The 57,671-nt window shown below is 73.4% G+C and carries 47 protein-coding genes and 1 pseudogene (1 of these 48 running past the window's edge); 28 read left to right on the plus strand and 20 right to left on the minus strand.

Translation table 11 applies throughout. The features are described from left to right. On the plus strand, window positions 1–498 hold a 498-nt coding region (locus tag ACFY15_RS28925), incomplete at its 5' end, for an adenosylhomocysteinase (RefSeq protein ID WP_390826340.1). A gap of 14 nt (window positions 499–512) precedes the next feature. Further along, a complete protein-coding gene (locus tag ACFY15_RS28930; protein WP_390691418.1) occupies window positions 513–1,208 on the plus strand; it encodes a maleylpyruvate isomerase family mycothiol-dependent enzyme in 696 nt (231 codons plus the stop codon). Between the two features lie 43 nt (window positions 1,209–1,251). Here ACFY15_RS28930 and ACFY15_RS28935 read toward each other — a convergent pair whose 3' ends face one another. Further along, on the minus strand, window positions 1,252–1,998 hold the full coding sequence (locus tag ACFY15_RS28935; protein WP_390691419.1) for a PIG-L deacetylase family protein: 747 nt from the start codon (window positions 1,996–1,998) through the stop codon (window positions 1,252–1,254). Window positions 1,999–2,142: 144 nt separating this feature from the next. Here ACFY15_RS28935 and ACFY15_RS28940 point away from each other — a divergent pair, with 144 nt between their 5' ends. The 3 genes from ACFY15_RS28940 to mshA all read left to right on the plus strand — a co-directional run bounded on the left by ACFY15_RS28940 (window position 2,143) and on the right by mshA (window position 7,308). Continuing rightward, entirely contained in the window at window positions 2,143–3,954 is a 1,812-nt protein-coding gene (locus ACFY15_RS28940) for an asparagine synthetase B family protein (RefSeq protein ID WP_390691420.1), read from the plus strand. A gap of 243 nt (window positions 3,955–4,197) precedes the next feature. Next, window positions 4,198–5,772 (plus strand): class I tRNA ligase family protein, encoded by a 1,575-nt coding sequence (locus ACFY15_RS28945; RefSeq protein ID WP_390691421.1) that lies wholly within the window; start codon window positions 4,198–4,200, stop codon window positions 5,770–5,772. 195 nt (window positions 5,773–5,967) lie between these two features. Beyond that, a complete protein-coding gene (gene mshA, locus ACFY15_RS28950; RefSeq protein ID WP_390691422.1) occupies window positions 5,968–7,308 on the plus strand; it encodes a D-inositol-3-phosphate glycosyltransferase in 1,341 nt (446 codons plus the stop codon). A gap of 344 nt (window positions 7,309–7,652) precedes the next feature. On the opposite strand, the gene ACFY15_RS28955 is transcribed toward mshA, so the two are convergent. The 9 genes from ACFY15_RS28955 to ACFY15_RS28995 form a co-directional block, all read right to left on the minus strand. Beyond that, window positions 7,653–8,705 carry a LuxR C-terminal-related transcriptional regulator gene (locus ACFY15_RS28955; RefSeq protein ID WP_390691423.1) on the minus strand — a complete coding sequence of 351 codons (1,053 nt, stop codon included), beginning with the start codon at window positions 8,703–8,705 and terminating at the stop codon, window positions 7,653–7,655. Between the two features lie 202 nt (window positions 8,706–8,907). Next, complete coding sequence (locus tag ACFY15_RS28960) at window positions 8,908–9,348, minus strand: Fur family transcriptional regulator (RefSeq protein ID WP_390826341.1); 441 nt, start codon at window positions 9,346–9,348, stop codon at window positions 8,908–8,910. Between the two features lie 100 nt (window positions 9,349–9,448). Further along, the gene (locus tag ACFY15_RS28965; RefSeq protein ID WP_390691425.1) at window positions 9,449–10,354 is read right to left on the minus strand and encodes a methyltransferase domain-containing protein; all 906 of its coding nucleotides are present in this window, start codon (window positions 10,352–10,354) and stop codon (window positions 9,449–9,451) included. Window positions 10,355–10,543: 189 nt separating this feature from the next. Then, a complete protein-coding gene (locus tag ACFY15_RS28970; RefSeq protein WP_390826342.1) occupies window positions 10,544–11,023 on the minus strand; it encodes a GNAT family N-acetyltransferase in 480 nt (159 codons plus the stop codon). Window positions 11,024–11,153: 130 nt separating this feature from the next. Further along, window positions 11,154–12,062, minus strand: a complete 909-nt coding sequence (locus ACFY15_RS28975; protein WP_390826343.1) for a M56 family metallopeptidase — start codon at window positions 12,060–12,062, stop codon at window positions 11,154–11,156. After that, a complete protein-coding gene (locus ACFY15_RS28980) occupies window positions 12,059–12,454 on the minus strand; it encodes a BlaI/MecI/CopY family transcriptional regulator (RefSeq protein ID WP_390826344.1) in 396 nt (131 codons plus the stop codon). The genes ACFY15_RS28975 and ACFY15_RS28980 overlap by 4 nt, the downstream gene beginning before the upstream one ends. A gap of 165 nt (window positions 12,455–12,619) precedes the next feature. After that, window positions 12,620–12,901, minus strand: a complete 282-nt coding sequence (locus tag ACFY15_RS28985; RefSeq protein ID WP_390691429.1) for a metal-sensitive transcriptional regulator — start codon at window positions 12,899–12,901, stop codon at window positions 12,620–12,622. Window positions 12,902–12,910: 9 nt separating this feature from the next. Beyond that, complete coding sequence (locus tag ACFY15_RS28990; protein ID WP_390691430.1) at window positions 12,911–15,178, minus strand: heavy metal translocating P-type ATPase; 2,268 nt, start codon at window positions 15,176–15,178, stop codon at window positions 12,911–12,913. Window positions 15,179–15,274: 96 nt separating this feature from the next. Then, the gene (locus ACFY15_RS28995) at window positions 15,275–15,562 is read right to left on the minus strand and encodes a cation transporter (RefSeq protein ID WP_390691431.1); all 288 of its coding nucleotides are present in this window, start codon (window positions 15,560–15,562) and stop codon (window positions 15,275–15,277) included. A 177-nt stretch (window positions 15,563–15,739) separates the two neighbouring features. Here ACFY15_RS28995 and ACFY15_RS29000 point away from each other — a divergent pair, with 177 nt between their 5' ends. Together ACFY15_RS29000 and ACFY15_RS29005 are read left to right on the plus strand one after the other, a co-directional pair. Then, a complete protein-coding gene (locus ACFY15_RS29000) occupies window positions 15,740–16,708 on the plus strand; it encodes a hypothetical protein (protein ID WP_390691432.1) in 969 nt (322 codons plus the stop codon). Window positions 16,709–16,793: 85 nt separating this feature from the next. Further along, complete coding sequence (locus tag ACFY15_RS29005; RefSeq protein WP_042816407.1) at window positions 16,794–17,075, plus strand: metal-sensitive transcriptional regulator; 282 nt, start codon at window positions 16,794–16,796, stop codon at window positions 17,073–17,075. Between the two features lie 117 nt (window positions 17,076–17,192). On the opposite strand, the gene katG is transcribed toward ACFY15_RS29005, so the two are convergent. Further along, window positions 17,193–19,391, minus strand: coding sequence for a catalase/peroxidase HPI (gene katG / locus ACFY15_RS29010; protein ID WP_390691433.1), 2,199 nt, complete (start codon window positions 19,389–19,391; stop codon window positions 17,193–17,195). 152 nt (window positions 19,392–19,543) lie between these two features. Between katG and ACFY15_RS29015 the strand changes: the two genes are divergently transcribed. Further along, window positions 19,544–19,954 carry a Fur family transcriptional regulator gene (locus ACFY15_RS29015; RefSeq protein ID WP_390691434.1) on the plus strand — a complete coding sequence of 137 codons (411 nt, stop codon included), beginning with the start codon at window positions 19,544–19,546 and terminating at the stop codon, window positions 19,952–19,954. A 215-nt stretch (window positions 19,955–20,169) separates the two neighbouring features. Then, entirely contained in the window at window positions 20,170–22,218 is a 2,049-nt protein-coding gene (gene recQ / locus ACFY15_RS29020; RefSeq protein WP_390691435.1) for a DNA helicase RecQ, read from the plus strand. 45 nt (window positions 22,219–22,263) lie between these two features. Here recQ and ACFY15_RS29025 read toward each other — a convergent pair whose 3' ends face one another. After that, window positions 22,264–24,651, minus strand: a complete 2,388-nt coding sequence (locus ACFY15_RS29025) for an ATP-binding cassette domain-containing protein (protein ID WP_390691436.1) — start codon at window positions 24,649–24,651, stop codon at window positions 22,264–22,266. 284 nt (window positions 24,652–24,935) lie between these two features. On the opposite strand from ACFY15_RS29025, the gene ACFY15_RS29030 reads away from it, so the two are divergent. Next, window positions 24,936–25,877, plus strand: a complete 942-nt coding sequence (locus tag ACFY15_RS29030; protein WP_390691437.1) for an NAD-dependent epimerase/dehydratase family protein — start codon at window positions 24,936–24,938, stop codon at window positions 25,875–25,877. A 17-nt stretch (window positions 25,878–25,894) separates the two neighbouring features. Then, complete coding sequence (locus ACFY15_RS29035; protein ID WP_390826345.1) at window positions 25,895–29,248, plus strand: aminotransferase class I/II-fold pyridoxal phosphate-dependent enzyme; 3,354 nt, start codon at window positions 25,895–25,897, stop codon at window positions 29,246–29,248. Between the two features lie 10 nt (window positions 29,249–29,258). Here the strand turns inward: ACFY15_RS29035 and ACFY15_RS29040 are convergent, their stop codons facing one another. The 5 genes from ACFY15_RS29040 to ACFY15_RS29060 form a co-directional block, all read right to left on the minus strand. Next, on the minus strand, window positions 29,259–29,837 hold the full coding sequence (locus ACFY15_RS29040; protein ID WP_390691439.1) for a toxin: 579 nt from the start codon (window positions 29,835–29,837) through the stop codon (window positions 29,259–29,261). Then, window positions 29,834–30,283, minus strand: a complete 450-nt coding sequence (locus ACFY15_RS29045; RefSeq protein WP_390826346.1) for an XRE family transcriptional regulator — start codon at window positions 30,281–30,283, stop codon at window positions 29,834–29,836. Before ACFY15_RS29045 ends, ACFY15_RS29040 begins: the two co-directional genes overlap by 4 nt. Window positions 30,284–30,585: 302 nt before the next feature. Beyond that, on the minus strand, window positions 30,586–31,746 hold the full coding sequence (locus ACFY15_RS29050; protein WP_390826347.1) for an MAB_1171c family putative transporter: 1,161 nt from the start codon (window positions 31,744–31,746) through the stop codon (window positions 30,586–30,588). Between the two features lie 42 nt (window positions 31,747–31,788). Continuing rightward, the gene (locus ACFY15_RS29055; protein WP_390826348.1) at window positions 31,789–32,505 is read right to left on the minus strand and encodes a TetR/AcrR family transcriptional regulator; all 717 of its coding nucleotides are present in this window, start codon (window positions 32,503–32,505) and stop codon (window positions 31,789–31,791) included. Window positions 32,506–32,638: 133 nt separating this feature from the next. Next, the gene (locus ACFY15_RS29060) at window positions 32,639–33,142 is read right to left on the minus strand and encodes a GNAT family N-acetyltransferase (protein ID WP_390691443.1); all 504 of its coding nucleotides are present in this window, start codon (window positions 33,140–33,142) and stop codon (window positions 32,639–32,641) included. A 137-nt stretch (window positions 33,143–33,279) separates the two neighbouring features. Between ACFY15_RS29060 and ACFY15_RS29065 the strand changes: the two genes are divergently transcribed. Together ACFY15_RS29065 and ACFY15_RS29070 are read left to right on the plus strand one after the other, a co-directional pair. Continuing rightward, a complete protein-coding gene (locus tag ACFY15_RS29065) occupies window positions 33,280–33,849 on the plus strand; it encodes a PadR family transcriptional regulator (protein ID WP_390826349.1) in 570 nt (189 codons plus the stop codon). A 37-nt stretch (window positions 33,850–33,886) separates the two neighbouring features. Continuing rightward, on the plus strand, window positions 33,887–35,605 hold the full coding sequence (locus ACFY15_RS29070; RefSeq protein WP_390691445.1) for an acyl-CoA dehydrogenase family protein: 1,719 nt from the start codon (window positions 33,887–33,889) through the stop codon (window positions 35,603–35,605). A 74-nt stretch (window positions 35,606–35,679) separates the two neighbouring features. Here the strand turns inward: ACFY15_RS29070 and ACFY15_RS29075 are convergent, their stop codons facing one another. Both ACFY15_RS29075 and ACFY15_RS29080 read right to left on the minus strand, forming a co-directional pair. Further along, entirely contained in the window at window positions 35,680–36,852 is a 1,173-nt protein-coding gene (locus ACFY15_RS29075) for an agmatine deiminase family protein (protein WP_390826350.1), read from the minus strand. A gap of 223 nt (window positions 36,853–37,075) precedes the next feature. After that, window positions 37,076–37,657, minus strand: coding sequence for a TetR/AcrR family transcriptional regulator (locus tag ACFY15_RS29080; RefSeq protein ID WP_390826351.1), 582 nt, complete (start codon window positions 37,655–37,657; stop codon window positions 37,076–37,078). A gap of 238 nt (window positions 37,658–37,895) precedes the next feature. Here ACFY15_RS29080 and ACFY15_RS29085 point away from each other — a divergent pair. From ACFY15_RS29085 to ACFY15_RS29135, 11 genes and pseudogenes are all read left to right on the plus strand, one after another. Further along, window positions 37,896–38,537, plus strand: a pseudogene (locus ACFY15_RS29085) (serine/threonine-protein kinase); the annotation flags it as partial. Between the two features lie 124 nt (window positions 38,538–38,661). Continuing rightward, window positions 38,662–39,132, plus strand: coding sequence for an agmatine deiminase family protein (locus ACFY15_RS29090; RefSeq protein ID WP_390826380.1), 471 nt, complete (start codon window positions 38,662–38,664; stop codon window positions 39,130–39,132). An 83-nt stretch (window positions 39,133–39,215) separates the two neighbouring features. Beyond that, the gene (locus tag ACFY15_RS29095) at window positions 39,216–39,797 is read left to right on the plus strand and encodes a TetR/AcrR family transcriptional regulator (RefSeq protein ID WP_042810795.1); all 582 of its coding nucleotides are present in this window, start codon (window positions 39,216–39,218) and stop codon (window positions 39,795–39,797) included. 229 nt (window positions 39,798–40,026) lie between these two features. Continuing rightward, window positions 40,027–40,731: an urease subunit gamma gene (gene ureA, locus ACFY15_RS29100; RefSeq protein WP_390826352.1), complete on the plus strand. Its 705-nt coding sequence runs from the start codon at window positions 40,027–40,029 to the stop codon at window positions 40,729–40,731. After that, window positions 40,728–42,476, plus strand: coding sequence for an urease subunit alpha (locus tag ACFY15_RS29105; protein WP_390826353.1), 1,749 nt, complete (start codon window positions 40,728–40,730; stop codon window positions 42,474–42,476). Before ureA ends, ACFY15_RS29105 begins: the two co-directional genes overlap by 4 nt. 105 nt (window positions 42,477–42,581) lie before the next feature. Then, on the plus strand, window positions 42,582–43,595 hold the full coding sequence (locus ACFY15_RS29110) for an agmatine/peptidylarginine deiminase (RefSeq protein WP_390826354.1): 1,014 nt from the start codon (window positions 42,582–42,584) through the stop codon (window positions 43,593–43,595). 91 nt (window positions 43,596–43,686) lie between these two features. Further along, window positions 43,687–45,342 (plus strand): ABC transporter substrate-binding protein, encoded by a 1,656-nt coding sequence (locus ACFY15_RS29115; RefSeq protein ID WP_390826355.1) that lies wholly within the window; start codon window positions 43,687–43,689, stop codon window positions 45,340–45,342. Then, window positions 45,339–46,301, plus strand: a complete 963-nt coding sequence (locus ACFY15_RS29120; RefSeq protein ID WP_390826356.1) for an ABC transporter permease — start codon at window positions 45,339–45,341, stop codon at window positions 46,299–46,301. The genes ACFY15_RS29115 and ACFY15_RS29120 overlap by 4 nt, the downstream gene beginning before the upstream one ends. Further along, window positions 46,298–47,152, plus strand: a complete 855-nt coding sequence (locus ACFY15_RS29125; RefSeq protein WP_390826357.1) for an ABC transporter permease — start codon at window positions 46,298–46,300, stop codon at window positions 47,150–47,152. Before ACFY15_RS29120 ends, ACFY15_RS29125 begins: the two co-directional genes overlap by 4 nt. Then, entirely contained in the window at window positions 47,149–48,171 is a 1,023-nt protein-coding gene (locus ACFY15_RS29130) for an ABC transporter ATP-binding protein (protein ID WP_390826358.1), read from the plus strand. Before ACFY15_RS29125 ends, ACFY15_RS29130 begins: the two co-directional genes overlap by 4 nt. Beyond that, window positions 48,161–48,982: an ABC transporter ATP-binding protein gene (locus ACFY15_RS29135; protein WP_390826359.1), complete on the plus strand. Its 822-nt coding sequence runs from the start codon at window positions 48,161–48,163 to the stop codon at window positions 48,980–48,982. Before ACFY15_RS29130 ends, ACFY15_RS29135 begins: the two co-directional genes overlap by 11 nt. A gap of 18 nt (window positions 48,983–49,000) precedes the next feature. Here the strand turns inward: ACFY15_RS29135 and ACFY15_RS29140 are convergent, their stop codons facing one another. Beyond that, a complete protein-coding gene (locus ACFY15_RS29140; RefSeq protein WP_390826360.1) occupies window positions 49,001–49,654 on the minus strand; it encodes a TetR/AcrR family transcriptional regulator in 654 nt (217 codons plus the stop codon). A 687-nt stretch (window positions 49,655–50,341) separates the two neighbouring features. Between ACFY15_RS29140 and ACFY15_RS29145 the strand changes: the two genes are divergently transcribed. The 4 genes from ACFY15_RS29145 to xdhB form a co-directional block, all read left to right on the plus strand. Beyond that, entirely contained in the window at window positions 50,342–51,883 is a 1,542-nt protein-coding gene (locus ACFY15_RS29145) for an alpha/beta fold hydrolase (RefSeq protein ID WP_390826361.1), read from the plus strand. A 12-nt stretch (window positions 51,884–51,895) separates the two neighbouring features. After that, on the plus strand, window positions 51,896–53,518 hold the full coding sequence (locus tag ACFY15_RS29150; protein ID WP_390826362.1) for an alpha/beta fold hydrolase: 1,623 nt from the start codon (window positions 51,896–51,898) through the stop codon (window positions 53,516–53,518). A 379-nt stretch (window positions 53,519–53,897) separates the two neighbouring features. Continuing rightward, window positions 53,898–55,388, plus strand: coding sequence for a xanthine dehydrogenase small subunit (locus ACFY15_RS29155; RefSeq protein ID WP_390826363.1), 1,491 nt, complete (start codon window positions 53,898–53,900; stop codon window positions 55,386–55,388). After that, window positions 55,385–57,671, plus strand: partial view of a xanthine dehydrogenase molybdopterin binding subunit gene (gene xdhB / locus ACFY15_RS29160; RefSeq protein ID WP_390826364.1) — the 5' portion only. Its footprint extends 80 nt past the window's final position; 2,287 of the gene's 2,367 nt are visible here — the first part of the coding sequence; the start codon lies at window positions 55,385–55,387; its stop codon lies beyond the right edge, outside the window. Before ACFY15_RS29155 ends, xdhB begins: the two co-directional genes overlap by 4 nt.

Below are 57,671 nucleotides of genomic sequence, written 5' to 3' on the forward strand. Positions count from 1 at the left end.
GCCGACATCTTCATCACGACCACGGGCAACAAGGACATCATCATGGCCGGTGACATGGCCCGGATGAAGCACCAGGCGATCGTGGGCAACATCGGTCACTTCGACAACGAGATCGACATGGCGGGTCTGGCCAGGGTCGAGGGCATCGTCAAGGACGAGGTCAAGCCGCAGGTCCACACCTGGACGTTCCCCGACGGCAAGGTCCTGATCGTGCTGTCCGAGGGCCGCCTGCTGAACCTGGGCAACGCGACCGGTCACCCGTCGTTCGTGATGTCGAACTCCTTCGCGGACCAGACCCTGGCGCAGATCGAGCTGTTCACCAAGCCCGAGGAGTACCCGACCGACGTCTACGTGCTGCCCAAGCACCTCGACGAGAAGGTGGCCCGTCTCCACCTCGACGCGCTCGGCGTCAAGCTCACCACGCTGCGCCCGGAGCAGGCCGAGTACATCGGCGTCAAGGTCGAGGGCCCGTACAAGCCCGACCACTACCGCTACTGACCGACGGGAACACCGTGGACACCATCGTGGAGACCGCTCCGGACACCGCCGCCGGCCCCGGCGTGCGGGACCCGTGGCTCCCGGACCTGCTGCTGCGTACCGAACGGGACGCGCTGGTCCCGCTGTTGCGGCGTACGCCGGAGGCCTCGTACGGGCTGCGCACCGCCTGCCCGGGCTGGACCGTGCGGGAGGTCCTCGCCCACTGCGCGGCCGCCCTCGTGCGGATCGTCGAGGACCGGCTGGAGGAGGGCGTCTTCCTCCCCGCCGCCAACGCGGCCGACGTCGCCGAGCGCGAACACTGGCCGGTGGGCCGGATCGTCGACGAACTGGAGCGCGGGTTCAGCGAGGCGGGCCCGGTCATCGCCGCCGGCGACGGCCGGCTGGACACGGTGGCCCTGGGGGAGTGGATCCACGCCGGTGACGTCCGCGAGGCGCTGGGGGAGCCCGGCGCGTACGCCGGGGACAGCCAAGCGCTCGCCCTGCCCCTGCTGCGCACCGCCAGCCGCACACGCGAGACGCCCCGGCTGATCGCCGAACTCGGCGGTCGCACCGGAGCGCTGGAACTGGGCAACGAGGTGGACGGCCGGCCCCCGGCCCGGTTCAGGGGCGACGGGGCGACGCTGATCCGGATCTACTCGGGCCGCCCCCTGGTCGCCACCCGCTACGAACTGGTGGGCGCGACCGAAGCGGAACTGCTCATCTACCGGTGAGCCCGAGGGGCGCGCCCGGACCGGGTCCCGGCCCGGGCGGCCCTCATCCCTCGATCCGCACGACCTGGAAGGCCTCCGCCATCCGCCCCGCGGGCAGCCCCGCCGCCCGCGCGTGCTCGCCGAGCCACTCCCGCAGCAGCCCCGCCAGATCGTCGAAGTGGGCGGTCTGCGAGGTGTGGATGCGCAGGGCCTCCACCTTCCGGTCGAAGACCGGGGTGACGTCCACGTACTGGTTCGGGGTCGGGCCCGTCATCAGCCACAGCTCGGGCACGATCCACGGCTCCAGCCCCTCCTCCTTGAGCAGGGACGGGTGGGCGAAGGGGTTGCGGGCCTCGGGGTAGATCGCCCGGAGCGCGGCGTCGCCCACCGCGCGGTGGTCGGGGTGCAGGTCGGCTATGCGGGACCAGTTGATCTCCGGGCTCGGGATGACGGCCCGCTGCGGGCGGACCTCCCGGATCACCCGGCACAGGTCGCGGCGCAGCTCCACGCTCGGTTCGACGTAACTGTCGGGATAGCCGAGGAAGCGGACGTCGTCGACGCCGCTGCGCTTGGCCGAATGGACCTGTTCGGCCCGGCGGAGGTCGCCCATGGCCTGGCGGGGGAGCCGGTCGTCGTAGCCGCCGGCGCCGCCGTCCGTGACGATGCAGTACGTCACGCGCTGTGTGCCCTGAGCGATCCACCGCATGACCGTCCCGCTGACGCAGAACTCGATGTCGTCCGGGTGCGCGGCCACGACCAGCAGGGATTCCGGTGCGCTGCGGTCAATGTGATGGGTCGCGAAGTGTTCCATGAGGTCAGCCTGTTGGGCGTGACCGTGGGCCGCAAGGCGGCCCCTTTGGCGTACTCGCGACATGTCGTCCGTACGCCACCCGAGGACTTCACCGCACCACATCGCTCAGGAACCACGCGCGCGTGGGAAGCGGAGGCGCCCGTCATGTGCAGGATCTTCGGCTCCTTCTCGGCCGCGCCGGCCGACCCCGACCCGGCCGAACTCGCCGCCGTATCCGCCCGGCAGCGGCACGGCGGGCCCGACGAACACCGGGTGCTGCGCGGGCCCGGCTGGTCGCTCGGCTGTGACCGGCTCGCCGTGACCGACCCGCGCGGCGGGAGCCAGCCGTACCGGCTCGCGCACCTGCCGGGGATCACGGCCGTCCTCAACGGCCAGATCTACAACCACGCGGCGCTGCGCGGCGAACTCGCCGCCCGCGGCCACCGGTTTCCCGACCGCTGCGACGGCACCCTGCTGCCCGCGCTGTACGCCGAGTACGGTCCGGACTTCGCGCGACGGCTCGACGGGATGTTCGCCGTCGCCGTCCTCGACCTGCGCGCCGCCCCCCGGCTGGTCCTCGCCGTCGACCCGCTCGGGACGAAGCCCCTCCACTACCACCAGGGCTCGGACGGCACGTTCCGCTTCGCCTCGGAGATCCCGGCGCTGCTGGCCTTCGACGGGGTGCGGGCCGCACCGCGCGAGGACAGCCTCGACACCGTCCTGTGCCTGCGCACCCCGGTCTCCGCCCGTACCGCCCTGGAAGGCATCGGGCTCCTGCAACCCGGCGCGACCGCCGTCGTACGCCCCGGCCGGGCACCCGTCGTACGGCGCAGACCTCCTGGGCCGCCGCTCCCCCCGCAGGTCCCCGAGGGGGCGGGCGAGGACGCCGGCGACCTGCTGCGCCGGGAGGTCCGCAGCCTGGCGCGGGCCGACGTGCCGGTGTGCGTCCTCACCAGCGGCGGCCTCGCGTCCGGCCTGGTCACGGCCCTGGCCGCCGAGTACGCGCGAGAGACCGGGGCGCCCGCTCCGCAGACCTTCCACCTCGCCCTGCGCGGCCGGTGGCCCGGCGCCGAGCACCGCCGGGCCCGGCAGACCGCCCGGCACGCCCGCACCCTCCACCAGGAGGTCGCCCTGGACCCGGCCGAACTGCCCTCGCTGCTCACCCGGACCACCCGCCACCTGGGGCAGCCGGACGCGGACCCCGCCGCCCCCGCCGCGTACGCCCTCTTCCGGGCGGTCCGGCAGGCCGGGTACACGGTCGCGCTCACCGGGGACGGCGCCGACGAGCTGTTCGGCGGGCCGGAACGGCTGCACGCCGCCTCCTGCGCGCCCTCCGGACCGGACTGGGCCGCCTCCTATGCCGACGCGCTGGGCGCCGCGCCCCGGATGCTGCGCGAGTGGCTGTACACACCGGCCTACCGCGCCTTCCTCGCCGACGAGGGCTCGGCAGCCGACCGCGTCGAGCGGGAACTGCGCTCCTGCGCGGACGGCGACCGGCAGGCCGCCGTGACCGCCTTCGAGGCCCGCTGGCGGCTGCCCGCCGGGCCCCTGCGCCGGGCCGACCACATGGGCATGGCCTGGGCGGTCGAGGCCAGGATGCCCTTCTGCCGCCCCGCCGTCGCCGCGTACGCCCGCGCCCTCGCGCCCGCCGCGCAGGGCCGGCGGCCCCTGCTCGCGGCCGGGCGCGAGCTGCTGCCCAAGGCCGTGGCGCAGTGCGCCCGGCCGTCGGCCGCCCTGCCCGTGGCCGCCCTGATCGCCCCCGGCGGCCCGCTCCTGGACCCCGTACGCGAACTGCTCTCCGGCGAGCGGCTGGCGCGGGCCGGACAGGTCCGGCCGGAACGGGTCCGGGCGCTGCTCGCGCGCCAGTTGGAACGCCCGTCGGAGCGCGACGCGCTCGCTCTGTGGGCGCTGGCCGCGCACGAGCTGTGGACCGAGGTGGTCCGGGGCATGCGCATCCCGCTGGACTGCGCCGCCTGAACGGCCGTACGGCCTGTGGGAACGAGGCCCGAGAGGCCGGGGACGACCTGGCCGACCGGCCGGTACCTCCTGGCGTGTCCACGCAACGGCGTGAACGCGCACCCGCATATCAGACCGTACGGTTCGTTTCTCTGTCACCCTGGTACGGCACCCCGGGCTTCCCGGCGGCCGGGCAGCGGCCTGTCCGCGCATCCCGTTGCAAGCCCCGCTGCGTACTGCGCACCACAACGTCAAGGAGGTCCCATGAGCACCCCCGTATGGATCACCGCGACCCCGCCGGCCACCCACGGCGAACTCCACGTCGGCCACCTCGCAGGTCCCTACGTCGCGGCGGACGTCCTGTCGCGCTTCCTGAGGGCCGAGGGCGAGCCCGTCCTGTTCACCACGGGCACCGCCGACCACAACAGCTCCGTACACGCCCGGGCCCTGCGCGCGGGCCGCAAACCGGAGGAGGTCGCGGAGGGGTACCGGGCCGCGATCACCTCGGACTGGCTGCGCTCGGGCGTGGAGTTCGACCACGTCGTGCGCCCCCGCCAGGACAAGGGCTACGGACGCTGGCTCGCGGACCTCTTCCGGCGCCTGCACGACGAGGGCGTCATCGCCGCCCGCACCCGCCTCACCCCGTACTGCGAGTCCTGCGAACGCTGGCTCCACGGCGCCCACGTCACCGGCACCTGCCCGCACTGCGCGGCCTCCAGCGACGGCGGCATGTGCCACGAGTGCGCCCGCCCCAACGACGGCGGCGACCTCCTGGAGGCCCGCTGCGCCCAGTGCGGCTCCCCGGCCGCGCCCCGGCGCTGCCGCCGCCTCTACGTCCCGCTGGAACCGCACCGCGAGGCCCTCGCCGAGTACTGGGCCACCGCCGGTCTGCCGCCGCGCCTGGCCGCGCTCTGCGAGTCCCTCGTCGAGGACGGCCTGCCCGACATCGCGGTGGCCCACCCGGCGGAGTGGGGGCTGCCCGTCCCGGTCGACGGCTTTCCCGAGCACCGGATCGACGGCTGCTTCGAGGCCGCCGCCATGCACCTGTTCGGCTACGGGGACCAGGCCCTGCCCGAACGGGCCATCCACTTCTGCGGTTTCGGGCACGCCTTCTGCCACGCCGTGCTGCTGCCGGTCCTGCTCTTCGCCCAGGGCGTCAAGCTGCCGCAGCACTTCTGCGTCAACGAGGCGTACGTGGTCGAGGACGAGGCCCTCGTCTGGGGCTCCGGCCAGAAGGCCTGGGCCCTGGACCTGATCACCGAGTACGGATCGGACACGCTGCGCCGGCACGTCCTCCAGGCCCGTCCGCTGGGCCGCCGCACGGAGTTCCACCCCGAGCGGCTCGCCGCCGCCCGCCGTGAGCTCGACGAGAGCTGGAACAGCTGGCTGTCGAGGCTGTTCGCGGCCGTCCGGGAGGAGTGCGCGGGGCTGGCCCCGGCCGCCCTGCCGGGCGGCGCCGGCTGGGAGGTGCTGGAACGCCGGCTGCTGCGCGGAGTGGAGGACCTGCGCGACGCGTACGCACCGGAGTCCTTCGACCCCCGCAGGGCGGTCGCCCTGCTCGACGAGACGGTGCGCTCGGCGGCCGACTTCGGCCACGTCAACGCGCACGAGGCGCACCGCCCCACCGCCGACAGCCGCCACCTGCCGGCCCTGGCGGCGCAGCTGGCCGTGGCCCGGGCGCTCGCCGCCTGGGCGCGGCCGGTGATGCCGGAGGGCGCGGACCGGCTGGCTTCGGCCCTCAAGTCGCAGCCGGGCGGACCGGTTTCGGCCGCGGTCCTCGTGCCGCCCGCCCCGGGCACCCGGCTGGCCCCGCCCTCGGGCCCGGTCTTCGGCTTCTGACCCGACCTGAGCCGAGCCGACCCGACCCCGGTTCCGCCCGGCCCGTGCCGCCGCCCCCCACACGGCGGCACGCCGGGAGCGCCCCCCCGCACCGCCCGCACCACAGCGAGTCGACCACCCTCCTTCGCCGCGTGACCGCGCGCCGGTCACCCGGCGGTGCGGGGCGCGCGCGGCCCCTCCCCGTAGGAGCTCCACGTGTCCCTGCGCGTCGCCATGCTCAGCGTCCACACCTCACCGCTGCACCAGCCCGGCACCGGGGACGCGGGCGGCATGAACGTCTACATGGTCCAGCTCTCCCGCGCCCTCGCCGAACAGGGCGTCGAGGTGGACCTGTTCACCCGCTGCCGTGGCGAGGAGCACCCGGACCCGGCCGGCCTCGGCCCCGGAGTCCGGGTGCGCCACCTGGAGGCCGGACCGCGCGCGCCCCTGCCCAAGGAGGACATGCCCGCCCTGGTGGTGCCGTTCTCGCTGGCGCTGCTCAAGGAGGAGCGGCGCTACGACCTGGTCCACTCGCACTACTGGCTCTCCGGCCAGGCGGGCCGCATCGCGGCCGCCGGCTGGCGGATCCCGTTCGTGCACACCGCCCACACCCTGGCCCGGGTCAAGAACGCCGCCCTCGCCGAGGGGGACACCCCCGAGCCGGAGCTGCGCGTGCGCGGCGAACACCAGGTCGTCGGCTCCGCCGACCGCCTGATCGCCAACACGGCCGACGAGGCGAGGGCGCTGGGCGAGCTGTACGGGGCCGACGCGCGCCGGACCCGGATCGTCCGGCCGGGCGTGGACCTGACCACCTTCGGCCCCGGCCGTGGGAAGGAGCGGGCGCGGGCCCGGCTGGGCCTGCCCGCCGACGCGTTCGTCCCCCTGTACGCGGGGCGCATCCAGCCCCTCAAGGGACCCGACGTGATGGTGCGCGCGGTCGCCGCACTGCTGGAGCGGGCCCCGCACCTGCGCCGGCGCACACTCGTCCCCGTGGTGGGCGGAAACTCGGGCGCCGGACCGCGCGGCGAGGCCTGGGAACTGGCCCGCGAGCTCGGGGTCTCGGACGTCCTGCGCCACCATCCGCCGGTGCCGCAGGAGGAGTTGGCGCTGTGGTACCGGGCGGCGGACGTGCTGATGGTGCCCTCGCGGAGCGAGTCCTTCGGGCTGGTCGCCCTGGAGGCGCAGGCGTGCGGGACCCCGGTGCTGGCCTCGGCCGTCGGCGGGCTGCCGACCGCAGTACGGGACGGGGTGACGGGCGTGCTCGTCCACGGCAACGACCCGGCGGAGTACGCCCGCAGGCTGCTGTGGTTCGCCGAACATCCAGCGGAGGCGGCGGCGATGGGCCGGGCGGCGGTGGCCCACGCCCGGAGCATGAGCTGGGGGAGCGCGGCGGCCCGGACCCTGGAGGTCTACCGGGACGTCCTGCGGGAGGAAGGGGCGCGACCGGCCCCGGACGGGAACGGGGCAGGAGCGGCGGCACGCTCCTGCCCCGCCGGCTCCTCTCTCCTGGAGGGCCGAGAAGGCCGGAATTCCAGCCTAGCAGCACTTTTGGGCTGACCAAAGATGCGTAAGCGCAACGTCTGTATGAACTCCTTCAGATCCGCCTCAGGTGCGCTATAGGGAAGTGGTCCGCCTTCGGAATCCGTACGACAATAGAGAGGTCTTCGAAGGAATGCCGGCGGCACGGATCCGCGGAGACGGAAAAGACCTTTCGCAATTCCTGGAGGAATCATGTCCGCTGCGCACACCGCCCCCGCCCGCCCGCTCTGTACGGTCCGCACCAACGGCAACGGCTGGGACTGAACAACCGGTCACGTCGGCGGACACGACCCCGCGATCGCCCCTCCGGGAGGTCGCGGGGTCTTTTCGTCGCCATTCCCGGCGGATGAACGGCCCGTAAATCAGTCGAGCCAGCCGAGGCGCTGCGCGCGTACTCCCGCCTCGAACCGGCTGGACGCCCCCATTTCCTGCATGAGCTCGGACAGCATGCGGCTCACCGTGCGCAGGGAAACTCCCAGGGTCCGGGCGACCTTTTCGTCCTTCATTCCCGAGGCCAGCATTTTCAGGGCCGCCCGCTGCTGCTCGGACAGTCCGTCGCCGCCGAGTTCCGGCGCGACGTCGTCGCCGTAGGGGGTGGCGGCGTGCCAGCAGTGCTCGTACAGCGCGAGGTAGGAGCGCACCAGGGCGGGGCCGCGGGCGAGGATCGCGCCGGCCGACCGGTCGTCGGGGTGCACGGGCAGGACGGCGAACTGCTGGTCCGCGATGATCATGTTCATCGGGACGGCGGGGGAGAGGCGGATCTCCACGCCCGCCTCGACCCGGCGCCGGAGCATCTCCACGGCCTCCGGGGAGGTGGTGATCCGCTGGTGGTAGATGGCGCGGATGCGCACCCCGTTGTCGATCTGCCGGCGGTCCCGGCTCAGCACCCGGTCGGCCACCTCCCGTACCAGGGCGGTGACGTGCATGGACGTCAGGTCGTGCCGGATGACGTCGGTGATGTCCTCCAGGACCTGCTGGATCCGCCCGTAGTCGTCGAGGATCTCCACCTCGACCTCGGAACCGCTCAGCGCGCCGGGCCGCAGGAACCTTCCGACCAGCGTCTCCAGCGCGCTGTACGTACGATCCGACTCGTCCAGATGCTCGCGCAGCCGCTCCCGTTCGCGCTGGAGCATCCGCAGCAGGGCGATCTCGGGATCGACGGCCGCGACCGCGTCCGGACCCGGCCGCCACTCGCCGGACTGGAGGTCGGCGCGGGTGGCGTGGGTGGTGCCGGTGGGCACGATGAGGCCGAGCGAGATCAGCTCCGCACGCCACTTCTCGCGCTCCTCGGCCGACAGGTCGAGCTCGTCGAAGGCGTCGCCCAGACTGGACACCCCGCGCAGGCGCAGCTCCTGATAGAGGGCCAGCACCTTGTCGGCCGACTGGATGCCGTCCCTGCCATCGCCCGTTGCCATCGCGAAGCGACCCCCTCGTCCTACGAATCGACAGTCACACTTTGGCACATGCCAATGGGGGAGCCACCGTCCCCCTGTTTCGGATGTGACGGGGGTCACGCAACACCTCTGAGGTGCGGGCCTTGTCCGCCGGCCGCCCGGAACGACCGCCGCGCCCGACTCCCCCGCGGTTGCGGGGGAACGGGCGCGGAGGGGGCGGGGCTCAGTCGCGGGATGCGGCGAGGCAGTCGGGGCACAGTCCCTTGAAGACGACCTCGGCGCCGTCCGTCCGCCAGGCGGTGAGCGCGTCGCCGGCCGGCTCCGGCACCGGGGCCTCCACGTTCTCCACCCGCCCGCAACGCAGACACAGCGCGTGCTGGTGCGGCGGACCGGAGACCTCGAAGACGGCGGGCAGGCCCGGGCGGTCGAACTTCGCGGCCAGGCCGGTCTCCAGGAAGTGCCGCAGCATCTCGTAGACGGCCTGGCTGGTCAGGGTCCCGAGCCGCTCGCGGGCGGCGGCCGTGATGGACTCGACGTCCATGTGGCCTCCGGCGGACAGGACCTGGAGCACTTCGAGGCGCGGCCCCGTCACCCGCAGGCCCACGTCGCGGAGGCGCTGGATCACTGCCTCGCGGCCGGTCGACTCCTCCACGACAGCCCTCACTGCGCCACCATCCGCCATCTGGTCCACTCAAACCTTTGGGGGCATCGTACCTCTTGCGAGTCCTCCTCGAGCGGGAGGAGAGGGAAGGGGCGCGGGCCCGTCAGCCGCCGGCCCGGCACACGAGCAGGACGCTCTCGGTCCGCTCGTCCACCCGGTAGGCGCGCCGGCGTTCCACGCGCAGCCCCGCCGCGTGCAGCTCGGAGGCCAGGCAGTCCGGATCGACGATCCACTTGTCGGTGGTCCGGGCCACTCGCTCGGTGCGCACCTTGCCCGTCCGCACGGAGTGGTAGGTGATCCGCTCGCTCATCCCGTCCAGGTCGAAGACCTGCCGGGCCACGGTCCACTCCTCCACCCCGTCGAACCGGGGGACCTGGAACGCCCAGGTGCGCTCGGGCTCCTCGGACAGTCCGCGCAGCCCGTGGGCGGTGTAGTCCAGGGCCAGCGCCCCGCCCGGCTCCAGGTGCCCGGCGATCTCCCGTAGCAGACCGGGGCGGGCGCGGGGCGGCACCGCCGCGATCATCGTCCCGGCCAGCAGGGCCAGCCGGTACGTCCCCCGCAGCCTCAGCCGCGCCAGATCGGCCCGCGTGGTGACCAGGCGCCGCGACACCTGGGGGCCGATCCGCCCGCCCCAGGCCCGCAGTCGCTCCAGGCTGGCCGCGTCCCGGTCCACGGCCTCGACGTGGAAGCCCTGCCGGGCGAACGGCACCGCCAGGCGCCCCGCCCCGCAGCCCAGGTCCAGGACCGGCCCGCCGCAGCTGCGGGCGAGGCTCAGGTAGCGGACGATGTCCGCGCTGTGCGGACCCAGCAGCGCGTCGTGCAGCCAGCCGGAGTCCTCGTCCGCCGGGGCGGCCGACTCCAGGCCGGGCAGGTAGTCCGCCGGGGGCGGTACGGCCGTCCCGCCGTACGGGGGGAGAGCGGAGATCTCCGGCGCGGACGGCGGGATCGGCGCGAACGCGGCGGGCACGACCGGCATGACGGGCAGGGAAGTGCCGCTCGGTGTGTGCATCGCTCCTCCAGGGGCTCGCTCGGTCCAGCTGTCCGGGGCGTGGCTCCCGTGCCGCCGGGGGACCGCGCCGCTGGGGAAATCCTGTCCTGCGCGCGGGTGGCGGGGCCAGCGTTGCGGGCTGCGTGAACACGCGATGGCGTGGATCTGCCACGGTCCCGGCGGAGCGGACGGGGGGCGGGGAGGGCGGGGCTAGAGTACGCGGCCGAGCCGGACCGGGGTGAGCGCGGTGAACCCGTGGTGCGTGAAGAACGGCAGGGCCGGGGCCCGTTCGGCGGGGAGCGTCATCCGCTGGGACGTCGCCCCGTGCGCCCGCATCAGCTCGCCGGCGGCCGCCAGGAGGGCCGTGCCGACGCCCTGGCGACGGCGGGCCGGGGTGGTGCACAGGGCGTAGAGCTCGCCCTCGGAGGTCACGGGGACCCCGCCCGAGACGGCTCCCACGACGGTCCCGTCGGCATCGGCGGCCACCAGCCAGCCGAGCCAGGCCGGCGCCCCGCCGGGAATTTCTATTTCCGCTCGAATACGGGGAAGCGCGCAATGGTCCGACACCAGCCGGCCGACGCGCATTTCACCGAGGAGGCTGCCGTAGTCCTCGCGTATGGCTTCGGCGAGGAGCCGGGAAATCGCCGCCGCGTCACGCGGAGCTGCCGTCCGCACGTCAGCCAGCAGCATCTATCCCTCACCCCTCGCCGTACCGGTCCTGAGCCCGCACGCGCCCACAATAGCGGCCAATTCGAGTGGTCGGGGTCGGGGGGAAATCTACGAATTGACTTAGTAAAGAGCCGGGTCGGGTGATCCTCTGTCAACGGGTCCAACAACAGAGCGCGACCAGGGGGAGGATGGCGGACGCGCAGGCGGCGACCGCGAACAGCCCCCGCAGGACCGGACGTCCCGCCCGGCGCGGTCCCAGGATGCGCCGCATCCGCACCGCCGCCGACGGACCGCCCGCCGCGAACGCCCGCTGCGGGGCGTGCCCGGTCGCCAGCGCGTACAGCGCCGAGGCCAGGGCGTCGCTCGAACAGCCGCGCAGCGCCCGGTCGTCGGCCGCCATCTCCAGCAGCAGCGGAACCGTCCGCCCCCCGATCCGGGCCAGCGGCAGCCGGCGGAACACCGACGCGTACGCCCCCGCCGCCGCCACCATCAGGTGGTGGCGGCCGCCGATGTGGGCCCGCTCGTGCGCGAGCGCGGCGGCCAGCTCCCGCTTCGACAGCACCTCCAGGGCCCCGGTCGAGACCACGACCCGGCGCGAGCGTCCCGGCAGGCAGTACACCGCCGGGCGCGGGTCCTCCAGTACGGTCACCCCCAGCCGCTCGTCGTACCGGCCCACCAGCCGCAGCAGTTCGGCATGGCGCGTACGGGCCCGGCGCGCCCGCACCAGCTCCCGGACGAAGCCGGTCCCCGGGACCGCCAGCACCACGAGCGCCGACAGCGCGGCGAGGGCCTCGCGCGGCGTCGCGTCGAGCAGCCGGCGCGGCGAGGGCGGCTCCAGGGTCAGGGCCATGTCGACGAGCCGGTGGCTGGTCCGCGCGGGCAGCACCAGCTGCGCCGGCAGCAGCGCCGTCGCCGCCGCGAACAGGGCGCCGCACAGGATCCACACGGCCAGTCCCAGCCGGGGCGCCTGCTGCGCCCACACGGCGCGGACCAGCATCAGCGGCAGCACCAGCCCGGTGACCAGGGCCAGCCCCAGCGGCGGCAGCACGTGGTGGTTCACAGGGCGCCGCCCGCCGCGCCGGAGGGGCGCTCGGAGCGGGCCGCGCGCAGGGCCTCGTCCAGCGCCTCCACGTCCTCGTGGGACATCCTCTCCACGAACCGCAGCAGCGTGGCGCGGCGGTCCTGGCTGTCGCCGAGCGCGTCCTGCATGAGCGCCGCCGTGTACTCCTCGCGGCTGCGCACCGCCTGGTACATCCAGGCCCGGCCGGACTTCTCGCGGCTCAGCCAGCCCTTGCGGTACAGGATGTCGGCCACGGTCATGACGGTGGTGTAGGCGACCTTGCGGCCCCGGTTGATGTCGTCGACGATCTCGCGGACGGAGGCGGGCCGTTCCCACAGCCAGACCCGGTCCATGATCTCGGCTTCCAGCTCTCCCAGCCGGCGTACGCGCATGCTTGTGGCCTCCCCCTCGCGAGCGGCTCATCGTACGGCCCGCCCTCCCGGCGCGGGGATACCCCCACCCGGTATCCGGGCCCCGGGTGGCCGGGCCGTGGAACGCCGGGAGCCCCTCCCCACGGACACCGTGTGGAGGGGCTCCCGGACCCTGCCGCCGCCGGGCTACGCGCGGATCAGCCGGGCTATGGCCCTGCTCGCCTCGCCGACCTTGATCCGGGCCTGGTCCCCGCCCTGGGCGATGGCCTCGGTGACGCAGCAGGCGAGGTGCTCGTCGAGCAGGGTCACGGCGCAGGACTGGAGCGCGGCGTTGACCGCGGACACCTGGGTGAGCACGTCGATGCAGTAGACGTCCTCGGCCACCATCCGCTGGACACCGCGGACCTGGCCCTCGATCCGCCGCAGGCGCCGGATGACGTCTTCCTTGTGTTCTGCGTAACCGGCCACGGGGACTCCTCAGTTGGCGGCGGCCCGGAAGCCGCGCAGACGCAGGCTGTTGCCGACGACGAAGACCGAGGAGAAGGCCATGGCCGCTCCGGCGATCATCGGGTTGAGCAGTCCGGCCGCGGCGAGCGGCAGGGCGGCCACGTTGTAGGCGAAGGCCCAGAACAGGTTCGAGCGGATCGTGCCGAGCGTCTTGCGGGCGAGCCGGATGGCGTCGGCCGCCGCCCGCAGGTCGCCCCGTACGAGGGTCAGGTCGCCGGCCTCGATGGCGGCGTCGGTGCCGGTGCCCATGGCCAGGCCCAGGTCGGCCTGGGCGAGCGCGGCGGCGTCGTTGACCCCGTCGCCGACCATGGCGACGCTGCGGCCCTCGGCCTGGAGCCGCTTGACCACGTCGACCTTGTCCTGCGGCATGACCTCGGCGATGACCTCGTCGATGCCCACCTCGCGGGCCACCGTCTCGGCCACGGCCTTGTTGTCGCCGGTCAGCAGGATCGGGGTCAGGCCCAGGGCGCGCAGCCGGCGGATGGCCTCGGCGCTGGTGTCCTTGACGGCGTCCGCGACCTCCAGCACCGCGCGCGCCTCGCCGTCCCAGGCCACCGCGATCGCGGTGCGTCCGGCGGACTCGGCGTCGGACTTGGCGCGCTCCAGGTGCGGGGGCAGTTCCATCGCCCACTCGGCGAGCAGCTTGCCGCGGCCGACGAGGACGGCGTGGCCCTCGACGACGCCCTGGACGCCCAGGCCGGGGATGTTGGCGAAGTCCTCGGGGGCGGGCAGGGCCCCGACCCGGGCGGCGGCGCCGGCGGCGACGGCCTGGGCGATGGGGTGCTCGGAGGCGTGCTCCAGGGCTCCGGCCAGGCGCAGCACGTCGGTCTCTTCGGTGCCCTCGGCGGTGTGCACGTGCAGCAGGGTCATCCGGCCGGTGGTGACGGTGCCGGTCTTGTCGAGGACGATGGTGTCGACCTTGCGGGTGGACTCCAGTACCTCGGGGCCCTTGATCAGGATGCCGAGCTGGGCGCCGCGGCCGGTGCCGACCAGGAGTGCGGTGGGGGTGGCCAGGCCCAGGGCGCAGGGGCAGGCGATGATCAGGACGGCGACGGCCGCGGTGAAGGCGGCCGAGAGGCCGGAGCCGGTGCCGAGCCAGAACCCGAGGGTGGCCAGGGCGATCGCGATGACGACGGGTACGAACACGGCGGAGATCTTGTCGGCGAGCCGCTGGGCGGCGGCCTTGCCGTTCTGCGCGTCCTCGACCAGCCGGGCCATGCGGGAGAGCTGGGTGTCGGAGCCGACGCGGGTGGCCTCGACGACCAGGCGGCCGCCGGCGTTCAGGGTGGCGCCCGTGACGGAGTCGCCGACGGAGACCTCGACCGGGACGGACTCGCCGGTGAGCATCGAGGCGTCCACGGCGGAGGAGCCCTCGACGACGGTGCCGTCGGTGGCGATCTTCTCGCCCGGGCGGACCAGGAAGCGGTCCCCGACCTGGAGGTCGGCCGTGGGCACGGTCACCTCCAGGCCGCCGCGCAGCACGGTGACCTCCTTGGCGCCGAGTTCCAGCAGCGCCTTGAGGGCCGCGCCGGCCTTGCGCTTGGACTTCGCCTCGAAGTACCGGCCGGCCAGGATGAAGGTGGTGACGCCGGCCGCCGCCTCCAGGTAGATGTTCCCGGCGCCGTCGGTGCGGGCGATGGTGAACTCGAAGGCGTGCCTCATGCCGGGGGTGCCGGCCGTGCCGAAGAACAGGGCCCACAGCGACCACAGGAACGCGGCGATCGTGCCCACCGAGATCAGGGTGTCCATGGTGGCCGCGCCGTGCTTGGCGTTGGTCCAGGCGGCGCGGTGGAAGGGCCAGGCGGCGTAGGTGACGACGGGCGCGGCCAGGGTCAGCGAGAGCCACTGCCAGAAGTCGATCTGGAGCGCCGGGACCATCGCCATCGCGATGACGGGCACGGAGAGGACGACGGCGGTGGTGAGCCGCTGGCGCAGCGGGGCCAGTTCGTCGGCCTCGGCCGGCGGCTCCTCCCCGGCGCCGGACGGGGCGGAGGAGCGGGGCGGCGCGGGCTCGTGCGCGGTGTAGCCGGTGGCCTCGACCGTGGCGATCAGGTCCGCGACGGAGATGTCGGCGCCGACGTCGAAGGTGACCTTGGCCTTCTCGGTGGCGTAGTTGACGGTCGCCTCGACACCGTCCATGCGGTTGAGCTTCTTCTCGATGCGTGCCGCGCACGAGGCGCAGGTCATGCCGCCGATGGCGAGCTCGACCTGGGCGGCGCCGGGAGTGATGGTGGTCATGAGTGCTGCTCCTCGTTCGAGCGCGGGGTCGGTGCCGGGGCCCGGTGGACGGACGGGGCCCCGGCGTCCGGGGTGGGTCGGGGTCGCGCCGGGGTGTCAGGCCCGGCCGGTGAGCTCGTAGCCGGCGTCGTCCACGGCCGCGGCGATCGCGGCGTCGTCCGGCTCGCCGGCCGTGGTCACGGTGACCACGCCGCCGTCCACGTCCACGTCCACCGAGAGGACCCCGGCGAGGGCGCCGACGGACGCGGTGATGGCGGTCCGGCAGTGTCCGCAGCTCATGCCGGACACGCGGTAGGCGGTGGCGGTGCTGTCGACGACGGCGACGGTGGTCGTGGTCTCACCGTTCGAGGCGCAGGCGCCATCGGGGGAACAGCAGGAAGACATGGGCTTCTCCTTGATCGTGCAGATACCCTCTGGGGGTATCAGGGCTGACTCCAGATATACCCCCCGGTGGTATCCGTCCGCAAGAGTTTCCCGCGCTTGACTTGATACCCCCTGGGGGTATGGTGGAGATCCATTGAACCGCTGTACGCGGCACCTACGTCGTACGGGAGACCAGGCATGAACACCGGAGTGAAGATCACCGCCTTCGCCGCCGCACTCGCGGCGGCCTTCGGCGCCGCCTACGGGGTCGGGGCGGGTGTCGGCCCCGTGGGCGCGCCGGCGAAGACGGAACACGCGGGCCACGCGACCCAGGCGAAGGCGCCCGGGGCCGGGGGCGGGCACGGCGGCCACGACCAGGCCGCGGCCCAGGGTCCGGCGGCCGGCGGCCTCCAGGTCTCCGACGGCGGCTACACGCTGAGCCTGGACACCCCGCAGGTGGCCCCGGGCCAGGGTGAGCTCAGGTTCTCGGTGAAGGACGCGGCCGGGCGCAAGGTCACCGGCTACAAGACCGAGCACGGCAAGGAGCTGCACTTCATCGTCGCCTCACGCGACCTGACGGTCTTCCGCCACCTCCACCCGGTGCGCGCGGAGGACGGGACCTGGTCGACCCCGGTGGACCTGCCCGACGCGGGCGCCTACAAGGCCTTCGCCGACTTCGCCCCGTCGGCCGGGGACGCGAAGAACGTCACCCTGGGCGCGGACCTCACCGTCCCCGGGACGTACGCGCCCCACCCGATGCCCCCGGTCGCGCCCACCGCGGAGGTGGACGGCTACCAGGTGGCGCTCGGCGGGACGCTGGACCCCGGAAGGCCCGGCGAGCTGAAGCTCACCGTCAGCAAGGACGGCAGGCCCGTCACCGACCTGGAGCCCTACCTCGGGGCGTACGGGCACCTCGTCGCCCTGCGCGACGGCGACCTCGCGTACCTCCACGTCCACCCCAACGAGGGCGGGCCCGGCCCGGACGTCTCCTTCACGGCCACCGCCCCGAGCGCCGGCACCTACCGGCTCTTCCTGGACTTCCAGCACCAGGGCAAGGTCCGCACCGCGGCCTTCACCGTCCGGGCGGGCGGCGGCGAGGCGGCCCCGGCCGCCGCCCCGCAGCCCGCACAGCCGGCCGGGGAGGAGCAGGGCGGTCACTCCCACTGATCGCCCGGCGGAACATCCCGCGGCCGTTCCTCGTTGCCGACATACCCCCCAGGGGTACAGAGCCCGATGAAGGGAAGCGATCGCCGTGCCCGGATACACCTCCCACAAGGACGACGTCCTCAAGCGGCTGCGCCGCATCGAAGGCCAGGTGCGCGGCCTCCAGCGCATGGTCGAGGAGGGGACGTACTGCATCGACGTGCTCACCCAGGTCAGCGCCGCCACCAAGGCCCTGCAGTCCTTCGGGCTGACCATGATGGAGGACCACCTGCACTCCTGCGTCGCCGACGCCATCGCCGAGGGCGGCGACCAGGCCCGGGGCAGGGTCGAGGAGGCCTCCCGGGCCATCGCCCGCCTGGTCCGCGCCTGACGCGGCGTGCCCCGGCCGCCCGGGGCCGGCCCCCGGAACGGGTCCGGGCCGGCCCCCGGAACGGGTCCGGGCCGGCCCCCTGGAGGGGCCGGCCCGGACGCGTCGTACCGGAGGGCGTCAGACGAGGTCGAACCGGTCCAGGTCCATGACCTTGGCCCAGGCCGCGACGAAGTCCTTCACGAACGCCTCCTTCGCGTCGTCGCTCGCGTAGACCTCCGCCAGGGCCCGCAGCTCGGAGTTGGACCCGAAGACCAGGTCCGCCCGGCTGCCCGTCCACCGGACCGCGCCCGTCGCGGCGTCACGGCCCTCGAAGAGGGTCTCGTCCTCGGACACCGCCTTCCACGTCGTGCCCAGGTCGAGCAGGTTGACGAAGAAGTCGTTGGTCAGCGCACCGGGGGTGTCGGTGAAGACGCCCAGCGACGACTGCCCGTGGTTGGCGCCCAGCACGCGCAGGCCGCCGACGAGGACGGTCATCTCGGGCGCGCTCAGGGTCAGCAGGTTGGCCTTGTCGAGCAGCAGGTACTCGGCCGGCAGCCGGTTGCCCTTGCCGAGGTAGTTGCGGAAGCCGTCGGCCGTCGGCTCCAGCGCGGCGAAGGACTCCACGTCCGTCTGCTCCTGCGAGGCGTCCACCCGGCCCGGGGTGAAGGGCACCTCGATCTCGAAGCCCGCCCGCCCGGCCGCCCGCTCGACGGCGGCGCCGCCCGCGAGCACCACCAGGTCGGCCAGCGAGACCTGCCTGCCGTCCGAGCGGCTCTCGTTGAAGGACCGCCGGATCCCTTCCAGGGTGCTCAACACGGTCGCCAGGCGGTCGGGGTCGTTGGCCTCCCAGCCGCTCTGCGGCTGGAGGCGTATCCGTCCGCCGTTGGCGCCGCCGCGCTTGTCGCTGCCGCGGAAGGAGGAGGCGGCCGCCCACGCGGCGGACACCAGGTCGGACACCGACAGGTCCGACGCGAGCACGCGGGCCTTGAGGTCGGCGACCTCAGCGGCGCCGACGGGCTCGTACGTCCGGGCCGGCAGCGGGTCCTGCCACAGCAGCTGCTCGGCCGGGACCTCCGGGCCCAGGTAGCGGACGACAGGGCCCATGTCGCGGTGGGTCAGCTTGTACCAGGCTCGGGCGAACGCGTCCGCGAACGCGTCGGGGTCGGCCTGGAAGCGCCGCGAGATCGGCTCGTAGACCGGGTCGAAGCGCAGCGACAGGTCCGTCGTCAGCATCGTCGGGGCGTGGCGCTTCGAGGGGTCGTGGGCGTCCGGGACGGTGCCCGCGCCGGCGCCCTCCTTCGGCCGCCACTGGTGGGCGCCGGCGGGGCTCTCGAAGAGCTCCCACTCGTAGCCGAAGAGGATGTCGAAGAAGCTGTTGTCCCAGGTGGTCGGGGTGTTGGTCCAGATGCCCTCCAGGCCGCTGGTGATCGCGTCCCCGCCCTTGCCCGTGCCGTACGCGTTCGCCCAGCCCAGGCCCTGCGCCGCCATCGGGGCGCCCTCGGGGGCCTCGCCGACGCTCTCGGCCGGGCCCGCGCCGTGGGTCTTGCCGAAGGTGTGGCCGCCCGCGATCAGGGCGACCGTCTCCTCGTCGTTCATCGCCATCCGGTGGAACGTCTCGCGGATGTCGCGGGCGGCGGCGATCGGGTCCGGGTTGCCGTTGGGGCCCTCCGGGTTGACGTAGATCAGGCCCATCTGGACCGCGCCGAGCGGGTTCTCCAGCTCGCGGTCGCCGGTGTAGCGCCGGTCGTCGAGCCAGGTGGTCTCGGGGCCCCAGTACACGTCCTCGTCGGGCTCCCAGACGTCCGCGCGGCCGCCGCCGAAGCCGAAGGTCTTGAAGCCCATCGTCTCCAGGGCGACGTTGCCGGCGAGGATCATCAGGTCGGCCCAGGAGAGGCTGCGGCCGTACTTCTTCTTCACCGGCCACAGCAGGCGGCGGGCCTTGTCGAGGTTGCCGTTGTCCGGCCAGCTGTTGAGGGGCGCGAAACGCTGCTGGCCGGCCCCGGCGCCGCCGCGGCCGTCACTGATCCGGTAGGTGCCCGCGCTGTGCCAGGCCATGCGGATCATGAACGGCCCGTAGTGGCCGAAGTCGGCCGGCCACCAGTCCTGTGAGGTCGTCAGGACCTCCGCGATGTCCTGCTTCACCGCGGGCAGGTCGAGGGTTTCGAACGCCTTCGCGTAGTCGAAGTCCTCGCCCAGCGGGTTCGCCACGGCGGGGTTCTTCGCGAGGATCTTCAGGTTGAGTGAGTCCGGCCACCACTGGCGGTTCCCGCCGCCCTGGGTGGGGTGCGGGGCACGGCCGTGGGCGACCGGGCAACCTTCGGCTTGCTTCTCAGACATGGGAATCCTTCCGCACCGGGGGGTGACGCGGTGCTCGGAAATCGCTGGAGTGTTTTCCTGTCCCTTGGCTATCGGCAGAACTGATCCTACGATGGACGGATTCCAAGTCAAGAAGCACGCCAAACAGCGCTTCCCCGGGAATGGGTGACCATATGAGTGACCTGCTGGAACGACTTCGAACCCGCGGCTGGCGGATGACCGCCCAGCGCCGCGTCGTCGCGGAGGTCCTGGACGGGGACCACGTGCACCTGACGGCCGACGAGGTCCACGCCCTCGCGGTGCGGCGGCTACCGGAGATCTCACGGGCCACCGTCTACAACGCCCTGGGGGAGCTGGTCGCCCTCGGCGAGGTGGCGGAGGTGTCCACGGACGGCCGCGCCAAGCGCTACGACCCCAACGCCCGCACGCCGCACCAGCACCTGGTCTGCTCCGGGTGCGGGACCATCCGCGACGTCCGCCCGGCCGGCGACCCGCTGGCCGGCCTCCCGGCATCGGAACGGATGGGTTTCACGGTGTCCAGGGCCGACGTCACCTACCGGGGCCTTTGTCCGTCCTGTGCCTGATTCCTTTTCCGTCGCGCGCGGAGTTCGCTTTTCGGCCACGGGAAATGGGTTCATCCGCGGCGGCGCATTCACCCCGCCGCATTCCGGGCACGTCCGGCGGCGGTACGGGCGGGCCGCCCTGACCGCTCACCCGTCACGGTGAGTAGTCATATCGGTTGTCCACAGGCCCGGCGGACAGGGACGGGAGTGTCCCAGGGTGCCGCTAGGCTTCTCGGATGGCCCTTCCGGACGTTTCCCCCGAGATCTCAGACGACGTCTCCGACGCATTGCGGGTGCTCCACCGCGTATTCGGCTACAGCTCCTTCCGCGGTGAGCAGCAGGAGATCATCGAGCAGCTGATCGGCGGCGGCGACGCCCTCGTCCTGATGCCCACCGGCGGCGGCAAGTCGCTCTGCTACCAGATCCCGGCGCTCGTCAGGGAGGGCACCGGCATCGTGATCTCCCCGCTGATCGCGCTGATGCAGGACCAGGTGGACGCGCTCACCGCCCTCGGGGTCCGGGCCGGGTTCCTCAACTCCACGCAGGACCCCCACGAGCGCCAGGCCGTCGAGCAGGCCTTCCTCGCCGACGAGCTGGACCTGCTCTACCTGGCCCCCGAGCGGCTGCGCACCGAGGGGACCCAGCGCCTGCTCGACCGGGGCAGGGTCTCCCTGTTCGCCATCGACGAGGCGCACTGCGTCGCCCAGTGGGGCCACGACTTCCGGCCCGACTACCTCGCGCTGTCGATGCTGCACGAGCGCTGGCCGAAGGTCCCGCGGATCGCCCTCACCGCGACGGCGACCGAGGCCACCCACACCGAGATCGCCGCGCGCCTCGGCCTCCAGGACGCCCGGCACTTCGTGGCCAGCTTCGACCGGCCGAACATCCAATACCGCATCGTCCCCAAGGACAACCCCAGCCGCCAGCTGCTGGACCTGATCCGCAGCGAGCACGACGGGGACGCCGGCGTCGTCTACTGCCTCTCCCGGTCCTCCGTGGAGAAGACCGCCGCCTTCCTGGTGGAACAGGGCATCGACGCGGTCCCCTACCACGCCGGCATGGACGCCCGGGCGCGCGCCGCGAACCAGGCCCGCTTCCTGCGCGAGGACGGCGTCGTGGTGGTCGCCACCATCGCCTTCGGTATGGGCATCGACAAGCCCGACGTGCGCTTCGTCGCCCATCTCGACCTGCCCAAGTCCGTCGAGGGCTACTACCAGGAGACCGGCCGCGCCGGCCGCGACGGCGAGCCCGCCACGGCCTGGCTCGCCTACGGCCTCCAGGACGTCGTCCAGCAGCGCAAGCTCATCGACGGCTCCGAGGGCGACGACGCCCGCCGCCGCTCCCTGGGCATGCACCTGGACGCGATGCTCGCGCTGTGCGAGACGGTCGACTGCCGCAGGGTCCGGCTGCTGGAATACTTCGGCCAGCAGGGCGACCCCTGCGGCAACTGCGACACCTGCCTGACGCCGGCCGAGTCCTGGGACGGGACGGTCGCCGCGCAGAAGCTGCTGTCCACCGTGTGGCGGCTGGCCAAGGAGCGCCGCCAGAAGTTCGGCGCCGGCCAGGTCATCGACATCCTCCAGGGCAAGAAGACCGCCAAGGTCATCCAGTTCGACCACGACGCGCTCTCGGTGTTCGGCGTCGGCGCGGACCTGGGCACCGCGGAGTGGCGCGGGGTCGTGCGCCAGCTGCTGGCGCTGCGGCTGCTGGCCGTCGAGGGCGACTACGGCACGCTCGTCCTCACCGACGCGAGCGGTGACGTCCTGGGCGGGCGCCGCACCGTCGAGATGCGCAAGGAGAAGAAGGCGCCGGCCTCCTCCCGCAAGGAGTCCGGGGCCCGCTCCGGGAAGGCCGCCCGCGTCCCCGTCGACCTGCCGGCCGCGGCCGTCCCGGTCTTCGAGGCCCTGCGCGCCTGGCGGGCCGCCACGGCCCGCGAGCAGGGCGTACCGGCGTACGTGGTGTTCCACGACGCCACGCTGAGGGAGATCGCCACGGTCCTGCCGGGCACCGTCGAGGAGCTGGGCGGGATCGGCGGCGTCGGCGAGGCCAAGCTCGCCAAGTACGCCGAGGGGGTCCTGGAGGCCCTGGCCGGGTCCTCCCGGGCCGACGGATCCGCCGCCACGGCGGCAGCCCCGGCACCCGCCACCGCCACCCCTGCCGCCACGCCCCGGGCCGCCGTGCCCCGGCAGGGCGAGCCGTCCCCGTCCCACGAGGAGCCCCCGTTCGAGGAGGAACCGCCGTTCGACCTGGACGAGATGGATCCGCCGTGGGACGACTGGCGTTAGAAGCGCCGGGGCGGCCCCTGCCGGGCCGCCCCGCGACCGCGCCGGTCAGGCGCCGACGTACGCCGCCAGGTGCTCGCCCGTGAGGGTGGACCGGGCGGCCACCAGCTCGGCCGGGGTGCCCTCGAAGACGATCCTGCCGCCGTCGTGGCCGGCCCCCGGCCCGAGGTCGATGATCCGGTCGGCGTGCGCCATGACCGCCTGGTGGTGCTCGATCACGATCACCGACTTGCCGGAGTCCACGAGCCGGTCCAGCAGCCCCAGCAGGTGCTCCACATCGGCCAGGTGCAGGCCGGCGGTCGGCTCGTCCAGGACGTAGATCCCGCCCTTCTCGCCCATGTGCGTGGCCAGCTTCAGCCGCTGCCGCTCACCGCCGGACAGGGTGGTCAGCGGCTGGCCGAGGGTCAGGTAGCCGAGTCCGACGTCCACCAGCCGCTCCAGGATGTGGTGCGCGGCCGGCGTGCGCGCCTCGCCGGAGCCGAAGAACGCCTCGGCCTGCGCCACCGGCATCTCCAGCACCTCGCTGATGTCGCGGCCGCCGAGCCGGTACTCCAGCACCGACGCGTCGAACCGCTTCCCCTCGCAGTCCTCGCAGGTGGTGGCGACCCCGGCCATCATCGCCAGGTCGGTGTAGACCACCCCGGCGCCGTTGCAGGTGGGGCACGCGCCCTCGGAGTTGGCGCTGAAGAGCGCCGGCTTCACCCCGTTGGCCTTGGCGAACGCCTTGCGGATCGGCTCCAGCAGCCCCGTGTACGTCGCCGGGTTGCTGCGCCGCGAACCGCGGATCGGCGCCTGGTCCACCGACACCACCCCCGCCGAGGCCGGGACCGAGCCGTGGATCAGCGAGCTCTTGCCCGAGCCGGCCACGCCGGTGACCACGGTGAGCACCCCGAGCGGGACGTCCACGTCGACCCCGCGCAGGTTGTGCGCCGACGCCCCGCGGATCTCCAGGACGCCGGTCGGCTCGCGGGTCGACTCCTTGAGGCGGGCCCGGTCGTCGAAGTGCCGGCCGGTGACGGTGCCGCTGGCCCGCAGCCCCTCCACCCCGCCCTCGAAGCAGACCGTGCCGCCCGCCGCCCCGGCGCCGGGCCCGAGGTCGACGACATGGTCGGCGATCGCGATCACCTCCGGCTTGTGCTCCACGACCAGCACCGTGTTGCCCTTGTCGCGCAGCCGCAGCAGCAGGCCGTTCATGCGCTCGATGTCGTGCGGGTGCAGGCCCGTGGTGGGCTCGTCGAAGACGTACGTGACGTCGGTGAGCGCCGAGCCGAGGTGGCGGATCATCCTGACGCGCTGCGCCTCGCCGCCCGACAGCGTGCCCGCCGCCCGGTCGAGCGAGAGGTAGCCCAGTCCGATCTCCACGAACGAGTCGAGGGTGTGCCGCAGGCTCGCGAGCAGCGGAGCCACCGAGGGCTCGTCGAGACCGCCCACCCAGGCGGCCAGGTCGCTGATCTGCATCGCGCAGGCGTCGGCGATGTTGACCCCGTCGATCTTCGAGGACCGGGCGCCCGCGCTGAGCCGGGTCCCGGCGCACTCGGGGCAGGTGGTGAAGGTGACCGCCCGCTCCACGAACTCCCGGATGTGCGGCTGCATCGCCTCCTTGTCCTTGGCCAGCATCGACTTGCGGATCCGGGGGACCAGCCCCTCGTAGGTCATGTTGATGCCCGCGATCTTCATCCTGACCGGCTCGTGGTGCAGGAAGTCCTGCCGCTGCTGCCGCGTGAACGAGCTGATCGGCGCGTCCGGGTCGAAGAGACCCGACTCGCTGTAGAGCCGGTGGTTCCAGCCGCCCGGCTTGTAGCCGGGGACGGTCAGCGCCCCGTCGTTCAGGGACTTGGATTCGTCGAAGAGCTGGGCGGGGTCCAGGTCGTTGACCGTGCCCCGGCCCTCGCAGTGCGGGCACATGCCGCCGGTGACGCTGAACGCGCGCCGCTCCTTCACGGTCTGCCCGCCCCGCTGCAGGGTGACCGCGCCCGCCCCGCTGACCGAAGCCACGTTGAAGGAGTACGCCTTGGGGGAGCCGATGTGCGGGTCGCCGAGCCTGCTGAAGAGGATGCGCAGCATCGCGTTGGCGTCGGTGGCGGTGCCGACCGTGGAGCGGGGGTCGCCGCCCATCCGCTGCTGGTCGACGGCGATCACCGTCGTCAGCCCGTCCAGCACGTCCACGTCGGGACGGGCCGCCGCCGGCATGAAGCCCTGGACGAAGGCGCTGTACGTCTCGTTGATCAGCCGCTGCGACTCCGCGGCGACCGTGTCGAACACGAGGGAGCTCTTGCCCGAGCCGGAGACACCGGTGAACACCGTCAGCCGCCGCTTGGGGATCTCGACGCTGACGTCCCTGAGGTTGTTCTCGCGCGCGCCGTGCACCCGGATCACGCCGTGGCTGTCGGCGGCGTGCGGTGCGGGCGGCCGGTCGTTCGTCGTGCCCCTGCTCATCGTCTCTCCCTCGTCGGCGCGGCCGCGGCGGCGTCCCTCGGCGCCCCGGCCCGCTCCACGCTACGCGAGGGCCCGACACCGCCGCTTCTCCGTTCGTGACCGGTCCGGACCGGGGGAGGGGCGGGCCGGGCGGCCGCAGGATTCCGGCCAATCGCACCGCACCGGGCGATCCGCGGACGTGTGGGACCACTGCCGCGGGAGCTCCGGTCAGGGGTGGGGGTTTCGGCCGTCGCCGCGGGGGGCACCGGCGCGACCCGACCGCGGGCCCGCGCTAGTGTGCACGCGTGAACTCTCATGTCGTCATAGGTTTCGGACCCGCCGGCGCCGCCACCGCCCGCCTGCTCGTCGAGCAGGGCCACACGGTGAAGGTCGTCACCACCTCGGGCCGCGGTCCGGAGCGCGGGATCGAGCACATCGCGCTGGACGCCAGGGACGGCGGACGGCTGACCGAGGCGGTGCGGGGCGCGGCCGCGCTCTACGCCTGCGCCGCTCCGCCCTACCACCGCTGGGCGGGGGAGTGGCCGGCGCTGGCGTCCTCGCTCTGCACGGCGGCCGAGGCGACCGGGGCGGTGCTGGTCATGCTCGGCAACCTCTACGGGTACGGGCCCGTGGACGGCCCCCTGACCGAGGACCTGCCCCTCGCGGCGACCGGCCCCAAGGGACGGGTCCGCGCCGCCGTCTGGGAGCAGGCGCGGACCCTGCACGAGCAGGGCCGGATCAGAGCGGTCGAGGTACGCGCCTCCGACTTCTTCGGACCCGGCGTCACCGACGGCGGCCACCTTGCGGCGCGGGTCCTGCCGCAGCTGCTGCGCGGCAAACCCGTCTCCACGCTCGGCGATCCGGACGCCCCGCACAGCTGGACCTACCTCCCCGACGTGGCCCGCGCCCTCGCGGAGGTCGCGGGCGACGAGCGGGCCTGGGGCCGCGCCTGGCACGTCCCGACCGAACCGGCCCTGTCCGTCCGGGAGATGGTCGACCGGCTCGCCGCGCAGGCGGGCACGGGGCCGGTGACGGTACGCCGCGTCCCGCCCCTGGTGCTGGGCCTGGGCGGGCTGTTCTCCCCGCTGCTGCGCGAACTGAAAGAGATCCGCTACCAGTTCGACCGTCCGTTCACGGTCGACTCCAGCGCCTACGAGACCGCGTTCGCCGCCCGCGCCACCCCCCTGGACCAGCAGGTCAAGGCCACGGTGGACTGGTGGCGCGAACGCCTGGCCACCACCGGGTGACGGTTCCAGTGAGAGGGATGAATTCCACAGTGGACCCCAGGGGAGCGGGGCAGGGCCGGGAACCGGGCCGGGACGACATAGCCGTGGTCGGGATGGCGTGCCGGTTCCCGGGGGCGCGGAACCTGAACGAGTACTGGCGGCTCCTGATGGACCCGCGGGCACAGTTCGGCCGCGTCCCCGACACGCGGTGGCGCGCCGGCGCCTTCCTCAGCGACGACTTCCGCGACACCTCGGCCGCCTACACGGACACCATGGCGCTCCTGCCCGACGTGGACCGCTTCGACGCGGCCCACTACGGCATCCCGCCGCGCCGGGCGAAGGCGATGGACCCCCAGCACCGGCTGCTGATCGACCTCGCCCGCGAGGCGATCCAGGACGCCGGATGGGAAGCCGACGGCTTCGACCGCGAGGAGACCTCGGTGATCACGGCCCTCACCGACAGCGGCTACCGCGGCCTGACCACCCTGCAGATCCGCATGCGCCAGCTGGCCGGCGGGGAGTTCGGCGCCCGCCCGGGCGACCCCGCCTGGCGGGAGACGGTCCGGGCCGTCGACGGGATGCAGGGCACCTCCGTGGCCGGGATCCTGCTCAACATGGGCCCGAACACGATCAGTTCGGTCCTCGACCTGCATGGCGAGAGCTACGCCCTGGACTCCGCCTGCTCCGGCGGGCTCATGGCCGTGGCCAACGCCGTCCACGCGCTGCGCTCCGGCCGCACTCGCATCGCCCTCGCGGGCGGCGCCCAGCTGGTCATCACCCCCGACCTGCTCGTGGGGCTGTGCCGGATCGGCGCCCTCTCGCGCAGCGGCCGCTGCCTGCCCTTCGGCGCGGACGCCGACGGCTTCGTCCTCGGCGAGGGCGCCGGGGTGCTGGTGCTCAGGACCCTGGCCGACGCGCAGGCGGCCGGCGACCGGGTGTACGCGGTGATCCGCGGCGTGGGCAGCGCCAACGACGGGACCGTCCAGGGCGGTATGCACCCGCAGGCCGCCGGACAGCTGCGCGCCCTGCGCCGCGCCTACCGCGACGCGGGCCTGGCCCCCGGCGAGGTCGGCTACCTGGAGGCGCACGGCACCGGTACCACCGTCGGCGACCCCGTGGAGCTCGCCGTCCTGCGCGAGCTGCGCGGAGAGGCGGCCGCCCCCGCCCACCTCGGGGCGGTCAAGGCCGTGGTCGGGCACTCGCTGAACTCCGCGGGTCTGGCCGGGCTCATCAAGTCCGTCCTGGCCGTCCAGCGGGGCGTGATCCCCCCGCAGCCGGGATTCGGGCTCGCCGACCGCGCCCTGCTGGACGCCGCGCGGCTGACCGTGCCGACGGAGCCCGTCCCCTGGCCGCGGGACGGCCGGCCGCGCCGGGCCGGCGTCAGCGCGTTCGGCTTCGGAGGCACGGGCGTGCACCTGATCGTGGAGGAGCACACCGCGGCGCCGGCCCGCCCGGCGCCGTCCGCGGGCCCGCACGTCCTGGCCCTGGGTGCCCGCGACCGGGCCGGCCTGGCCCGGTACGCCCGGGACCTGGCCCGTACCCTCGCCGAGGAGCGGCCGCCGCTGGCCGCCGTCGCCGACACCCTGGCCCGCCGCGCCCCGCTCGGCGAACGCCTCACCGTGCAGGCTGCGGACACCGACGAGGCCGTCGCCCGGCTGACCGAGGCGGCCGAGGCCGTGGAGGCGGGCCGAGCTGTCGCCACCTCCGGGGAGGCGGTCGTCCCCGCCGCCCGGCGGACACCCCCGTGCACGCTGCCGCCGAGCCCGCTCGCCCCGCGCCGCCACTGGATCGTGGACGAGTCCGCGCGCGCGACCGCCGACCCGGAGCCCGCACCGGCGGTGCCCGCGCCCGTCCCGCCGCCCCGGGAGGCGCGGTTCGACGGGGCTACCGCCGCGACGGTCGTCCTCGAAGAGGTGTCGCGGACCGGCGTCTACCCGCTGTCCGACCTGCACGAGGGCCAGACCCTGGTCGCCGACCTCGGCTTCGACTCCCTGATGCTGCACGAGCTGGACACGCGCCTCGCCCTCCGGGTACCGGGGTTCAAAACCGAGGAGATGTTCTCCCGGGACCTCACCGTCGGCCGCCTGATCACCCTCGTCGACCCGGACCGGACCGGGCCGGAGGGCGTCCCGGCGGCACCCGCCCCCGCCGGGCCCCCGTCGGACGCCGTGCGGTGGAGCGCCGAGACGGCGCACGTCGACGACTTTCCGGAGGTGGGCAGGCTCGAACAGCTCCTGGGATCCATCGCCGACACCGGGGCGGACTTCCCGTACTTCCGGGTCCACGAGGGCACCATCCGCGACACCACGGTGATCGGCGGCCGCCCGTACCTCTCCTTCGGCAGCTACAACTACCTGGGCCTGTCCGGGCACCCCGCCGTCAACGAGGCCGTCCACCGGGCGGTCGAGCGGTACGGGACCTCCGTCTCCGCGAGCCGGGTCCTGTCCGGTGAACGGGACCTCACCGTCCGCCTCGAACGGGCCCTCACCGAGTTCCTCGGGGTCGGGGACTGCCTGACCCTGGTCAGCGGCCACGCCACCAACGTCACCGCGATCGGGCACCTCGTCGGCGCGGGGGACCTCGTCCTGCACGACGCGCTCGCCCACGACAGCATCCTCCAGGGCTGCGCCCTCTCCGGGGCCGCGCGCCGCCCGTTCGCCCACAACGACACGGAGCAGCTGGAGCACCTGCTGCGGCTCAACCGGACCCGGTTCCGCCGTGTGCTCATCGCCGTCGAAGGCGCTTACAGCATGGACGGCGACCTCGTCGACCTGCCCGCCGTGATCGAGCTGAAGAAACGTTACGGCGCCCTGCTGATGGTGGACGAGGCGCACAGCATCGGCACGGTCGGCGAACGGGGCCGGGGCGTCGGCGAGTTCTTCGGGGTGGACCGCCGCGACGTGGACCTGTGGATGGGCACCCTCTCCAAGGCCTTCGCCAGTTGCGGCGGCTACCTTGGCGGCTCGGCCCGGATGGTGCGCTGGCTGCGCCACACCCTCCCCGGCTTCGTCTACAGCGTCGGCCTGACCCCGCCCAACGCGGCGGCCGCGCTGGCCGCCACCGAGCTGATCGAGGCCGAGCCGCACCGGGTGGGCGCGCTGCGGCGCAACTCCGAGCTCTTCCTGCGCCTGGCCGCCTCCGCCGGCCTGGCGACCGGCTCCAGCGCCCACACGCCCATCGTGCCGTGCATCCTCGGGGACTCGGCCCGGACCCTGCGCGTCGCGGACGGCCTCTACGCCCGGGGGGTCATCGCCGACCCGATCTTCCACCCCGCCGTGGAGGAGGGGCTGTCGCGCCTGCGGTTCTTCGTGACCGGCGAGCACCGCGAGGAGGACGTGCGCAGGGCCGTGGCGGTCCTGGCCGAGGAGGTGGCGTCCGCCGCCGCGCCATGAGCGGTCCACGTCAGAAGAGGGTGCGTTCGATCCGGCTGAGCATGGCGCTCTTCTCCGGGTCGCCGTCTCCGCCCGCCTCCGCGTCCGGGGGCGCCGGATGCCGCTGTTCGGCGCCCTCCATCCGCTGGGCGAGCAGGTAGGCGATGATCTCCGCCTCCTGCTCCTGCACGTCGTCGTAGGTCGCGCGCAGGAGCATGTCGCGCACGAGGTCGGGGTCGAGGTCGGGGAAGAGGAGGCGGGCGGCCGCCTCGTCCAGTCCGCCGGCCCCGCGGTGGCAGCAGATGATGTGGCCCAGCTCGTGCAAGATGATGTGCTCCTGATGCGCGCTGGTGGTGTTGGCGTCGTAGAAGATCAGGTCCTCGTCGCGGGCGGCGACCCACATGCCGCACGGGTGCGAGGAGGGCATCTGCATCGGGACGAGGAGGATCGGCCGGTCGCGCGCCTCGCCGAGGTGGCGGCAGAGTTCGGCGACGTCGGACACCTCGGGGAGGCCGAGTTCGGCGAGCCGCCGGGCGCCGGCCTTGCGGAGCTTCTTGAGCCGGCTGCGGCGGTCGTGATCGGCGGCCCGCTCCTTCCAGGCGCCCCTCATACGGGCTCGGAGGGGCCGGGTCCGTCGGTGACCGGCGGGAGGCCCTGCATCTGCCGGTACTGGTCCATGATGGCCGTGATGGCCGCGAGGTTCTCCTTCTTCATCCCGGCCGCGCGCATCGCCACGGCCCGGACCCCGGACTGCCGCAGCGCCTCGATGGCGGCGACCTGGCTGAGTACGGACTCGGCGACCTTGTCGTCGAAGAAGTAGGCGACCGAGACGCCGAAGAACTTGGCCAGGGCCGCCAGGAGGTCGGGTGACGGGTTGGAGCGCTTGCCCGTCCGCAGTTGCGAGAGGTACACGCCCCCGGCCTTGAGCTCGGGGTTGGCCCGCTTCAGTTCCTCCGCCACCTCGGCGTTGGTCCAGTGCTTGCCCTTGGGGCGGACCGTCTTGAACAGGTCGTCGAGGCGCCTGGCGAGCAGGGGCCGGTCGTCGCTCTCGGTCATGGTGAATCTTCCTCCCGTCACCTCCTCGGTATAGCCCTTGGCTATACGCCAGTTTCACAGAATAGCGGTCAGTTGACAATTGGCCTGGACTCCGCCAACGTTGGGTCTCGCCGATAGCTGCCAGCTAACTCGTCACGGGGGAAGTCCGACGGGGCAGGCAGTGGAAAACGGACTGGCCCGGCCCTCGGGGGATGGGCCGGGCCAGTCCGGGCATGAACCTCCCGTACGGCCCGACGTCGCACGCGGGGGGGAACGGGGGAGGCCCGCCCGGTTCGACGGGGGATACGAACCGGGCGGGAGCTTCAACTCGCGGTGCCGAGCTTACTGTAGGCGGCCGCGACTTTGGTGAGCCAGGCGACCTCGGCCGTGAAGTTGTCCGTGTCGCGGTCGTCGAAGTCGCCCGCGTCCTTGCTGTCGTGCGGCATGGTCCCGGCCTGCTTGGCCGTCAGGGCCTGCTTGATCCGCGCCGCCTCCGTGAAGGCCTGCCGCGACTCCTCGCTCTCCTCACGCCCCGACACCCCGTCCGAACCGCCCACGGTCGTGCGGTCGATGTACGGGCGCAGGTCCCGCCATCCGTCGCGGATCTCGACCACCCGGCGGTGCAGCCGGTAGTCCAGGTCCGAGACCGAGGCGCCCGGCGGCTCCAGGGCGATGTCCGGGGAGGACTCGTACAGGTCCCTCCAGAGCGGGTACAGCGCCCGGTAGGAGCGGTAGCTGCGCCCCCACGCCAGCAGCCGGGAAGCCGCCGGGCCCCACGAGGAGTTGGTCAGCCCGAGCGACAGGATGACGATGCCCGCCGCGCTGAAGAGGTTCGAGGCCAGCTTCCAGACGCCGATGTCCACCCCGGCCGCGGCCGTCAGGATGTTGACCGTCCGGCACGAGCAGTACAGGAACAGCACCACGGCCGCCACCCGCAGCACCCGCAGCGCCTGCCGCAGCGACTCGTTGTCCGTCATCCGCGCGTACGCACCGCACTGGCGGAAGATGGTCACGCACGGCAGCGCCTGGGAGGCCATGAAGGCCAGGAGGTAGACGAGGACCAGCGGCTGCCCGCTGCCCGTGTCGAAGTCCGAGGACGGCCGGGAGGTCCCGTCGGCGAGGAGGAAGAGCGCCACCAGGGCCACGTTCAGCGCGCTCCCGGTGATCACCCACCACCGGGTCTTGCGCCGGGCCTCCTCCTCGGGGGCCGCCCACCGCAGCAGGATGATCTCCGCGGCGACGCAGTAGGCCACCGCCGAGAGGTGCATGAGGAGGATGGCCAGGTTGCCGACGCCCAGGAAGCGCGGGCCGCCCATGGCGATGGCGCCCATGGTGAAGGTGAGGCACTGGAGGACCAGCGTGGCGATCAGCGTCCAGTAGGCGCTGTCGTGCCGGCTGCGCCGCGCCTGGCACAGCCGGTAGATGAGCGCGGCGTACGAGGAGAGTGCCGCGATGACGAAGCAGAGGGTTCTGATGGTGTTCAAGGCCTGGTTTCCTGCAGGGGGCCGCGGGGGCGGCGGCCGGGGTCAGTCGGTGGGTTCGCCCAGCGGCACGTCGAGCCCGATGCTCTCGGCCGCCACGGCGATGGCGTAGTCGAAGTACGCGGCCTCGTCCTTGACGCTGTCGTGGGTGCGGCTGAAGACCTGGAAGACCAGGAGTCCGATGAGGTTGCTCCACAGCACGATGCCGCGCTCGATGATGTCCGAGAACGGAGGCTGCGGAACGCCGCCGAAGGCCTCGACGGCGGCCGGAAGCAGCAGCGGCGGACCGGGCACCGCGCGCCGCGGCGGGGTCAGTTCACCCGCCTCCAGGGCCGCCCGGATGATTCCGGCGAGCACGGCGGGAGTCCGCGCGGCGGCAGGGACGGTGTCCTGCGGGGCGTGATAGCCCGGCACCGGCGAACCGTAGATCAGCGTGAACTCGCCGGGGTTGGCGAAGGACCACTGCCGCAGCGCGCGCGTGACGGCGAGCAGCCTCGCCCCCGCCGTGCCGCCGGCCGCGTCGGCCCGCTCCATCGCGGCGCCCGAGGCGTCGTAGGCGTCGATGACCAGCGCGGTCAACAGGTCGTCCCGGTGGGGGAAGACGGCCTCGACCTCGGGGAGCCCGAACCCGGCCGCCCGTGCCACGCCCTCCAGGGACAGCCCCGCGGCCCCCAGTTCCACCAGCTGCCGGCGGGCGGTCTCCTTGACCGCCCCCGCCGTCGTCGGGCCGTCGTCGTTCGAACTGATTGCTGAAACGTCCATGCCGGAACCGTACCCGCCGCCCCGAACGGCCGGGGGCCCAGCACCGCGCGCACCCCGGAGGACCGCTGCGATCCGGCCACGGGGCGGCCCCGGGCCCGCCACCGGGCCGTAGGATCCTGCCGTGTCCCGTCGCTCAGGCCCGGCGCAGGGTCAGCACCCGGGTGGTGCTGCCGTCGTCCTCGATGAGGTCCCGGACGTGCGCGAAGCCCATCCGCTCCAGCAGGAACAGGGAGGCGCCGTTCTCGGCGGCCACCGTGGCGTGCACCTCCTCCAGCCCGAGGGTGCCGAAGCCGTGGGCCACCACGGCCCGCGCCAGCTCGGTGCCCAGGCCGCACCCCCAGACCGCGGGGGCCAGCGCGTAGACGATCTCGTGGCCCCCGGCCGTGTCGGTGTGCTTGATCTCGGCGTGCCCGACCAGCTCGCCGTCCCTGCGGACGGCCCAGACGTCGAACAGCTCCCGGGCGTAGACCTTCGTGAAGATCCGGCCGAACAGGGCCCGGTCCTCCTCCTCGGAGGCGGGGCCGTCACCCATCCACCGTGAGACGCGGACGTCCTGGAACAGGGCCACGAAGTCCGCTTCGTCCTCCGGGACGTAGGGGGCGAGGTGCAGGCGCTCGGTGCGCAGGGTCGGAGTCATGATCGACGACGCTATCCACCGCTCGCGGGGGCGGGCAAACGGGTTTGTCGGGTGCCGTGCAGGCGGACCGGGTGAGCCGTGTCTCACCCGGGTGGCGCCTCTTGTCTATGCAACTCGTTGCATAGAAAGATCGGGGCATGGCGCTTGACCACGCGATCCTCGTCTCCCTCCTGGAGATGCCGGGCTCCGGCTACGAACTGGCCCGGCGGTTCGACCGGTCCATCGGCTACTTCTGGACCGCCACGCACCAGCAGATCTACCGCGTCCTGGGACGCATGGCGGGCGATGGCCTGCTCTCCGTCAGGGAGGTGCCCCAGCAGGGGCGGCCGGACAAGAAGGAGTACTCCGTCGCCGCCCCCGGCCGCGCCGTGCTCTCCCGGTGGCTGCACGAGCCGATCGAACCCGAGAGCATGCGCCACGAGCTCGCCGTGAAGATCCGCGGCGCGGCCTTCGACGACCCCGCCGCCCTGATCCGCGAGGTCGAACGGCACCACCGCGCCCACAGCGAGCGCCTCGCGCACTACCTCGCGGGGGAGCGGCGCGACTTCACCGGCCCCGGCGCACCCGACCCGCTCGACGCCGGGCGGGAGCTCCAGCACGTCGTGCTCCGCGGCGGCATCGCGTACGAGCGGATGACCGTCGCCTGGCTGGACGACGTCCTCGCCACCCTGCACCGCCTGGGCGCGACGCCTTTGCCGTCCGCCTGACCGCACCCCACCCACCCTCCCCGGAAGGCGACCCCTCATGGCCGACCCCCTCCTCTTCAACCCGCGCACCTACGACCCCGCGCACTTCGACCCCGAGACCCGCCGGCTGCTGCGCGCCACCGTCGACTGGTTCGAGGAGCGCGGCAAGCGCCGGCTGCTGGAGGACTACCGCACCCGTGCCTGGCTCGCGGACTTCCTCGCGTTCGCCGCCAAGGAGGGCCTGTTCGCCACCTTCCTCACCCCGGCCGCCGCCGCGGGCCGCCAGGACCGGCGCTGGGACACCGCCCGCATCGCCGCCCTCAACGAGATCCTCGGCTTCTACGGCCTCGACTACTGGTACGCCTGGCAGGTGACCATCCTCGGCCTCGGACCGGTCTGGCAGAGCGACAACGCCGCCGCCCGCGCCCGCGCCGCCGAACTGCTCACCGAGGGCGAGGTGTTCGCCTTCGGCCTGTCCGAGCGGACGCACGGCGCCGACATCTACTCCACCGACATGCTCCTGGAGCCCGACGGCGACGGCGGCTTCCTGGCGAGCGGCTCCAAGTACTACATCGGCAACGGCAACGCGGCCGGACTCGTCTCCGTCTTCGGCCGCCGCACCGACGTCGAGGGCCCGGACGGGTACGTCTTCTTCGCCGCCGACAGCCGCCACCCGGCGTACCACCTCGAGCAGAACGTCGTGCACTCGTCCAAGTACGTCAGCGAGTTCCGGCTCCAGGACTACCCCGTCACCGCCGATGACGTCCTGCACACCGGCCGCGCCGCCTTCGACGCCGCCCTCAACACCGTCAACGTCGGCAAGTTCAACCTCTGCACCGCCTCCATCGGCATCTGCGAGCACGCGATGTACGAGGCCGTCACCCACGCGCACAACCGCGTCCTCTACGGCCGCCCGGTCACCGCCTTCCCGCACGTGCGCCGTGAGCTGGCCGACGCGTACGTCCGCCTCGTCGGCATGAAGCTGTTCAGCGACCGCGCCGTCGACTACTTCCGCTCCGCCGGTCCCGAGGACCGCCGCTACCTCCTCTTCAACCCGATGACGAAGATGAAGGTGACCACAGAGGGCGAGAAGGTCATCGACCTCATGTGGGACGTCATCGCCGCGAAGGGCTTCGAGAAGGACACCTACTTCGCCAACGCGGCCGTCGAGATCCGCGGCCTGCCGAAGCTCGAGGGCACCGTCCACGTCAACCTCGCGCTGATCCTCAAGTTCATGCGCAACCACCTGCTGGAGCCGGTGGAGTACCCGGCCGTGCCGACCCGCCTCGACGCGGCCGACGACGACTTCCTCTTCCGGCAGGGTCCGGCCCGCGGTCTGGGCTCCGTGCGCTTCCACGACTGGCGGCCCGCCTTCGACGCGTACGCCGGCGTGCCGAACGTCGCCCGCTTCCGCGAGCAGGCCGACGCCCTCTGCACGTTCGTCGCCACCCTGGCCCCCGACGAGGCGCAGAGCCGCGACCTGGACTTCCTGCTCTCCGTGGGCCAGCTCTTCGCCCTGGTGGTGCACGGCCAGCTGATCCTGGAGCAGGCCCGCCTGACGGACCTGGACGGGGACGTCCTCGACGAGCTGTTCTCCGTCCTCGTCCGCGACTTCTCCGGCCACGCCGTCGAACTGCACGGCAAGGACTCCGCCACGGAGGCGCAGCAGGCCTGGGCGCTCGGCGCGGTGCGCCGCCCGGTCGTCGACGAGGCCCGCGCGGCCCGTGTCTGGCAGCGCGTCGAGGCGCTGTCGGGGGCGTACGAGATGGCGCCGTAACGGCGTGCCCCAGGCCGGGCCCGGGGCACCGTCCCCCGAGCCCGGCCGGGGTGCCGGGTCAGGCCGGTGCCGGGTCAGGCGGCCGGCTTTCCGGGCTGGTCGTGGGTGGAGCAGTGGATGCCGCCGCCGCCCGAGGCGATCGTGTCGATCTCCACCTGGACGACGTCCCGCTTCGGGAAGTGCTCCCGGAGGGTGCCGCGGGCGCGGTCGTCGGCCTGCCGGTCGCCGAACCGGGGCAGGAAGACGGCGTCGTTGGCCACGTAGAAGTTGGCGTAGGTCGAGACGAAGTCGTCGCCCCGGCCCGTGATCCGGTCCAGGTCCGGCTGCGGCAGGTCGATGATCCGGAAGCGCCGGCCGCGGGCGTCCGTGGCCTTCGACAGGACGGACTTCGCCTGGTCGGCCGAGCGGGACCAGGAGTCCGGCGGGGTGTTCGGGTGGGCGCGGTCCAGCAGGACCACCCCGGGCGCCGTGAAGCGGACGAGGCTGTCCACGTGGGCGTCGGTGATGTCCTGGCCGCGCACGCCGGCCAGCCAGACGACCTTCTCGACACCCAGGGTCTTCTTCAGTTCGGCCTCGACCGTGTCCCGGGACTTCCCGCGGTTGCGGTTGTCGTTGACGATCGAGCTCTCGGTCACCAGGAGGGTGCCCTCGCCGTCGGTCTCGAAGGACCCGCCCTCCGCGACCAGCGGGGCCTGGACCCGGGGGATCCCGTACGTCCGCAGCAGGGTCCGGCCGACCTGGGCGTCGTTCCCGTGCTGCTGCTTGTTGCCCCAGCCGTTGAAGTTGAAGTCGACGCCGACGGCCTTGCCGGCCTCCTCGACGAAGACGGGGACGATGTCGCGGGCCCACAGGTCGTCCACGGCCAGCGGGATGACCTCGACCTGGGAGCCGCAGGCCCGCTGGGCCGCGTCCGCCTGGTCGGGCCGGGCCATCATGACCACCGGCTCGTACTTCCCGACGGCCCGTGCGATCCGCGCGATGTCCTCGCGCACGTAGGGCAGGTCCTTGTCCCATACGCCCGCTGCCAGGGCCGGCCAGGCCATGAACGTACGGGCGTGGCTCTCCCACTCGGCGCCGAGCCGGCGCTTCGCACCGTTCGCGGCGGCCTGCTCGGGGGTGCCGGCCGGGCTGCCGGGCGGCTCCGCGGCGTCGTCGACGGGGCCGCAGGCCGCCGCGCCGAGGGCGAGGGCGCCGACACCGGCGAGGGTGCGCAGCACGGTCCGGCGGGTGGGGGGAGGGTTCGACACGGGAAGACTCCGATCGTGGACTGGCGGACCAGGTGCGTCCGGCCAGGGCGGGCCCGGCGGACGGGCACGCGCTCCTGGGACGAGCGGGCGCTCCCGGTCCCGCCGAGGGCCAGGGCGGGAGGAAGCGGAAGGGGCCTCGTATCGCCACTGTGACACTGACTGAAAATTCAGTCAAACCGCCGCGCAGGCCGGGATCCGGTCACCGGGCCTGCCCCGCCGACGGTCAGCCCAGCCGGTCGATCTCCACGCGGACCGCCTCGCGCATCAGCCGGCGGGCGTGCGCCAGGGGGAGCAGGCCGCTCAGCCAGCGCACGCTCAGTCCCTCCAGCAGGGCGGTCAGCCGCTGGGCGGCGCCCGTGACGGCGGCGGGGGGCGCCGCCGGGCGGACGGCGGCGACCAGCTCGGCGATCTCGTCCGTCCAGGCCGCGCCGGCCGCCGCGAGCTCCTCGCGCAGCTCCGGGGCGAAGACCGTGTGGGCGCGCAGCTCCCCCCAGGCCGCGCTGTTCTCCCGCACCTCGGGCACGTCCTGGAACTCCAGGAGCAGGGTCCGCTCCAGCAGCTCGCGGGGGTCGGCCGGGCGCCGCTCGGCCTCCTCGTCCCCCGGCCCGGTGTACCGGTCGGCCCGGTCCCCGATGAAGGCCAGGGCCTCGCGCAGGATGCCGGGCCGGTCCCTGAAGTGGTAGTAGACCAGGGCGGTGGACACCCCCGCCTCGGCCGCCAGCTCCGCCACCCGCAGCCCACGGACGCCGCGGCGTGCGATGACGCGGGCGGCGCCTTCGAGGATGACCCGTCTGCGGTCCGTCACGGTGTGGTCCCTCCCGGGTGAACCCGTCCGGCGATGTGCGGCACATATTGTCCCACGTTGACTGAAACTTTAGTTAAGGAGACGATGAAAACCGGCCACTCGACCTGCCGCATCGTGGAAAGAGCACCGCATGTCCGACCAGCTTCCCGGCGCCCATCCCGCCCTCGCGGGCCTGTCCGCCGACGACCCCCGCGAGATCGGCGGCTACCGCCTCCACGCCCGGCTCGGCGCCGGCGGCATGGGGGTGGTCTACCTCGCGTACACGCCCGGCGGCCGTCCGATCGCGCTGAAGGCCGTACGCGCCGAGTTCGCGGCGGATCCGGAGTTCCGCGAGCGGTTCGCCCGGGAGGTGGCCAGCGCCCGCCGGATCCACGGTCTCTTCACGGCGCAGGTGGTCGACTTCGGGGTGGGCGAGCGTACCCCGTGGCTGGCCACCGCCTACGTCCCGGGCCCCTCTCTGCACGAGGTGGTGCGCCGGCACGGTCCGCTGCCGGTGCGGACGGTGCTGCTGGTCGCGGGCATGGCGGAGGCCCTCCAGGCCATCCACGGGGCCGGGGTGGTCCACCGCGACCTCAAGCCCGCCAACGTCCTCCTCGCGGGGGACGGCCCCCGCGTGATCGACTTCGGCATCGCGCACGCGGCGGACTCCTCCGCGCTGACCGGCACCGGGCTGCGGATCGGCACGGCCGCGTTCATGGCGCCGGAGCAGGCCCTCGGTCACCGGGTGACCCCGGCCACCGACGTCTTCGCCCTCGGCGCCCTCGTCGCGTTCGTGGCCGGCGGTACGCCGCCCTTCGGGGCCGGACCGGAGTCCACCGCCCTGTACCGCGTGGTCCACGAGCACCCCGACCTCACGCGGATCCCCGCCGAGCTGTACGACCTGGTGGCGTGGTGTCTGGCCAAGCAGCCCCAGGACCGGCCCACCACCGCCGAGCTGATCGCGTACGTCCACGCGCACCCCGCCGTCGGCCGGCGGCCGGAGTTCACCGACGGCTGGCTGCCCCGTGCGGTCCGGGAGGGCCCCGGGCCTGGCGGGCGCGGACATCACCGACTGCCACATCGACTGCCTCGCCCGCTTCACGGCCCCGGGCAGGGTCATCCTCGACCGGCCCGGCCCCGGCGCGGACGCCCGGTGGACCGCGGTCTACGAGGAGACCAGGCGGGTCCTGCAGGACGCCAACGACGCCAAGGGCCGCAGTCTGGCCATCACCGAGCTGCCCGGCCCGGACCGCAGCAAGATCATCGATCGGGGGGACGAGTTCCTGTCCAGCTACACCAACTACTACACCCCGAACGGCGCGGTGATCGCCCCCCGGTTCGGCGACGCCTCCGCGGACGGCGTGGCCCATGCCGTCCTCCAGGCCGCCTACCCCGGCCGACAGGTGGTCCAGATCTCCATCAACGGCATCGCGAGCGGTGGCGGCGGCATCCACTGCGCCACCCAGTCGCACCCGGCCGTTCCGCCGGCCGCCTGACGCCCACCGTGCCCCGGCAGGTCCGCCGGTCCGGGAACGGCCCGGGTGCGTCCGTACCCGAACACCCCGGTAAGGTGCGGGTCATGGCGTCTCGCAGCACTCAGATCCTCGAAGCGGCCGCCCGGGTGATCGCCCGGCGCGGGGTCCGCGGGCTGCGCGTGGAGGAACTCGCGGCCGAGGCCGGTGTGTCCACGGCCCTGATCTACTACCACTTCAAGGACCGCACCGGCGTCCTGCGCCAGACCCTCGAGTTCATCAACGACCGGGCCGAGCGCTACACCACCGACCGCGACCCGGACGCCCCTCCCCTCACCCCCCGGGAGGAGCTGGACGAGACCCTCCTGCTGGAACTCCAGGACACCGTGGAGGTGCGGGAGAACAGCTCGGCCTGGGGTGAGCTGCGGGCCAGTGCCGTCTTCGACGAGGTGCTGCGCGAGGACCTCGCCCGGGCCACCCTGGTCTGGGTCCAGGAGGTCGCCGCGCTGCTGGGGCAGGTCCAGCCGATGGCGACCGCCTCCTCGCTCGCCGCGGCCGCCGAACGCCTCACCGCCCTGCTGGAGGGGCTGAGCATGCGCTGGCTCAGCGGCGGCATCCGGATCGACCACGCGCGTGAGCTCATGCGCGGGGCCATCGACGCCGAGCTGGCCGGGCTCCGGCAGTACTGAGGCGTCCGCCTCCCCATCCCCACGTCCCGGTGGGCCGCCCCGGGGGGCCGCCCCGGCCTGCCCGGACGCGACCTCGCCGTGTCCTTTCGCAGGCCGGGGCCTTTCCTTGGCGTATCTATTGACTGAATTTTCAGTCAGTGCCACAGTTCCTCGCGTCGCCCGGCGCCACGCCGAGGCGGCGCGATCCCAAAGGAATGATCATGAACGTTTCCCGTACGCGGTGGGCCCCGTGCCCCTGACACCCACCGAACGCGACCGGCTCCTGCTGTTCACCGCCGCCGAACTGGCCCGGGCCCGGCGGGCGCGGGGCCTGCGGCTCAATGTCCCCGAGGCCACCGCACTGATCGCGGACACGGTGTGCGAGGCCGCCCGCGACGGCGTCCGCCTCGCCGAGGCCCTCGAACGGGGCCGCGGCGTGCTCGGCCCCGGCGACGTGCTGCCGGGCGTCGTGGACATCGTGACCGAGGTGATGGTCGAGGCCGTGTTCGAGGACGGCACCCGGCTCGCCGCGGTCGGCGACCCCTTCGGGGCGCAGCCCCGCGACGACGGGGCCCCCGGCGCCGTCCTGCCGGGCGCGGACACCGTCGACGAGCCGGAGGCCGCGCTCACCCTGGCCGTCCGCAACACGGCGTCCGTGCCGGTGAGCGTCACCTCCCACTTCCACTTCTTCGAGGCGAACCCGCGGCTGGACTTCGACCGCGCCGCCGCGTACGGCATGCGGCCGGCGGCCGTGGCCGGTTCCTCCACCCGCTTCGACGCCGGTGCCACCGTCGAGGTGGGTCTGGTCCCGATCGGCGGCGCGCGGATCGCGATCGGGTTCGCGGGCCTGGTCGACGGCCCGCTCGACGCCCCCGGCGCCAAGGAGCAGGCCCTGGCCCGCGCCGCCGCCTGCGGCTACCTCGGCGCCGTGGCCCCGGAAGGGATCCCGACATGAGCAGACCGTCCCGCCACAGTGCCCACTGCGCCCCCGGCGGCCGGCACATCGACCCCTACGAGTACGCCACGGTGCACGGCCCCCGAGCGGGCGACCGCGTCCGGCTCGGCGACTCGGGGCTGACCGTCCGGGTGGAGTCCGACGCCCAGAAGCCCGGCGACGAGTTCCTGGCCGGCTTCGGCAAGACCGCCCGAGACGGCCTCCACCTGAAGGCAGCCGCCGTCCGCGAGACCTGCGACGTCGTCATCAGCAACGTGCTGGTGATCGACGCCGTCCTCGGGATCAGGAAGGTGTCCATCGGCATCCGCGAGGGCCGGATCCACGCCATCGGCCGGGCCGGCAACCCGGACACCCTCGACGGGGTCGACGTCGTCGTCGGCACCGGGACGACGATGATCTCGGGCGAGGGTCTGATCGCCACGGCGGGCGCGGTCGACACCCATGTCCACCTGCTCTCCCCGCGGATCATGGAGGCCTCGCTCGCCGCGGGCGTCACCACGGTCATCGGCCAGGAGATCGGGCCCACCTGGGGCGTCGGCGTCAACTCCCCGTGGGCGCTGAAGCACGCCTTCAACGCCTTCGACGCCTGGCCGGTGAACGTCGGCTTCCTCGCCCGCGGCTCCTCCTCGGACGCCGCGCCTCTGGTCGAGGCCCTGGCCGAGGGCGGTGCCTCGGGCTTCAAGGTGCACGAGGACATGGGCGCCCACACCCGGGCCCTGGACACCGCGCTGCGCGTGGCGGAGGAGCACGACGTCCAGGTGGCCCTGCACAGCGACGGCCTCAACGAGTGCCTGTCGGTGGAGGACACCCTGCGCGTGCTGGAGGGCAGGACCATCCACGCCTTCCACATCGAGGGCTGCGGCGGCGGACACGTCCCCGACGTCCTGAAGATGGCGGGCGTGCCGAACGTGATCGGCTCCTCCACCAACCCCACCCTGCCCTTCGGCCGGGACGCGGTCGCCGAGCACTACGGCATGATCGTCTCCGTCCACGCGCTGAAGACGGACCTCCCCGGGGACGCCGCCATGGCCCGCGACCGGATCCGCGCCGGGACGATGGGGGCCGAGGACGTCCTGCACGACCTGGGCGCCATCGCTATCACCTCCTCCGACGCCCAGGGCATGGGCCGCGCGGGCGAGACCGTCCGCCGGACCTTCGCCATGGCGGGGAAGATGAAGGCCGAGCTGGGTCCGATGGGCGGGGACGGGGAGGGCGACGACAACGCCCGCGTCCTGCGCTACATCGCGAAGCTGACCATCAACCCGGCCATCGCCCACGGCCTGGCCCACGAGATCGGCTCCATCGAGGTCGGCAAGCTCGCCGACATCGTGCTCTGGCGCCCGCCGTTCTTCGGCGCCAAGCCGCAGATGGTCCTGAAGTCCGGCTTCCCGGCGTACGGGGTCACCGGCGATCCGAACGCCGCCACGGACCGCTGCGAACCACTGGTCCTCGGCCCGCTCTTCGGAGCCCACGGCGCCACCGCCGCCGACATCTCCGTCGCCTTCGTCAGCCGCGCCGCCGCCGAGTCCGGCTCCTTCGGCGCCCCGTACGACGCCCTCGGCACCCGGCGCCGCAGGGCGGCGGTCCGCGGCACCCGGGGCATCGGTCCGGGGAGCATGGTCGGCAACGCCCGCCTGGGGGAGGTCGACGTGGACCCCCGCAGCGGCCTCGTGACCCTCGACGGGGAGCCCCTGCGCTCCGAGCCTGCCGACCGGGTCTCCCTCAACCGCCTCTACTTCCTCTGAGGTTGCTCCGCTTCTGAGGTTGCCACCCGTCCTGCCTCACCGTTCCACTCTTGACTGAATTTTCAGTTCGGGAAGACTCCGCCGACAGAAGAAACGAGACACCTGATGTCTGATTACCGTATGCCCGCCGAGTGGTCCGCGCACGAGGGCTGTCTGATGGCCTGGCCCACCCGCGAGGACCTGTGGGGCAGCGTCCTGGCGGACGCCAAGGAGGAGTACGCGAACGTCGCCCGCGCCATCTCCGCCTTCGAGCCCGTCACGATGGTCGCCCCGCCCGGACACGGCGAGGACGCCCGCGGCCACTGCGGGGACGGCATCACCGTCGTCGAGCTGCCGCTCGACGACTCCTGGTTCCGCGACTCCGCCCCGCTGTTCGTCCTGGACGGCGACGGCCGGCGCGCCGGCGTGGACTTCCGCTTCAACGCCTGGGGCGGCAAGCACCACCCCTTCGACGCCGACGACCGGATCAGCGCCCTGCTGCTGGAGCACCTCGGGTTCGACCGCATCGCCTCCGGCATGATCCTGGAGGGCGGGGCCGTCACCGTCGACGGGGAGGGCACGCTCATCACCACCGAGCAGTGCCTCCTGCACCCCAACCGGAACCCCGGCATGACCCGCGAGGAGATCGAGGAGGAGCTGAAGGCCCGCCTCGGTATCACCAAGGTCATCTGGCTGCCCTACGGCGGACTGCGCGACACCGAGACCGACGGCCACGTCGACGGGGTCTGCGCCTTCGCCGCGCCCGGCACGGTCGTCGTCTCCCTCCCCTCCGACCCCGCCCACCCCGACTACGCCCGGATGCGCGCCAACCGTGCCGTCCTGGAGGCCGTCACCGACGCCCGGGGCCGCCGCCTGGAGGTCATCGAGGTGCCGCAGACCGCCTTCGCCGACCTCGCCGACGGCGAGATCGAGGTGTCGTACATGAACTACTACATCGCCAACGGCGGCGTCGTCGTCCCCGTTGCCGGTGCCCCCCAGGACGAGGACGCCCTCGCCGTCATCGCCTCCGCCCACCCCGGCCGCAAGGTCGTCGGCGTACGGGCGCTCGCCATCCCCTTCGGCGGCGGCGGTGTCCACTGCATCACCCAGCAGATCCCGGCCCCGCCCGCCGCCGGCTGATCCCCACGCCCTTCCGCTCCAGGCGGACCGCCCGCCCCCGGCGGTCCGCCCGCTCCTCCCCCCGACCCTCACGGAACGAAAGAGCGCGACGATGACCAGCTCCCCACCCCGCACGAGCGGACGCCCCCGCCTCCGCGCGGCGGCCGCCCTCACCGCCGTCCTGACCTCCTGCGCCCTCCTCTCCGCCTGCTCCGGCCCGCCGAAGGACCAGGCGGGCGGCGTCACCGACGTCAAGATGTCGCCGTCCACCCCCGAGGCCCGCGGCGAGATCGACTCCTTCACCTGGGCCGTGTACGCCGAACCGCCGACCCTCGACTACACGGCCGCCTTCGACTACCCGCAGAACACCGTGCTCTCCAACGTGTGCGAAAGCCTCATGCGCTGGACCCCGTCCCTCACCACGGAGCCCGGCCTCGCCCGGCAGGCGACCAACCCCGACCCCACCACCTGGGTCTACGACCTGCGCCCCGGCGTCCGCTTCCACGACGGCCGGGAGATGACCGCCGACGACGCCGTCTTCAGCCTCACCCGGCAGATGGACCCCGAGAACGCCGCCGCCTGGGCGCAGGTGTTCCAGAACGTCGCCGCCGTCACCAGGACCGGCCCGCTCCAGGTCACCGTCAAGCTCAAGAAGCCCGACTCCCAGTTCCCCCAGTACATGGCCACCGCCGCCGGAGTGGTGGCCTCCAAGGCCACCGTCGAGGCCGCGGGCAAGGGCTACGGCACCACCGGCGACCTCGGCTGCACCGGCCCGTTCAAGCTCGGCCCGTGGAACAAGGGCCAGTCGATCGAGCTGGACCGCTTCGACGGCTACCGCGGCCCCAGGGCCAAGTCGAAGAAGGCCGTCTTCCGTATCCTGACCGACCCCTCCGCGCGCACCAACGCCCTGCTCAGCGGGGAGGCCGACGGCGGCTACCTGATCCCCACCGAGAGCTACGCCCGGCTGCGCGACAGCGGGACCGGGAAGCTCTTCTTCGGCGAGGGCCTCAGCACGGTCAACGTCAACGTCACCAACATGAAGGGCCCCCTCGGCGACATCCGCGTCCGCCGGGCCCTTTCCCTGGCCCTCGACCGCACCGGCTTCGTCAAGGCCGGACTCGGCGGCGCCGGCACCGTCACCAACTCCCTCACCACCCACGCCGCCTGGGCCGCCGCGCCCGAGCGCACCCTGAAGACCGCCTTCGACGGCCTGCCGCCCACCGGCCAGGACATCGAGGAGGCCACGGCCCTCATCAAGGAGGCCGGGGCCACCGGCAAGACCCTGACCGTCGCCACCAGCTCCATCGGACAGGACGTCTCCCTCCTCGCCACCGCCGTCCAGGCGGCCGGTACCCGCATCGGCCTGGACATCCGGCTGAGGACGATCGCCCCCAACGCCTTCACCGCCCTGTTCACCGATCCCCAGGCGCGCGAGGGCATCGACATGTTCCCGCTGACCTACTACGACTCGATCACCGACCCGCTCGACCTGCTGGCCAACTTCAAGACCGGTGCCTACCTCAACTTCGGCGGCTACAGCGACCCCGAGTACGACCGCCTCGTCGACCAGGCCACCGCCGTCTACCCGACGGAGGAGCGCATGGACATCGCCGCCAAGCTCCAGCACCAGGCGTCCGAACAGCTCCTGTGGATCCCCGTCGCCGAATGGCCCACCGCCCTGTTCATGAACAAGCGGATCACCGGCGCCCCCACCACCATCTCGTACATGTACCACCCGTGGGCCGCCGACGTGGGGGCCGCGCAGTGAGCTTCCTCGGATTCGCCGTACGACGGGTGGCGGAGATGGCCGCCACCCTGCTCGTCGCCTCGTTCGTCGTCTTCGGGGCCCTGTACCTGGCACCGGGCAACCCGGCGAGCTTCCTGCTCGCCGGCCGCTCCGCCTCCCCGGAGGCCCTCGCCGCGGTCAACGCCCGGTACCACCTGGACGACCCCTTCCTCGTCCGCTACCTGCGCTGGCTGGGCGACGTCCTGCACGGGGACTTCGGCCGGTCGATCACCTACCGCACCGACGTCTCCCGCCTGCTCGCCGACCGGCTGCCCACCACCCTGGTACTGATCGCGATGTCGCTCGTCGTGGTCGTCGCGGTCGGCCTGCTCCTCGGCCGGATCGCCGCCGTCCGCGGCGGGGCCACCGACTCCGCGATCCTCGTCACCACGACCCTCGCCGTCGGCACCCCCTCCTTCGTCGCGGCGGTCCTCCTCCAGGGCCTGCTCGCCGTCGACCTCGGCTGGTTCCCCAGCAGCGGTACGGGCGAGGGCGGCTTTGGGGACCTGGTACGGCACCTCGTCCTGCCCTCGGTCGCCCTCGCGCTGTACCTGATCGGCATGCTCGCCCGGGTCACCCGCTCCGCCATGCTCGAAGCCCTCGACAGCGAGCACGTCACCGTCGCCCGCAGCCGCGGTGTCCCCGAACGCCAGGTCATCCGCAGGCACGTCTTCCGCAACTCGCTGGGTACCGTCCTGACCACCGGCGGTCTGATCGTCTCCACGCTGCTGGTGTGCACCATCCTCGTGGAGACCGCCTTCAGCGTCGGCGGGATCGGACAGCTCCTGGAACTGTCCACCACCACCAAGGACTTCCCGACCGTCCAGGCCATATCGCTGATCATCGTCGCCCTCTTCATGACCGTGAACCTGCTCGTGGACCTGGCCCTGCCCCTCGTCGACCCCCGGGTCACGCTCGGATCCAGGAGGGATGCCGCGTGACCGCCGTACTGACCCGCAGGCCCGGCCTCGCCCGGATCCGCGCGGCAGGCTCACCGCTCCACCTCGCCTGCCTGGCGCTGGCCGCCGTCGTCGTCCTCGCCGCCCTGCTCGCCCCGTGGCTCGCCCCCCACGACCCCAACACGGTCGACCTGGGCGACGCCCTCGCCGCACCCTCCGCCGCACACCCCTTCGGCGTGGACGCCGCCGGCCGCGACACCCTCTCCCGGCTGGTGCTCGGCGCCCGGACCTCCCTGCTGGGACCGCTCGGTGTCGTCGCCTTCTCCACCGTCGCCGGCATCGCCATCGGCACGGCGGCGGCCTGGCGCGGCGGCTGGCTCGACTCGGTCCTCTCCCGCGGCACCGAGCTGGTCTTCGCCTTCCCCGGCATGCTGCTCGCCATCCTGATCATCTCCGTCCACGGCGAGGGGCTGCTCGCCCCCGTCCTCGCCCTGGCCGTGGCCTACACGCCCTACGTCAGCCGCCTCGCCCGCTCCCTGGTCCTGGCCGAACGGGCCCGGCCGTACGTCAGCTCCTACCGGGTCCAGGGCCACTCCGCCCTCCAGATCTGCCTGCGCCACGTCCTGCCCAACATCGCCCCCGTCGTCCTCGCCCAGTCCGCCATCAACTTCGGCTACGCCCTCATGGACCTCGCCGGACTGTCCTTCCTCGGGCTCGGCGTCCCCGCGCTCACGCCCGACTGGGGTCGCATGGTCTTCGACGGACAGACCGCCATCCAGCACGGCTACCCGCTGTCCGCGATCCTGCCCTGCGCCGTCATCGTGCTGACCGTGGTCGCCTTCAACGTGGTGGGCGAGCGCTGGGCGGACCTCGTCGCCAGGAGGGACCGATGAGAACACCGAACCCGTCCGCCGCACCCGCCGTCGCACCGGGCCCCGCGCTCGACATCCGGGCCCTGCGGATCACCCTGCCCGGCACCGCCCGTCCCGTCCTCGACGGGATCGACCTCACCGTCGGCGCCGGTGAGACCGTCGCCCTCGTCGGCGAGTCGGGCTCCGGCAAGTCCCTCACCTCCCGCAGCGCCCTGCGCCTGCTGCCGCCCGGCGCCGCCGTCGAGGGCGAGGTACGGGTCGGCGGCCGGGACGTCCTCACCCTGAACGGCGCCGCACTGCGCGCCGTACGGTCCGGCACGGCGGCCATGGTCTTCCAGGACCCGCGCGCCGCCGTCAACCCGCTCCGCCGGATCGGCGACTTCCTCACCGAGAGCGTCACCCTCACCGGGGCCATGGGGCGCGACGAGGCCGCCGCGCGGGCCGCCGAACTCCTGGGTGCCGTCGGCCTGGACGCGTCCGTCCTGCGCAAGTACCCCGGCCAGGTCTCCGGCGGCATGCTGCAACGGGTCGTCATCGCGGCGGCCCTGATGGGAGACCCCGCGCTCCTGCTGGCCGACGAGCCGACCACGGCGCTCGACGTCACCAGCCAGGCCGAGGTCATCGCCCTGCTGGCCGCCCTGCGCGAACGCTTCGGCACCGGAATGCTGTTCGTCACCCACGACCTCGACCTCGCCGCCGCCATCAGCGACCGGGTCTACGTCATGTACGCCGGACGGATCGCCGAGACCGGCCCCGCCGAAGCCCTCTTCGCGCGCCCCCGCCACCCCTACACGGCGGCCCTCCTCGCCTCCACCCCGCGCATGGACGGCCCCCGGGGCCGGCTCGCCGCCATCGCCGGCCAGCCGCCCGACCTGCGCCGGGAACTGCCCGGCTGCGCCTTCGCCGCGCGCTGCCCGCTCGCCACGGAGGTCTGCGACGAGCGGGCCCCGCTGCCGGCCGCCGCCCCGGACCGGCCGGAACACCGGGCCGCCTGCCACCACAGCGACCGGCTCGAAGGGAGCGCCGTCGATGCCCGATGACGTGGATGACGTACGGGACGTACTGGAGGTCAGGGGGCTGCACCGCTCCTACGGAGCCGTGCGCGCCGTGGACGACGTGTCCTTCGCCCTCCGGGCGGGCGGATCGCTGGGGATCGTGGGGGAGTCCGGCTCCGGCAAGACCACCACGGCCCGGATCGTCGTCGGCCTGGAGAGGGCCGACGCCGGCGAGGTCCTGGCCGGCGGCCGGTCCCGGACCGCTCCGGGCGGCGGACGCGGCCGGGCCCGGCGGCTGGCCCGCGCCCGCGAGGTACAGATGGTCTTCCAGGACCCGTACCTCTCCCTCGACCCCCGTACGACCGTCCAGCAGGCCCTGCGCGAACCGCTCCGCCTGCACTTCCCCGGCTGCGACCACGCCCGGCGCGTCGGCGAGTTGCTGGACCAGGTCGGCCTGGGCACCCGGGCCGCCGACGCCCTGCCCCGGCAGTTGTCCGGGGGCCAGCGCCAGCGCGTGGCCATCGCCCGGGCCCTGGCCGTCGAACCGGCCGTCCTCGTGCTGGACGAGGCCGTCGCCGCCCTGGACGTCTCGGTGCAGGCGCAGATCCTCAACCTGCTCGCCGACATCAGGGAGCAGACCCGCATCGGGTACCTCTTCATCACCCACGACCTCGGCGTCGTCCGCTGCGTCACCGACGAGATCGTCGTGATGCGCCACGGACGCATCGTCGAGGCGGGGGTCACGGCCGAGGTGCTGGCCGCGCCCCGGCACGCGTACACCCGGCTGCTGCTGGAGTCGGTGCCGCGCCCGGGCTGGGACCCGGAGACGATCGCCGCGGCCCGCAGGGCGCTCTAGACCGGGGGAGCAGGGGGCTCAGGCGCCGGCGGCGAGCGTGCGGATCAAGGTCCGCAGGACCGGCTCGTCGCCGTCGCCCGGGACGGCTCCGCCGTCGCCTCCCAGGGACTCCATGGCCGCCAGTCCGTCCACGGCCGCTGCCACGGCCAGTCCGAGCGGGCGGGGGTCCAGTGCGCCGCCGCGCTCGTCGGCCAGCACCTGGAACAGGGCGACGAAGCAGGCCCGCCAGCGCCGGTACTCGGCGTCCAGCACCACCCTCACCCGGGAGTCGTTCAGGGCGTGCCAGTGCAGCGCGGAGTGGAGGTGCGACAGCTCCGTTCCCTCGGGCCGGCCCAGCAGCCCGACCACCCGCTCGGCCCGCTCGGCGAACGTGCCGGGGCCGGAAACGGCCTTCTCCAGCGGGGTGATCCACTCGGGGTGGATGTCCGCGACGACCGCCAGGACCAGATCGGTGCGGTCCTGGAAGTGGTAGTGGCACATTCCGTGCGAAACCCCGCTCAGCGCGGCCACGTTGCGCGTGGTGAACCGCTCGCCCGGCTCTCCGGCGAGCAGGGTCCGCGCGGCGGCGATCAGCCGCGCCCGGGTCTGCTCGCCCTTCGCCGAAGCCCGCGGGCGGGCGGCCCGCGCGGGTGGGGCGGGCGGGACCTCGGAATGCTGCGCGGAAGCTGCCATGGGCGTCACTCTAACCAGCCTCCACCACGCGACCTGGGGCTTTTCCCGATCCGCCGGAAGAACCCTGCCGCAACTATTGACCGAGCGCTTGGCCAGTTCTAGTTTTCCGAGCAACCCCGCCGACCGCGTGGGGAGTTGGACCATGGGAGGAACCGTCATGAACGACCACATGGTGAACCGGCCCGAGGGCGGGGCCCTGGGCCGGCGCGGATTCCTGACGGCAGCCGCCGCCACCGGGATCGCCGCCGCCGGCCTCGCGGCGTCCGGGGGGCTCGCCCGGGCCGCCTCCGCCCCCCCGTCCGGCCGCGGCGGGCACCTTCCGCGTACCGGCCGAGGACGTCCGCCACACCCGTACGTGGATGGCCTTCCCCGACAGCGGCTCCATCTGGGGCGGCGCGCTCTCGCACGATCGAGCAGCTGAACATCGACCGCCTGGGCACGGGCGGCGGCGGAATCCACTGCGTGACCCAGCAGCAGCCGGTGCCGTAGGGGAGCGGGGGCCGAGGGGGGCGGGCCGCCGGTGACGTGCCACGTCACCGGCGGCCCGTGGGCCGTCCGCGTGCGCGTGCACGAGCCGCCGGGTACCGTCGATGACGTGCGTTCCGCCGCATCCGCCGCGGCGCCCGCCCGCAGCGGGCGGGCAGCCGTAAATCCGGAAGAAGGTGTCCGGCAGAGGAACGGGATCGTATGGCCATGCCCCTCAACGCCGCCGCAGCCGCACTGCTCTGCCTCGGGGCCTTCGGCCCGGCGACGGCCAGCGCCGCGTCGACACCCGCGGGGTCCGGAGAAGACGGTTCGGCCGCCCCCTCGCGGTTCGTACCGGGGCCCTGCCCGAAGACGCCCCGGCCGATCGAAGCGCTGAGCACCGCGAAATGCGGAACCCTGGAGGTTCCCGAGGACCGCGCCCGTCCCGGGGGCCGGACCGTCAGGCTGGCCGTGGCGGTCGTTCCGGCCGTCTCGGCGAAGCCCGCCCGGGACCCCGTGGTGTTCATGTCCGGGGGCCCCGGCGGTGAGACGTTCGACGACATCCCGTACCTGGTCTCCTCCGGCCTGAACCGGGACCGCGACCTGATCGTCATGGCCCAGCGCGGCAACCTCTACAACACGCCCAGCCTCACCTGCCCGGAACTCGACCGTTTCTACGCCGAGTCCGTAGGGCGCCCTTCCTATGCGCCTTCGACGCAGCGGCTGATGGCCGACGCGGTGAAGCGCTGCCGGGACCGCCTGACGGCTGACGGGGTCGACCTGAGCGCCTACAACAGCACCGAGAACGCGGCGGACTTCGCCGACCTGCGCACGGCGCTGGGCCTCAAGCAGTGGAACGTGTACGGCCATTCCTACGGCAGCGACCTGGCGCTGACCTACCTGCGCCTCCACCCCCGGGGGATCCGCGCGGTGGCGCTCGATTCGGTCACCCCGCCGCAGTCCGTCTCCCTCCCGTTCGCCTGGGAGAGCGCCCGTGAGGGACTCGACAACCTCTACAAGGCCTGCGCGGCCGAGCCCCGCTGCAAGAGCCGCTACCCGGACCTCGAGCGCACCCTGAACGAGCAGGTGCGCAAGCTGGACGTCCGGCCCCTGACGCTGGAGGTCCGGCCGCCGCAGGGGGGAGACCCGGTGAAGGTCGTCCTGGACGGCGGCGCACTGCTGAACGTGCTGGTCGCCAAGGCGATTCCGTTCGCCGATGTCCCGGCGGCGATCGACGAACTCGGCCGCGGACGCCCGGAGCGCTTTGCCCGGGCCCGCGCCGCCGCTTCGGCCGAGGAGGCCGGCCAGACCGCTCACGGCCTCACGCAGTCCGTGGTGTGCGGCGAATGGGTGCCGGGCCACTCGGCGTCCGACGTGCTGGACGCGGGCCGCCGGGCGTTCCCCGACTGGCCGGAACCGGTGCAGGCTCAGGCGCCTCAACTCGCCTTCCAGGAACAGATGTGCCGCATCTGGAACGTGCCGGACCGCACCGCCGTCCAGCGGTTGGCCACCGCCAGCACGGTCCCCGTGCTCTTCGTCAACGGGACGTTCGACATGAAGACGGGGGCGAGCTGGGCGCAGAGGACGGCCCGGACGCTGCCGCACTCCACCCTCGTCCGCATCCCCGGCATCGGACACTGGGCGGTCCCGCAGTCGCCCTGCGCCCAGAAGGTGCTGGCGTCCTTCCTCGCCCGTCCGACCGCGCCCGACACCGGATGCGTGGCCGGCCTCACGCCGGCACCGTTCACCCTCACCCCGAAGTGACCGGGAGAACCGATGGCCCGCACCCGCGCGTCCCGTCACCGCCGTGCCGTACGGGGGCTCCACGCCACCTCCGCCGGCCTGGCGACCGGACTGCTCCTCACCGGCCTGGTCACCGCGCCCGCCCACGCCCACGGCGCAGCCACCCCCGCCCCCACCCCCACGTCCGGCGCGGCGCCGCTCGGCAGCGTCGCGGGGACGGCGCCGGGGGGCGCCCGCTACGAGCCGGGCGCCTGCCCCCGGACGCAGCAGCCGATCGCCGAGCTCGAAGGGGCCCGCTGCGGCACGCTCACCGTCCCCGAGAACCGCGCCGCACCGGACGGGCGGACCATCAGGCTCGGGGTGGCCGTCGTCCCGGCGGCCTCGGCCACACCCCGCCCCGACCCGGTCGTCTGGCTGGCCGGAGGGCCCGGCGACGACGCCGTCGGGGAGGCCGGGCTGGCGATCGACGGCGGCCTCAACCGCGACCGTGATGTCGTCCTCATGTCCCAGCGCGGCACGTACGCGGCCGATCCGGCGCTCCTGTGCCCCGACGTCGACGCGTTCCACGCGCGCGCGATCGGCCTCGTCGCCGGCGACCCGTCCACCGAGCGCGCGCACGTCGACGCGACGAAGGCCTGCCGGGGCAAGCTGGCGGCCACCGGGGCCGACCTGGGCGCCTACAACGACATCGAGAGCGCCGCCGACTACGCGGACCTGCGCTCCGCCCTGGGCGTCAAGGAGTGGAACCTCTTCGGGATCTCCTACGGAACCCAGCTCGCGCTCACCCTCATGCGCCTGCACCCCGAAGGCATCCGGTCGGTCGGCCTCGACGGCATCCTGCCCCCCTCCAGGGGAGGTTCGGCCGCGGCATGGAGCAGCGCCCGGCAGGGATTCGACGGTCTGTTCAAGGCCTGTGCGCAGCAGCCCGCCTGCAACCGCCGCTACCCGAACCTGTCCGCCACCTTCCAACGCCTCGTGCGTGAACTGGAGGCCAGGCCGGTCACCACCACCGTCACCGTCCCCGGACAGCCGCGGCCGGTGAAGGTCGTCCTGGACGGCTCGGCGCTGGTGACCTGGCTGACCACCGCCACCCACGCCGCGGAAGGGGTGCCCCGTTCCCTCGACGAGCTGGCCCACGGCAAGCCGGAGCGGATCGCCCGGCAGTGGGCGGGCTGGAGGCTGGCCCCCCAGGCCGTCGGGAGCGTCTCGCACGGCCTCGCATACGGCGTCTTCTGCAGCGAGTGGACCCCGTACGAGACCCAGGCCCAGGCGCTCGAAGGAGGCCGGCGGGCCTTCCCGGCGTTCCCGCCCTCGGTCCAGGCCCAGGCCCCGCAGCTGGCCTACCTCCGCCCGGACTGCAAGGTGTGGAACGTCCCCGCCGCCCCGCCCTCGATCCGCGACGTCGCCCGCAGCGACATCCCCACCCTCGCCCTGTCCGGCGGCTTCGACGCCCAGACGGGCGCGGACAACGGACGGTACGTCGCCCGCACCCTGCCCCGTGCCACCGTCGTCACGGTGCCGTACGAGCCGCACGTCGTCTTCGCGACCTCGAAGTGCGCCCAGGCGATCACGGGTTCCTTCCTCGACAACCCGACGGCCCCGGACACCGCATGCCTCAAGGACCTGCGGGCCCCGGCCTTCGAGACCGGCCCCTGAAACCTCCGCGGCGGCGGCGCCACGCCGTGGACACTCCTTGACCGATCAACCGGCGGCGACGTAGCTTCGGGCGCAACGACTCGTGAGCCCGGGGAAGGAGGCGACGTCGGATGTCCACCCCCTCCGTACCGCTGCGCCCCGCCCACGAGGTCGCCTGGGCTCCCGGCCGTGTAGCACACGGCTGCTGAACAGCCCCCCTCCTCCCGGTGCGCCCCCTCGCGGCCCGGGCTTCCCTCTTCCTCCCCACCGCCCTCGGTGCGCCGTCGCGTTCCGGCCTGCGTTCCGCGGGTCATTCGAGCGACGCCACCGAAAGAGAAAGCTCCTGAAACATGGCGACCAGAACAATCATGCCCCTTATCTTCCGAATCGAGGGTGTGCGATGGTAGCGGCGCGGATCACCGTCAACGGCATCGAGACCCCGATCGAGCCCGCCTCCCCCCACACCACGGTGCTGGACTTCCTGCGCGAGCGCGGCCTCACCGGCACCAAGGAGGGCTGTGCCGAAGGAGAATGCGGCGCCTGTTCGGTCCTGGTGGCCCGGCCCGGCGTGGACAAGCCCACCGACTGGGTGGCGGTCAACGCCTGCCTGATCCCGGCCGCGGCACTCGACGGCCAGGAAGTCGTCACCTCCGAAGGCCTCGCCACGCCCGGCGAGCCCGGCACACCGCCCGCCCTGCACCCCGTACAGGAGGAGATGGCGGTCCGCGGCGGCTCCCAATGCGGCTACTGCACGCCCGGGTTCGTGTGCAGCATGGCCGCCGAGTACTACCGCCCCGGCCGCCGCGCCCCCGACGGGCCGGCCGGCGGCCCCGGCCCCCAGCGCGGCCCGGACGGCACCGACCCCGAGCACGGCCCGAACGGCTTCGACCTGCACGCGCTGAGCGGGAACCTCTGCCGCTGCACCGGCTACCGCCCCATCCGAGACGCCGCTTTCGCCGTCGGCACCCCCGCCGGGGACGACCCCCTCGCACAGCGCCGCGAGCAGTCCCCGCCCGCACCGGCCGCCACCGTCTACACCCGGGACGACAGCGCGTTCCTGCGGCCCGGCACCCTGGACGAGGCGCTCCGGCTGCTGCGCGAGCGCCCCGACGCGGTCGTCGTCGCCGGAAGCACCGACTGGGGCGTGGAGGTCAACCTCCGCTCCCGCCGGGCCCCTTGCGTGATCGCCGTCGACCGGCTGCCCGAACTGCGCACCCTGCACGTCGCGTCCGACCACATCAAGATCGGCGCGGCGCAGACCCTCACCGAGATCGAACGCCGCCTCGACGGCAGAGTCCCGCTCCTCGCGGAGCTGTTCCCCCTGTTCGCCTCCCGCCTCATCCGCAACAGCGCCACCCTCGGCGGCAACCTGGGCACCGGCTCGCCCATCGGCGACAGCCCGCCGGTCCTGCTCGCGCTGGAGGCGTCGGTGGTGCTCGCCGACGCCGACGGCCGGCGCGAGGTACCCCTCCGCGACTACTTCACCGGCTACCGGCAGAGCGTGCGCCGCCCCGGCGAGCTGATCCTCGCCGTGCGCGTCCCGCTGCCCCTGTCCCCGGTCACGGCCTTCCACAAGATCGCCAAACGGCGCTTCGACGACATCTCCAGCGTCGCGGTCGCCTTCGCGCTCGACATCGAGGCCGGCACCGTCCAGAAGGCGCGCATCGGCCTGGGCGGCGTCGCCGCCACCCCGATCCGCGCCCTCGCCGCCGAGGCCGCCCTGGAGGGCCGGGCCTGGACGGCGGACACCGTCGAGTACGCGGCCCGGGTGCTGGAGGCCGAGGGCACGCCGATGGACGACCACCGCGCCAGCGCCGGGTACCGCTCGGCCGTGCTCGGCCGGAGCCTGCTGAAACTGTACGCACAGCACACCGAGGCGGTGTCGTCGTGAGCCACCTGTCCCAGCGCCCCGAGAAGCCCTCCGTCGGGCTCCCGCTGCCGCACGAGAGCGCCGCCCTGCACGTCACCGGCGCCGCCCTCTACACCGACGACCTGATCCACCGCACCAAGGACGTCCTGCACGCCCACCCGGTCCAGGTGATGAAGGCCCACGGCAGGATCACCGCCCTGCGCACCGCGCCCGCGCTGGAGGTCCCCGGCGTGGTCCGCGTCCTGACCGCCGCCGACGTGCCCGGTGTCAACGACGCCGGAATGAAGCACGACGAACCGCTCTTCCCCGACACGGTCATGTTCCACGGCCACGCCGTCGCCTGGGTGCTCGGCGAGACCCTGGAGGCCGCCCGGCTCGGCGCGGCCGCCGTCGAGGTGGAACTCGACGAACTGCCCGCGCTGGTCACCCTGTCGGAGGCGATCGCCGCCGAGAGCTTCCACGGCGCCCGCCCCGTGATGCTGGCCGGCGACGTCGACGCCGGATTCGCCGATTCCGCGCACGTGTTCACCGGCGAGTTCCGGTTCTCCGAGCAGGAGCACTTCTACCTGGAGACCCACGCGGCGCTCGCCCACGTCGACGAGGGCGGACAGGTCTTCGTCCAGAGCAGCACCCAGCACCCCTCGGAGACCCAGGAGATCGTCGCCCACGTCCTCGGGCTGCACAGCCACGAGGTGACCGTGCAGTGCCTGCGGATGGGCGGCGGCTTCGGCGGCAAGGAGATGCAGCCGCACGGATTCGCGGCCGTCGCCGCCCTCGGCGCCCGGCTCACCGGCCGGCCCGTCCGGGTACGGCTCAACCGGACCCAGGACCTCACCATGTCCGGCAAGCGGCACGGGTTCCACGCCTCCTGGAAGATCGGCTTCGACACCGAGGGACACATCCGGGCCCTGGACGCCACCCTGACCGCGGACGGCGGCTGGAGCCTGGACCTGTCCGAGCCCGTGGTGGCCCGCGCGCTGTGTCACATCGACAACACCTACTGGATCCCCCACGCGCGCGTCGCCGGCCGGATCGCCCGGACCAACAAGGTCTCCAACACGGCCTTCCGCGGCTTCGGCGGACCCCAGGGCATGCTGGTGATCGAGGACATCATGGGCCGCTGCGCCCCCCTCCTCGGCCTCGACCCGACGGAACTGCGGGAGCGCAACTTCTACCGCGAGGGCCAGCACACGCCCTACGGGCAGCCGGTCACCCAGCCCGGACGGATCTCCGCCGTCTGGGAGCAGGTCAAGGAGAACGGCGCGATCGCCGACCGGCGGCGGGAGATCGCCGCCTTCAACGCCGCGCATCCGCACACCAAGCGGGGACTGGCGCTCACCGGCATCAAGTTCGGTATCTCGTTCAACCTCACCGCCTTCAACCAGGGCGGCGCGCTGGTGCTGATCTACAAGGACGGCTCGGTCCTGATCAACCACGGCGGCACGGAGATGGGCCAGGGCCTGCACACCAAGATGATCCAGGTCGCCGCGACCACCCTCGGCATCCCGCTGCACAAGGTGCGGCTGGCGCCGACGCGCACCGACAAGGTGCCCAACACCTCCGCCACCGCGGCCAGCGCCGGGGCCGACCTCAACGGCGCGGCGGTCAAGAACGCCTGCGAGCAGCTGCGCGGGCGGCTGCTGGAGGTGGCCGGCACCCGGCTGGGCGCGAACGCCTCGGACGTGCGCATCGTCGAGGGCGTCGCCCGCGTCCTCGGCGACGACCGCGCGCTCGCCTGGGACGACCTGGTGCGCACCGCCTACCTCCAGCGGGTCCAGCTGTCGGCGGCCGGCTTCTACCGCACCGAGGGGCTGCACTGGGACGCGAGGGCCTTCAGGGGCTCGCCGTTCAAGTACTTCGCCCACGGCGCGGCCGCCGCCGAGGTGGAGGTGGACGGGTTCACCGGCGCGTACCGCATCCGGCGGGTGGACATCGTGCACGACGTCGGCGACAGCCTGTCCCCGCTGATCGACATCGGCCAGGTCGAGGGCGGCTTCGTCCAGGGCGCGGGATGGCTGACCCTGGAGGACATGCGCTGGGACACCGGCGACGGCCCGCACCGCGGCCGGCTGCTGACCCAGGCCGCGAGCACCTACAAGCTGCCGAGCTTCTCGGAGATGCCCGAGGAGTTCAACGTCACGCTGCTGCAGAACGCCACCGAGGAGGGAGCGGTCTACGGCTCGAAGGCGGTCGGCGAGCCCCCGCTGATGCTGGCGTTCTCGGTACGGGAAGCGCTGCGGCAGGCCGCCGCGGCCTTCGGACCAGAGGGGACCTGCGTGGAACTGGCCTCCCCCGCGACCCCCG

The sequence above is a fragment of the Streptomyces sp. NPDC001373 genome (assembly GCF_042895815.1).
Classification (GTDB): Bacteria; Actinomycetota; Actinomycetes; order Streptomycetales; family Streptomycetaceae; genus Streptomyces.

What these genes read in the sequence shown, in the direction of transcription:
- ACFY15_RS28935 (WP_390691419.1), bottom strand. Translation starts at nt 1,998, where the DNA reads ATGGAACACTTCGCGACCCATCACATTGACCGCAGCGCACCGGAATCC.
- ACFY15_RS28940 (WP_390691420.1), top strand. Translation starts at nt 2,143, where the DNA reads ATGTGCAGGATCTTCGGCTCCTTCTCGGCCGCGCCGGCCGACCCCGAC.
- ACFY15_RS28945 (WP_390691421.1), top strand. Translation starts at nt 4,198, where the DNA reads ATGAGCACCCCCGTATGGATCACCGCGACCCCGCCGGCCACCCACGGC.
- ACFY15_RS28955 (WP_390691423.1), bottom strand. Translation starts at nt 8,705, where the DNA reads ATGGCAACGGGCGATGGCAGGGACGGCATCCAGTCGGCCGACAAGGTG.
- ACFY15_RS28965 (WP_390691425.1), bottom strand. Translation starts at nt 10,354, where the DNA reads ATGCACACACCGAGCGGCACTTCCCTGCCCGTCATGCCGGTCGTGCCC.
- ACFY15_RS28970 (WP_390826342.1), bottom strand. Translation starts at nt 11,023, where the DNA reads ATGCTGCTGGCTGACGTGCGGACGGCAGCTCCGCGTGACGCGGCGGCG.
- ACFY15_RS28980 (WP_390826344.1), bottom strand. Translation starts at nt 12,454, where the DNA reads ATGCGCGTACGCCGGCTGGGAGAGCTGGAAGCCGAGATCATGGACCGG.
- ACFY15_RS28990 (WP_390691430.1), bottom strand. Translation starts at nt 15,178, where the DNA reads ATGACCACCATCACTCCCGGCGCCGCCCAGGTCGAGCTCGCCATCGGC.
- ACFY15_RS28995 (WP_390691431.1), bottom strand. Translation starts at nt 15,562, where the DNA reads ATGTCTTCCTGCTGTTCCCCCGATGGCGCCTGCGCCTCGAACGGTGAG.
- ACFY15_RS29000 (WP_390691432.1), top strand. Translation starts at nt 15,740, where the DNA reads ATGAACACCGGAGTGAAGATCACCGCCTTCGCCGCCGCACTCGCGGCG.
- katG (WP_390691433.1), bottom strand. Translation starts at nt 19,391, where the DNA reads ATGTCTGAGAAGCAAGCCGAAGGTTGCCCGGTCGCCCACGGCCGTGCC.
- ACFY15_RS29015 (WP_390691434.1), top strand. Translation starts at nt 19,544, where the DNA reads ATGAGTGACCTGCTGGAACGACTTCGAACCCGCGGCTGGCGGATGACC.
- recQ (WP_390691435.1), top strand. Translation starts at nt 20,170, where the DNA reads ATGGCCCTTCCGGACGTTTCCCCCGAGATCTCAGACGACGTCTCCGAC.
- ACFY15_RS29025 (WP_390691436.1), bottom strand. Translation starts at nt 24,651, where the DNA reads ATGAGCAGGGGCACGACGAACGACCGGCCGCCCGCACCGCACGCCGCC.
- ACFY15_RS29035 (WP_390826345.1), top strand. Translation starts at nt 25,895, where the DNA reads ATGAATTCCACAGTGGACCCCAGGGGAGCGGGGCAGGGCCGGGAACCG.
- ACFY15_RS29040 (WP_390691439.1), bottom strand. Translation starts at nt 29,837, where the DNA reads ATGAGGGGCGCCTGGAAGGAGCGGGCCGCCGATCACGACCGCCGCAGC.
- ACFY15_RS29045 (WP_390826346.1), bottom strand. Translation starts at nt 30,283, where the DNA reads ATGACCGAGAGCGACGACCGGCCCCTGCTCGCCAGGCGCCTCGACGAC.
- ACFY15_RS29055 (WP_390826348.1), bottom strand. Translation starts at nt 32,505, where the DNA reads ATGGACGTTTCAGCAATCAGTTCGAACGACGACGGCCCGACGACGGCG.
- ACFY15_RS29060 (WP_390691443.1), bottom strand. Translation starts at nt 33,142, where the DNA reads ATGACTCCGACCCTGCGCACCGAGCGCCTGCACCTCGCCCCCTACGTC.
- ACFY15_RS29065 (WP_390826349.1), top strand. Translation starts at nt 33,280, where the DNA reads ATGGCGCTTGACCACGCGATCCTCGTCTCCCTCCTGGAGATGCCGGGC.
- ACFY15_RS29070 (WP_390691445.1), top strand. Translation starts at nt 33,887, where the DNA reads ATGGCCGACCCCCTCCTCTTCAACCCGCGCACCTACGACCCCGCGCAC.
- ACFY15_RS29095 (WP_042810795.1), top strand. Translation starts at nt 39,216, where the DNA reads ATGGCGTCTCGCAGCACTCAGATCCTCGAAGCGGCCGCCCGGGTGATC.
- ACFY15_RS29105 (WP_390826353.1), top strand. Translation starts at nt 40,728, where the DNA reads ATGAGCAGACCGTCCCGCCACAGTGCCCACTGCGCCCCCGGCGGCCGG.
- ACFY15_RS29110 (WP_390826354.1), top strand. Translation starts at nt 42,582, where the DNA reads ATGTCTGATTACCGTATGCCCGCCGAGTGGTCCGCGCACGAGGGCTGT.
- ACFY15_RS29115 (WP_390826355.1), top strand. Translation starts at nt 43,687, where the DNA reads ATGACCAGCTCCCCACCCCGCACGAGCGGACGCCCCCGCCTCCGCGCG.
- ACFY15_RS29130 (WP_390826358.1), top strand. Translation starts at nt 47,149, where the DNA reads ATGAGAACACCGAACCCGTCCGCCGCACCCGCCGTCGCACCGGGCCCC.
- ACFY15_RS29135 (WP_390826359.1), top strand. Translation starts at nt 48,161, where the DNA reads ATGCCCGATGACGTGGATGACGTACGGGACGTACTGGAGGTCAGGGGG.
- ACFY15_RS29140 (WP_390826360.1), bottom strand. Translation starts at nt 49,654, where the DNA reads ATGGCAGCTTCCGCGCAGCATTCCGAGGTCCCGCCCGCCCCACCCGCG.
- ACFY15_RS29145 (WP_390826361.1), top strand. Translation starts at nt 50,342, where the DNA reads ATGGCCATGCCCCTCAACGCCGCCGCAGCCGCACTGCTCTGCCTCGGG.
- ACFY15_RS29150 (WP_390826362.1), top strand. Translation starts at nt 51,896, where the DNA reads ATGGCCCGCACCCGCGCGTCCCGTCACCGCCGTGCCGTACGGGGGCTC.
- ACFY15_RS29155 (WP_390826363.1), top strand. Translation starts at nt 53,898, where the DNA reads ATGGTAGCGGCGCGGATCACCGTCAACGGCATCGAGACCCCGATCGAG.